We start from the raw sequence: 57,671 nt of genomic DNA, 5'->3' as shown, positions 1-57,671 counted from the left end.
CCGACAAACCACTCCGCTTCACCGCAGAGTTCCACCAGCCTGTCGCGTCCGATCCTGAGGTCGTTGAGCGCCAGAATCGCTTCCGCCGCGGCAACGACCAGGGCAGATGAGGAACTCAGGCCGGCGGCGATGGGAATGGTACCCTTCGCCACAATATTCATGCCGCGCAACGGCCGGGCTGCCTCAAACTGGAGCCGTTCGACGGCGGCGCGCACGTACAGCGACCAGTCGCCCCTCGCTTCGGCGGTGAGTTCTCGGACCGCCGGGCCATTTATGTACGCCAGCCAGTCCGCCGCGGAGGCAGGCGGATTCACACGGAACTCACGGTCCGGGAACGCCGCGTCCACGCTGGACAGGTGGAAAACTGCATCGGACCTCGGGCTGACGGCGAGGTGTAGGCTCCGGTCTATCGCAATCAGGTTGCTGACGCCACCTTGATGGTCGATATGGCGGCCCATAAGGTTGAGGCGGCCGGGCGCACGAGCGACGAGGGTTGGGCGCGACGCGAAGCGCCGTTCGAAACCATCGCGCGCGAGCTTCCCGCCGTTCAAAGGCTCGACGGTCCGCTCGAAGCGGCGGCGCACCTCAGCATACTCATCGGGTGTGTTGAAGGCCATGACCTCGTTCGGATCCGACACCTCAACGGCCACCACCGCATCGCCCCGACCCGCGAGGAATGCGACGGCGTCGGTGAGATACTGCTCACCTTGCGCGTTGTCCGCACCGATGGCGTCGAGCGCGGCGTACAGCGCCGGCGCGCGGAACAGATACACGGATAAGTTCGCCAGGGCGGCGGATTCCGCGCGGAGTGCGGATTGGTCCGCAGGCGGCAGGGAATCGGCAGTCAACGCGACGCCGTTTGTGAGAGCGTTCCAGAGCGGCCCGAGGGCTTTCGCCGCTTTGCTCTCCGTGGGAAACGCCTTGAGGGCGAGGCGCAGCGCCTGATCCGCCTGCAGGGGAGATTCCGCAGTCAGAACGCGGAAATCGCGGAGGAGGCGGGCGCGCGCGATGTCGGCAACCTCAACCACCGCGATTGGCCGCCCGTCATCGAGAAGCACGCGGCCGGCGTTCGGGAAATCGGTCGCGCGGCCGACGACAAAAGCCATCGCGCAGTCCGCCTTCCGGAACGAGGCGATGAGCCGATCGATCGCCGCGGCCTCCATCACCTTGTCGCCGGCCACTACCAGGACGTCTCCGGCGAAGCCCTCGGCTTTCAGGACGTCCGCCCCCACCCTCGCGGCGTGCGCCGTACCCAGTTGTTCGGACTGAACCGCGAAGTCCACCTCCGGTGCTGCATGAAGGACCGCTTCGCGAACCTGTTCGGCGAGGACCCCCACGACGACGATATGGCGGTTTATCCCGGAGTCCCGGTACATACGGATGGCGCGCGCGACTACCGGCTCGCCGTCGATCGGCAGAGTGACCTTGTGACGATCGGGTGCGCGCATCCGCGTGCCGTTTCCGGCGGCAAGGATGATCGATGCTGTCCGTCGGTTCACCAACGGTTGTGGTGAACCCGCCCGGGCAAAAAGCGATCTTCCGGCTCCTTGATCTCCGCCGGGTAACCTATCGGAACGAGTGCGAGCGGAGTTATACCGGCCGGCAAGTTGAGGGTTCTTTGAAACGCGGCCTCCCTCGCAGGATCGGCCCTCACGGCGGTCCAGACCGCGCCAAGGCCTGCGTCATGGGCCGCCAGGAGCAGGTTTTGGGTGGCGGCGGAGCAATCCTCAATCCAGTGGTCCACCGCTTTGAGCGCCCTGGTGTCGGCGCAAACCAGGATGGCCAGAGGGGCCTGGAGGCACATCTCCGCATTGGCATGATAAGTGGGAATGGCGTCGAGGATCGCCCGGTCGTCGATTACTACGAATTCCCAGGGCTGCTGGTTGCACGCCGATGGCGCCTGCATCGCAGCGGCCAGTAATTGCGTGACGAGCCCGGCGGGAACGGGGCGACTTTCATATTGCCGGATGCTCCGGCGAGTCTTAATGGCTTTCAGTGTTTCCAAGTGCATATTCTCCTGGTTTCGAGTTGCTGGTTTCGAGTTTCTAGTTCCGAGTTTCTAGTGTTATACGTCCGGTGAGAATGCATTGCGGAGCGTGTCCCACATTCCATAATGCGTCAACAGGCCGGCGGAAAAGACACAGATGCCCGGCGCGCCGGACTCGCGGATCGCTTCGACGGTGCGAGTGAGTTTCGATTCGGGGCGGTAGCCCTCTGGCGGCTTCGCGAGGAATTCCGCAACCGCAGCAGCGAGGCCAACCGCGCCCGCCGGGGCGCCACCCCGAGCCCACGCCTGAATGCGGTCTTGAAGGGCCGGCGCGAGTTCCCGGAATCGTGGCGAGACGGCGGCGAGAGCTTCCGCGACCTGGCCGGCGTCCGCGGCGTTGTCCAGCATTTTACGGACGGCGCTTAACGGGCGGTCCTCCTCGTAGTACAGGAAGTTCACCGCGAAGCCGGGCCAAAGCGCATCGTAGTCGCAGGCCCAATCCTTCTGCTGTCCGATGCTCTCCGCGAGCAGCGTCAGATACGTTTCGAAGTCTCCCGGGTAGTGGTCGCGATAGTCCATCGGCATCGCGATGTTCACGTGCGGCGGGAACTCGCGCCAATCCTGGCCGATGAAGCGGCCGGAGTGAACCGGGTTCTTGAACACGGCGGCGGAAACTGCCATGCCGGGTCGCGCTGAGCGGATGGCGTCCGTCGCCTCACGCGCGAAGCGGGTAATTGCGTCCGTCCGATACCGATAGAAGAAGTAATCGAGGTCGGCGCGGCCGCCCTGGAAGAACGAGCCTTCGAGGAGGAACCGGCTCTTCATCGCCCGGGAGAGACGGACCCAGTTCGCCGGGAGAACGCGCGGGCTCTGTTCCCAATGCGATTCGATGTACGGTCGGTCGTAGCTCTCGTGATGGAACGGCTCATTGGGGAACGCTTCGGTCAGATATCCGGCGTATCGGGGTATCTCGGCGAGGCAGTCGTCGCAGAAGCAGTACTGATCGGGCGCGAGGTCGCCCGGGTAGCGGATGTAGTCGTGATGGATCGCGTCGAAGGTGTAGCGTTCCGCGAACTCCGCCATGAGAGGAATCAGGTACTGATCGGTATATCCGGGGCGCCGGGCGGGGCACATCCACTCCCAGTGATACGGAGAGCCACGCAGCGTTTCGGATCTAGTTGTGGCACCTTCCGCATTGCGCATCAGCCACTCGGGGTGCTCGGCTACCACCTGGCTGTCCGGCCCCTCCATGAAATCGATGAACCAGGCGTGGACCTGCATTCCGCGCTTCCGGCATTCCGCCAGGAGAACGGCGGGCATATCGAAATCGGCGTAACCGTCCGCGACCGCGTCGGGGTACAGGCGGCTTGGCCAGTGGATAGTCCCGGCGCCCTTCACGCACATGACGACGAGGTTGATATGCGCGTGGTGCAGTTGTTCGAGAAATGCGGCGACATCGGACGGGGTGCGTCCGGCGTCTTCCGGCCCGCACCAAACGCCGCGTACGCCCAGTCGGTTATTGCTGTGCATGGTTGCCTCCCAAGGGCATTATGGCGCATTAGGAGTCAGGAGTCAGGAGACAGCGTGGCGGTGAGGGCCTGCCGAAGATGGTTTGCCCCGCCAATGAACTGGCGGGCTCCCGTTGCCAAGTCGCCCTTAGGCGACCGGAGATCAGTCGGCGACGACGAGGGCATAGCGGCGGGGAGACTTGATCACGACGGTCGCGCCCGGGTCCTCGATTGTGCGGTTCTCCGATGGATCGAGGGACAGCAGGCGGAGACGCTTCGGTGGCCTGGCGAACTTCAGTATCAGGTCCTGCGCGGGCGCCCAGGTGACCTTCGATGGCGCCGGGATCTTCTCGCCGTCCGGGCGGTCCGCGCCGGAGGTGTTCACGATATGGACCAGCAGGCGGCCTTTCTGCTTCCATGCGGTGACCAGGATGGGTTTCCCCGCCTCCACACGGACGGGAAGGCCCGGTGTAAGGGCCCGGGCGAGGTCCGCGAGGGCTCGTACGGTTTTCGGATCGCGCGGATCCCTGTAGGGTTCACCCTCCGCGACGGTGTTCTGGAATGCGTCGCGTTCCGGAAGGCCGGGGAGATAGACGACCTTCCCCTTACCAATCCTGTTCTCGTATGCCTCCAGCGGCGTTTGCGCGAGACGGGTGGCGGTCGTCGGCTCCATGCCGACGCGGGGACGGTCGGCCTTCTCATCGCCGGGTGCTCCGAATTTGACGCCGAAGAGCGGGCCCAGCCGCTTCCAGCGTTCCTCGACGCGGTGCGATCCGTCCTCGCCGTTGAACCCGGTCTGGTGAGTAACAATCAGCGTTCCGCCTTCACGGACGAATCGCTCCAGGCGATCCAGGTGGGCTTCGGAGACAGCAAACGCGTTGGGCAGGATCACCGTCCGGATTTCCCTGGGCAAGCCCGCGTCAAGCGTCTCCTCAACAATGCCCCTGTACGGGATGCCGGCGTCCTGCAGTGATTCCGCCCAGCCGACGGCCGGCGCGGAGTGCAGGGACTCCCACCGCGGGTCGGCGTCACGCGAGCGACGCGAGAAGAACACGCCGATGGCCGCAGCGGGCCTGGCGTTCCGATATGGCTTAAGAGTATCGCGCTCGAAAAGCCAGTACGGCCGTACGGGTTCGGCGGGCGTGATTCCGGTCAGGAATACGCGTGCCTGGGTGAATGATATCCCGTGGGCCATGGAGAGCGCCCACATGAAGGTCTCCTCTTCCGGGTCGGTAACGTCGCGCTCGGCGGCACGGTCCGCGTACGGCAGTGAGACGATGTCGGAATGTCTCACCCGGCCGGCTTCGTAAAGCGCGGCCGCCTCGACGGAAATACGGCGCCAAGACGGAAAATCGGCGGGGTTGTAGATTTCCCACCATGAAGCGTCGCCGGTGTCCATCATTCCCTCCTGGTTTGCGCCCGAGGTCTGCGGCCCCCAGGGGGACAACAGGTTGCCGAGCAGGGAAAAGCACTGGACTCCGGGCATCTCGCGGCGCATCCGCTCATACAACCAGACGCGAAAATCGGTGTACCAGCGTTGGCGCACCGCGTTCCATTGGCGCCATTCAGGCGTGCCGGCCGTGCGCGATGCCTTCCACGCCGCCCGTATATCGCCGCCCTCTTCCTTTCGCCATCGGTCCGTACAGGCCTGACAGGCGCAGCCGTGGTGGAACGAGGCATCATCGCTCATCACGGCGTCCACACCGGTACGGCGCACGATGTCCGCCATGATGGCCCAGTAATGCTCTCGAAAGGCGGGGTTGTTGGGGCAGAAAGCGTAGGTCTGGTACTCAGGCCACACGGAGAAGTCGCCGGTCTCGAAGTCGCGCTGGATCCAGTCCTTGTGTTCCAGGGCATAGTCTTTGCGGGCGGTGAGAACGACTGAATGATGCTCGCAGACGCGGATGCCTTTCGCATGGCAGGCCTTTACCACCCGCTTCGTGACGGCGATCTGGTCTTCAAGGAACGGCAGATCATCGTGCAGGTAGTGGTGGCGGCCGCCGCCAATGATGACTCCGGTGACGCCGGACCGAACAAAGGCATTGACAGACGCCGCGATGTCCGCGTCGGTCAGGCCGGGGTGAACGTGCCAGAAGGTGGTCCGCTCGAAGCCGCGAACCCCGAGGCGTTTGGAGGCGCCAGCGGCGGCGGGAAGGCAGAATACCATCAGACACAGGACGGGAAGCAGGCGAAGCATCATTGAATCCTCTTGTTGGTGTCCACGCGCGGCGGGCGATCGCGTTACCTACCGACACGATATGTACTGGTCCGAGGCCCCAGCCAAATCCACGTTGACGAAGGCCACGCGGCGTTGTCCGGCAGGCGTGCCTGGACCGTTAGCGGGGACCGGAGATGAACTGAACAGCGGCATGGGCCACGGCGCCCCTGTAGATGGGAGCATGAACGCAAGCGCTGCGACTTCGATTGCCGTGCGGCCCGCGTTTTCCGGGCCGCACCACATTCCGCGAATGCCCACGCCGACCGGGCACTGAAGTACCCGTCTGAACGGCCTTCGGCCAATCGTCCTCCGGACGACGGAAACGGCAGCCATTCTTGTCCTCTTTGGTCCTGGCGGATAGAGTCGGCGCTGCGAATAGACTGCCGGGGCGCGCGTCCCATCCCAACGGGTCGCGTTCGACCGGGCGGTGATATAATGGCGCCTGAGACCGCGCGTTCAGCGCGGTCAACGCTGTAGCTCGAGGAGGATCATTTGGATAAGAAGACGTTGGGAAGGACGGGGTTGGAGGTGACGCGGCTTGGGTTCGGAGCCATGGAAGTTCGCGGGCCGCGCATCTGGAGCGGGCGGCCGGTGACGGACCAGGAGGCGGATACCATCCTGAACGCCGTCGTGGACGCCGGCATCAATTTCATCGACACGGCCTACGACTACGGCCTGAGCGAGGAGTACATCGGCAAGTTCATCAGCGCGAAGCGCGACCGCTACTACCTGGCCACCAAGTGCGGCTGCACCGTTGTGGACGCCGGCGATCACGACGACACGCCCCACGTGTGGACGCGCGAGAACCTGCTGCACAACATCGAGACCAGCCTGAAGCGGATGAAGACCGACCACGTGGACTTGTGGCAGATCCACAACGCCAGCGTGGAGCAGGTCGACCAGGGCGACCTGGTGAAGGTCATGCAGGAGGTCCGCGACGCGGGGAAGACCCGCTTCATCGGCATCTCCTCCACGGAACCCCACATCGAGACATTCATCTCCTGGGGTGTGTTCGATTCCTTCCAGATCCCATACTCCGCGCTGGAGCGCACGCACGAGGCGGCGATTTCGTCGGCCGCCCGCTCCGGCGCCGGCACGATCATCCGCGGCGGCGTGGCGCGCGGTGAGCCCGGGGCCGGCCTGGGCGCCCAGGAGCGGTGGGACGTCTGGGAAAAGGCGAAGATGGATGAGCTGCTGGAGCCTGGTGAGAGCCGGACCTCGTTCATCCTGCGCTTCACGCTTTCGCACCCGGATATGGACACGACCATCGTCGGGACCAAGAACCCGGCGCACCTGAAAGAGAACCTGGACGCCGCCGCGAAGGGAGCGCTGAAGCCCGAGGTCTACGAGGAGGCGAAGAAGCGGCTGGCGTGACGCTCCCGCCGGTTTCATCTGGGTGGCAGGCCGTGTCGGACCGTTAGCCCGGGGCTGAACCCACGGCAACAAGAGCATAAAGTCGGCCTCCGCCGCCTACCGGGGTGCCCGGCGGGACCCCTTGTGCTCTTGTTGCCGCGAATTCATTGGCAGGGGGCTCGACCCCGGCCGGGCATTGAAATACCCGCCTAAAGGGCCTTCGGCCAATCGTCCTTCGGACGACGGACAGGTGCATCCCCAAGCCAGGCGCATTGTCCTGGTTCGCGCAGGCGGACCGGGATAATGCGTTTTCTGCCCGCGAATCTCTTGCGCCGGTGCGCTAACTGAAGTGCTTGAAGTGCGGGAGGTAGTCCTTGTTCGCTTCGAACATTTCGGCGACCATCTTTCTGATCTCGGCGAGGCTGAGGACGGCGGAGGTCAGCGGGTCGAACGCGATGGCGTGGTAGATCATGTCCGGGTCGCCGGCAATGGCGCCTTCCACGGCGAGTTCCTCACAGCGGGCGCTGATGTTGTTCATCAGGGCGAGTTGCGGGGGAAGCGGACCGACGTGCATCGGGTCGAGGCCGCGCTTTGAGGCCAACACCGGCACTTCCACGCAGCAGCCTTCCGGCAGGTTGTCGATGAGGCCGAAATTGCGGACGTTGCCGTTGAACTCGAAGAGCTTGCCGTCGCCGATGGTGGCGTTGAAGATGCTGGCGGCGTATTCATGGCCACGCTTCAGGTCGACTTCCTTCTCCAGGTCCGCTTTGATATTGTCGCGCCAGGTATCCTTGACCTTCAGGTATTCGTTGAGGATGTAGGCATACTCGCCGGGATTCCAGCCGGTGCCGTGCGTGCAGTACTTCTCGATGAGGTCGGGGCGCTTGCGGAACCAGGCGTTGTACTCGGAGTTATGGCCGCTGGACTCGGTGATATAGTAGCCCATCGCCAGGTACATCTCGTTGCGGACCTGTTCCTCGTTGTACACGTCTTCGCGTGTGGTGATGGCCTCACGGATAAGCGGATAGGCATCCTTGCGGTTCCATTTGAAGTCCAGGTAGTGGGCCTGGTGGTTGATGCCGGCGCAGCGGTACGTGATCTCCTCGTACGGAGCGCCGATCCATTTCGCCAGCATCATCGCGGTGCCCTGGACGCTGTGGCACAGGCCGGTGATCTGGACGTCGCTCTGGCCCTGCATCGCTCGGCAGAGCATCGCCATCGGGTTGGTGTAGTTCAGGAAGATGGCGTTGGGACAGTAGCGCTCGATGTCCTTCACGATGTCCAGCATCACGGGGACGGTACGCAGCGCGCGGAAGATGCCGGACGGACCGCGGGTGTCGCCCACGTTGATATCGACGCCGTACTTCTTGGGGATCTCGATATCGGTGCGGAACACATCCACTCCGCCCTGGAGGATGGTGCACAGGACGCCGTCAGCGCCCTTGAGGGCCTCGGCGCGGTCTGTGGTGGCGATGACCTTCGCCGGATAGTTGCCCGCGGCCACGATCCGGTCGACGGCGGTCTTGACGAAGGCGAGGCGCTCCGGATCGATGTCCATAAGGGCGATGGTGGCATCTTCAAGTGCCGGAAAGGTGAGGATATCCCTGACGAGGCTCCGTGTGAAGCCGAAACTGCCCGCTCCGATAAACGCGATCTTGCGCATTACGTTCTCTCCTGGAATGGACTGGCGGGAAGGCGGCCCCGCGCGCTAAGTTGACGTTTCAGTATTGGGAGCAGGCGGGACGGTATTTCCAGCGGATGGTTGGCCCGGGCCGTGCAGCTTGAAGTCCTTCGCTGACCTACTCACCGGTTTCAACCGGCGGTACAGACGACTCATTGCCCCTTTGGTTTCTATAAGTGCATCATCAGGATTGCTTCGATCATACCGGTCAGGGGTTTGGCGCGATGTCGCGCGGGGGATGACTATCACGGCGAACAGACCGGAGGTGAAAAGCTTATGCAGGGACACGTTGGGGCTGCCGGCACGCCGGTGCCGCGAAAAGAGGAAACCATCGCCGGGGAGGGGCGCGGGGCCGTGGCCTACCTGAAGGCGCTAGGCAAGCGGTTCATGGTAGACAAATGCCCTGTTATGGCCGCCGCCATGTCGTTCTTCAGTCTGCTGTCCATTGTCCCGATGCTGCTTGTAGCGATCGGAGCCCTCGCCATTTTCACAGGCAGCACATATGAGGCTACCCGGCAAATCGAAAACCTGGGGGTGAGGATGCTGCCCGGTAAGGCGGCGCAGGATGCTTTCCTTCAGCTCACACAACAGCTGGACCTGCACGGATTCGTACACAACCTGAAGCACGCCGGGCCGCGCAACCTGGCCATCGGAGTGATAACGCTGCTCTGGGCGGCCCTTCAGATCTTCGTGAACGCTTCAGGTTCCCTGAACGCCGCGTTCGAGGTGGAAGAGAAGCGCTCCTGGTTCCGGCTGCGTCTTGTCGCCGCCTGGGTGATGTGCGGCGCCGTCCTCTTCTTCCTGTTATCGTTCGCCTCAACCGCCGGGCCCGATGTTGTCCGACGTATCCTCCCGAGGTTGGGCATCCCCAACCCCGCACCCTGGCCGGTGAACGCACTGTTCTTCTTTGTGGCGCTTGGACTGAACGTCGCGATGTTCGCGTTCATCTACCGATATCTTCCGAATGGGCGGGTCTCCTGGCGCGACGCCCTCGCCGGCGGCGGTGTGATGGGGGTGCTCTGGATCGCGGCGACCAAGGGCATGACCCTCTTCCTCGCCACCCCTAACCGCATGTTCGGGGCCCTGGGTGGGACGGTGCTGATCATCACGTGGATGTACTACTCCAACATGCTGCTATTGCTGGGAGCGGAGGTCGCGGCGCTCCTCGCGAAGTCGCACCGCGCGGGCACGGAATCAACCATGTAGCCGCTGAGTGAACGGTATTCGGCGTCGAACCAACCTCAGAGGCGCGCCAGCGCTCTTTCCGCTACTTGGCGGCGTCTAGCAGCGCCGATACCCGGCCGGGCGCTGGAGCGAAGATAGGTTTCCAGCTTCGGGGCTGCGTAGCGCAGCTCCTCCGTCGCGCCGGGCAGTCCGATCTCGGTAAGCGCGAGAACCGTGTACCAGAAAGGGTGAGGGCGCCAGGCACCTTCAACGCGCCTTTCGCGAAGGATGCGCATCCCGGCTGCAAGCGCGGCTTCCGCCTCGGGCCACGGCCTCGTGGCGAGATGCCGCCACAAGGAGACGCTGCAGATTCCGCAGCAGTAATGGCCCTGACCGTTCATCTCGGGTTCTCTGAGCCATACCTGCGATTTCGCAAGCGCGGAAACCCCATCGTCATCGAGCGGACGCAGAAGCATCAGCGCGCGGCAAGCCTCTTCGCCCAGGATGTGGGCAGTACCGACACGAGACCGAATGGCTTCGCCGGTGAAGAGCTTTGCACCCTTCGCGAAGTCTTCCGCTGTGGGCGCCGGCATGCCCCGATATGCGCCGGCAAGGCCCTGTCGACAGGCGATCCACACCGCAGCGTCGTGCCGATCCTTGTCTGAAAGAGCCCGGCCTTCGAAAAGAGCCTCGTTCAACGCGTCCAGTGTCGCGGCCAGGCTCTCCGGATTCACGATTGACATCACGACCTCCCCGGGGGCTTGTATTCAGCCCTCTTTCACCAGGAACATCCACCATTGCGGATCGCGGCCAGGAACGAAGACCTCCCGCACCGGAAGGCGTTCCGCCATGATCCACTCTCTTGCCAGCGGGATGAGGCGCTGGAAGAGGTCCCACGGAAACCAATCGACTGTTGTGTACGCTTCCCAGGTCCAGTGATCGAAGATGAGGCTGCCACCCGGCTTGACCAAGTCGACTGCTTGCCGAACGGCGGAAACGAGGGCGGGACGGGCGCATTCATCGAGGCGGCCCTTGCGATCGTCCTCTGCCAGCCATTCTATCATCTGCCGCTCGTTCGGCCACCAGTCGACCGTCCGAGTGTCCATGCCTCGCGGTTCGGAGACGGCCGTCTGGAGGATATCATTGACCGCGTGGTGGAAGCAGCCGGCATCCACACTTGCCGGGGGAAGCAGCGTACCGAGACGAGAGGCGTCGTCTTCGATGATGCGGACAGGCATACCGACTTTTCCGAGTTTGGCGCCCAGTTCCGCCGCGAGGGGCCGGTTGAGATTCACGGTGGTGTACGATCCCCCACCCCGCGAATATGTGTCGGCCGCGAGAATCACCGGTTCACTGCTGCCGACGCACGGCTCGTAGACGGCCAGGCGGCGCGGCAGCCCAAGGTCCTCGAAGACCATCAACCACGAGGCGGCGAGACATGGATTCAGCAGCATCCGGGCCGTCTGCGCCACTTCACCAGGCTGCGGGCGAATGAGGACATTTGCGCACGCTGTCCTGATGTCCTCCATCGGCATCTCGCGAATGAGCGCCTGCGTTGCATCGGGCAGCCGCTCGAAAATGAGGCCGCGGGTCACTTCTTCGAATATCCTGTCGATCATCGTTTGCATGGGCCGGATCCGGGTACCTGGCGCGGCGCAAAGCCGCATTGTGACAGAGCCATCATGGGCCTGAATGTATAGAACGAGCCCCCCGTTTGAAGCGGGCAACGGGCGAGACGCCCATTCTATTCGATCAAGTGGTCAGGCGCCGTCCTCCGACAGGATAGCCAACTTGGCCCATGCGACGGCGACATGGTACCCGAGTACCGTCCGGTGTGCGGAATTACCCACTGCCGCGTGTGGTATGAATCTGGTAGACTTGGCTAATCAGTAGGCATAGCGAACATAGACCCGCAGGCCGGCCAACCGGCGAGACGGCGGGCTTACAAGGATCCCGGCCGGAGCATGATGCCTTTGGTATGTAGGGCTAAGTCCCGGAGGACAGTTCCCAGCTTCCGCTAGAAGGAGGGTGACCGGTTGTCCAATGATTCGAGTTCCCCGACCGGGCACGGCCCAGCTCCCGGTCCTGCCCCAGGACCGAACACGCGGCGCGCGTTCCTGCAGTCCCTGTTGGGCGCCTGCCTGGCCATCACCGGGGCGACGTTCATCTTCCCTGTCCTCTCCTACCTGAGCCCCCGCAAGGCGACGAAGGGAAATAACGTCCTTCTCGGCATCGACGGCCATCCTGTTCCGGTTGCCGATCTGTCGCGCGCGCCGTTTGTAGTTGGCGTGGGTGTAGACAGTGAGGCCACCATCGTGGTTCGCTACGGGGGCGAGTTGCGCGCGTTCTCAGCCGTATGCACCCACCTGGGCTGCCTCGTCAAATGGGACCCCGCGGCGGCGGAGTTCATCTGTCCCTGCCACGGAGGCAAGTTCAACGCCGATGGCGTGAACACCTTCGGGCCGCCGCCGAGGCCACTCAAGCAGTTCCGGCCGAGCACAACACCGGACGGCTTCATCGGGCTCCAGGAGGTGGCGTGATGAAGAACCCGGCAGCGTCCATCTGGAACTGGGCGGACGAGCGACTTCACCTTAGCGCCATCTTCCGGGCGACGCTCACCGAGTACATGGTGCCGCGGAATCTGACTCTATGGCACACGCTGGGGTCCATCCTGATCGCATGTTTCGTGATCCAGGTCGTCACAGGCATGCTCCTCCTTGTCTACTACGTTCCGGAGGTGAGCAAGGCGTTCGAGTCCGTCACGTTCATCAGCAACGGAGTCTCGTTCGGCTGGCTGGTGCGTCGCATCCACGCGATGACATCGCATCTCTTTGTGCTGGCGGTGTTCCTCCATCTTCTGTCCACGCTCTTTATGCGAACGTACCGGAAGCCTCGCGAGCCGCAATGGCTGACTGGAATGATCCTGTTCGGCCTCGTGCTGACCGCCGCGCTTTCCGGTTACCTGCTGCCATGGAGCCAACTCTCCTATTGGGCGACGACTGTTTCCACGAACTCCGCCGGCAGCATCCCCGGCATCGGCAAGGAACTCGTCCTCTGGCTCCGCGGAACGGACAAAGTGACTCAGTTCACGCTGGGCCGGTTCTTCGCCCTGCACACGTCGATCGTTCCGTTCACGATCTTCGCTATGGTCGGTATCCACCTTCTCTTCCTGCGCCAGACCGGGATCGCCGCGCCGAAGGCGAAGTCGGAAGCGGCGAGGGCGAAGGTGCCGTTCTATCCTCATATGCTGACGAAAGAGCTCTTTTCCATCTTCATCCTGCTCGCGCTCCTCAATGTGCTCGTTTTCTACTTCCCGCAGTTGAACTTTCCGGCGGACACGCTGAGGCCGGCCAACCCGTTGGAGACGCCCGCGCACATCAAGCCGGAATGGTATTTTCTGGCCAACTATCAGGTGCTCAAATCGGTTCCCAACGAGTTTCTGGGCATCTTCCTTCAGATGTGTGTAGGCGTGGTTCTCCTGCTGCTGCCCTTCCTCGATCGCTCCCGTGAAGACGATATGCGGTTTCACCGGCTATTCCTGGGCGTTGCTACCCTCGGTGTCATCGGATACGTGGGAATGCTGATATGGGGCTACCTGTCGTAAAGGAACACAGAGAATGAGGACAATCCTACTGTTGACCGGGCTCGTGATCTGTGCTGCCGCTTACGCGCAGAACAAGGATTCCTGCGTGACCTGCCATGCCGGCCAGTCGGGCGCCTACGGCGCTCCCGTGCACGAATGGCAAACCAGTATCCACTTTCAGAACGCCATCACCTGCAGCGACTGCCATGGGGGCGACCCGCATTCGGACGATCCCGCGGTGGCCATGGACCGGAAGAAGGGTTTCCTCGGAAAACCCACGCCCACGGGAGTTCCCGCCTTCTGCGGAAAATGCCACATCGCCGTACGGGCCAATTACATTCAAAGCGCCCACTACCGGGCGCTGCTTTCCAGCCCCGGCGGCGGCCCCAACTGCGTCACGTGCCACACAGCCCACGCTCAGCAGAAGGTCACACTCAACCTGATCAACGAGCAGACGTGCGGAGCGTGCCACACCTACGATCGCGCGGCAAAACTGAAGAAGACCGTTCAGGGAATGGAAGACGCCCTGACCTCAACAGAGCGGCGCGACGAGAGGATGTTTTTAGAGGGCATGGATGAGGGGCGAGAACGGCAAACGCTGTTCTCGATTCGGAACCGAACGCACCGCCTTACCCACGTCCTCGACGTCGCCCGCATCACCCGCGAACTGGACGGAATCCGGCCCGACCTCACCACCCTGGACGCGCAGATCCGCGTGAAGGAGCGAACGGTAGCCGACCGTAAACGGCTCGGCACGGGGCTGATGATTTTCTTCCTGCTAAGCGCCACGATCGCGTGGTGGGCCCATGAGGAACTGATGAAGCCCGGAGACGGAGAGATGCCCACCGATGAGTGAGGCGGCGCTCTAGCGCGGCGTTTCGGCACCGCTGAAACAGTCATAAACGGCCGGGATTTCCTCAATTTCTACGTCCCCCAGCACGGAAACGGCGGCGGACCGTTCATTCGACCCCTTCTTCCGCGCCTTTCAGTCCGCCGCACGATCGACTCACCGCAGGCGCCATTCGGCGCCATGGCCGTCCGGTCAATTCGCGGCCCGGCTTTGAACGCTCGCCGGGAGCGGCCCTTCGCGGGCTGAGGCAGCGGAATCCGGTTTACGAGGGCGGGTCCGGGGGGTGCGTATGGCAGCCGTGCCACTGGGTGAATCCGGCACGATCGCGGTGGTTGGCGGCGGTCCAGGCGGCGCCTTCTTCGCCATGGAAGCGCTCAGACTCGCCCGGGAACGCGGGCATCGGATCCGGGTGATTATCCTCGAACAGAAGCGGCAGGTACTTGACGGAACCTTCTCGCTCGCATCCCGCGAAGGCTGCGGCTACTGCGCCGGCGGCGTGTCTCCACGGCTTGCGGACGCCCTGGAAGCGGACGGTCTCCGGATTCCTGAGGAGATCATCCAGAGCCATATCGAAAGCCTGACGATTCAGGGCAACTGGAAGCACATCGAACTGGCCGTTCCTCCAGGCAGGCGGGTCTTCGCGGTTTACCGGGGATCGCGCCCGTACACGCGGATAGGCCGCTACAACAACTTCGACTCGTTTCTGCTGGCGAGCGCCATTTCGGCCGGGGCGGAGGTTGTGACCGCGGAAGTCAGCGGCCTCGGATATTCGGACCGCGCGCGCCCGGTCGTCTCCTACACGGACGGTTCGGCGCCCCAGCGCGGGACGCAGAAGATGGAAGCCGATTTCGTGGTGATCGCGTGCGGAGTCAATCAACGGGCGGGGATGTCCGTCGAAGACAGCACCCTCACAAAATCGCTGACGGCGATGATCCCGGAGTTCCGGCCGCCACGGGTAAGGCGGACGCTCATCTGCGAGTTGAGGGGAAGCGAGCGCGAGCTCCGCAACCTCCGGGGCGAGATGTATTTTGTGGAGTACGGGTCGCGGCGGATCCGCATCGAGATGTCATCGCTCGTCCTCAAGGAGGAAGGCTTTGTCACGCTCGCGTTGCTGGGCGACTCGATCGACAGGGCGGATAAGAGCGAAGGGGTGAGCATCATCGAGGGCTTTCTCGCGCTCCCCCACGTTAAGAGACTCCTCCCGCACGGCACACGCCTCGAGATATCCTGTGCGTGCTGGCCCAATATGACCATCGGGGCGGCGCGCCACCCGTTTGGTGAGCGCGTGGCCATCGTGGGTGACATGGCGGCGGCACGGCTGTACAAGGACGGCATCCTGTCGGCACATACGATGGCGAACGCCTTGGCCCACTCTGTCATCGAGCAGGGCGTCGATGCGGAAAGCCTCCGGCGTTCCTACTGGCCCGTTGTTCGATCTGTCAAGCGGGATAACCACTGCGGCCGCACAGTCTTCATGATGAACCGCATCGCCTTCAGCCGGCCGACGCTCAGCCGGATCCTGTACCAGGCCGTACTGACGGAGCGGCGCACGACCGACGCGGATCACCGATTGCTCGAGCAGCTGCTCTGGAAAATCGCCAGCGGCGACGACACGTACGAGCGTATCCTCCTCCAGATGGCGAGGCCGGCGACGATGGCGTCCCTCCTCGTCGGCGGCGTCCTCGTCACTTTCAGGAACTACCTCACGGAGGTGTTGTTCGGGCTGCACTGGGGCGAGATCGGGCGGTTTCCGACCGGGGTATACCGGGAGGTAGTGGATGCCAAGCGAAAGGAGTACCGCGGTGCGCTGGACCTCGGAATACTGAGCGCGCCGCTGGAATTCGAGCGGATGTACTCCATCCAGATCAAAGCGCCACGCGAGAGTATCCTTTGCCAGCTTGGGAAATTCGGCGAGGAAGATATGGAGTATTTCCGGCCCCGTATCGTTCGCGTCCACAAGATCAGCGGTTACGCAAACGAAGTGGGAAAGATGATCCGGTATTCAACGCCGATCCGGGGCCTCGGATTTACTATCCGGCTCGAATCGCTGAAGGACGGGAAGTACCTGGTGTATCGCGTTATGGATGGTTTCGGGAAAGGCGGCGTGCTCATTTTCGACGTTGACGAGGTGAGGGAAGACGTGCACCTTCTGTCCATTTACGTTGCGTACAATTTCCCGAGAGGCAGAGGCCTTCCGCTGAAGTTATACTGGAAAGTGTTCAAGGCGCTTTTCCCCCAGTACATCCACGATGTGTTGTGGAATCACGCGCTGTGCGAGCTCAAGGAGATCGTGGAGCAAGGGTAAGGCCGGGTTTCGGGCCACAGGCCCGCAACCACCGGCGCCGGCCCCGCAATGTGAGATCGATCGGAGGAGTATTCGTCCATGTTCGCCCAAATCGCTCTTTCAGACCTGTCGCGATTGATGCTGGGGATGTCGGTCCTCGGGATTGCGCTGATGGCAGCCGAGATCCCGGCAAACGCCGAACGCCGGCCGCGACCGGTGTATGAACCGGCCGACCCGGTCGTCGTACCACAAGCCGCCGCGGAAAAGGCGTGGAGCGGCGTACCGGCGGGGCTGCGCGGAGGCGTGGGATCGCTGAACCTCCGGTACGCGCGAAATGAGCCACCCAAGGTGGCCGAAACCGGCGCGTGGGAAGGCGCCGGTTGGCGCGGCGAACGCGTCAACGCACAACTCCTGCTGTGGTCGCGCGACGACATCAGCCAATTGCGCCTTGAATCCGCTCGGCTGTCGCGCACGGCCGCCCCGGGATCGATCCCGATAACGCTTCGTTTCGTCCGGTACGTTCTCGCAGACCAGGTGTTGATGCCCGATATCCTCGATGACGCCGACCGGGTGGACATGCCGGCGCGATCCGTCCGCCCGGTGTGGGCCACCGTGGATATCCCGCCGGATGCCGCACCCGGAGCGTATGAGGGAGTTGTGACGGCGCGGGCGGAGGGTGGACAAAGCCACTCGTTCACGCTACGTCTGGAGGTCATGCCCCTCGAACTGCCTGCGCCGCGTGATTGGTCTTTCCACCTCGACCTCTGGCAGAATCCCTACGCCGTCGCCCGCTATCATCACGTCAAGCTGTGGTCGCCGGAGCACTTCGCGCTTCTGAAACCGCACCTTGAGATGCTGGCGAACGCGGGGGCGAAATGCCTCAGCACCACCATTATCCACGCTCCGTGGGGCGGGCAAACGTACGACTCGTACGGCTCGATGGTCGAATGGACGCTTCGCAAGGACGGGACATGGAAATACGACTATTCAGTGTTCGACAAATACGTGGCTTTCGGAAGCAAATGCGGGCTGGACAAGTACATCAATTGCTACTCGATGGTGCCCTGGACGAACAAGGTGCGCTATCTGGACGAGGCGAGCGGCGACTACCGCGAGGCGTCCATCGTGCCCGGAACGCCGGAATATGACAGGATATGGTCGCCGTTCCTGAAGGATTTCACAGCGCATCTGAAGCGAAAGGGCTGGCTTGCCCGGGCAGTCATCGCGATGGATGAACGGCCCCTCGAACTCATGAAGCCGGCCATAGCGATGCTTCAGCGCGAGGGAAACGGCCTGCGCCTCGCCCTCGCGGGCGACAACGAGCCGCGCGTCCAGAAAGATATCAACGACTGGTGCGTCATCATCAATTCCTCCGTTTCCGACGCCACCATCGCGGAGCGCACCGGACGGGGCGAGCTGACAACGTTCTACGTGTGCACGGGTCCGGAGCGGCCGAATACCTTTACGTACTCGCCGCCCGCGGAAGCGGCATGGATGGGCCTGTACGCCTCCGCGCGGAATCTGTCCGGGTTCCTCCGGTGGGCGTATGACTCGTGGGTTGAGGACCCGCTGTACGACACGAAGCACGTAACGTGGCAGGCCGGCGACGCGTTCCTCGTCTACCCGAATGCCCGGAGCTCCATCCGGTTCGAGAGGCTGCGCGAGGGGATTCAGGAGTACGAGAAGATCCGGCTGCTGCGGAAGTGGGCGGGCGCGAGTGCGACAGCGGAGGTGAAGGACCTCGACGCGAGCCTTGCGGCGTTCACGTATGACAACGTGATCAAGAACCCGGCAGCGGACGCGGTGGACCGAGCTGAGGCCGCTGTGGACAGGCTGTCGCGGGCGGTGGCGGCGGACGGGACTCGTTGAGAGCGCCCGGCCTCCGCCATATGCCCTCGGAGGCCTACTGCCGCGCGAAGGTGTACACCAACGGGCTGGCGAGAGACATGATCGCGCCCAGCACGGCGCCAGGCTCAACGGCGCTGCCGTCGGTCACATAGACCACGTCGCCGGGCGAAACGGCGGGATTCTGGGTCAGATCGCCCTTCTTGAGGAAGCGGCTGATGTCCACCTTGCTTACGATCTGCTTGCCGCCGACCATGCGAACGAGCGCCACATTGGTCATCCTGGCGCGCTTATTGCCGCCGCGGGCCATGGCGATCGCGTCCGCGAGGGTAACGACCTTGCCGTCGGGCAAATCGTAGTAGCCGGGTTGCTGGACACCGCCGAGCACCGCGATGCGCGCCTCGTTGGCGGGGATCAGCAGGGTGTCCCCGGGTTCCATCACCACATTGGCGCCGGAATCGCCGTTCGCCATGATCGCGTGCATGTCAACCTTGATGACGCGAGCGCCGCGAAGAATCTGAACGCCGGTCAGGGCTGCGTTGTCCGTCGCGCCGCCGGCCATTGCCAGGGCTTCCAGCACTCCCAGTTTGGCCTTGAGCTGATAATCGCCAGGTGATTTAGCCTGTCCAACGACGTGCACCAGGTTTGTATCCGCCTGAATCTGGACGAGGTCGCCAGGCATCAGTTCGATGTCCGCGTCACGGTTGCTTTCGCCGAGGACCGCCGCAAGGTCAACGGCTATGTTTGTGGAACCACGGACAACGGTGGCTTTGGTGAGCTCGGGTTTGCCGGAGATGCCGCCGGCCTCGGCGACGAGGTGGCTGACGCGCCAGCCGGGCTTCAAATCGTATGAACCGGCCTTTGCGACCAGCCCGCTGGCATACACCCGGCGCATCGCTGGCTGTTTAACCGTGACCGTAACGCTGGGCTCGTTGAGTTCCTTTTCCAGTCCTTTGGATATCGCTGCCGCGACCTGTTCGGCCGTTTGCCCGGACGCGGACACACTACCAACGATGGGATACGCAAATTGGCCATCGCTGAGGACCACCACGTCGCGTGTGAGATCTTCGTGCCCATAAACGGTGATGCTCAGCACGTCCTCCGGGCCGAGGGTGTACAGGCCGCCGGCGAGAGCGGATGAAGCCGCCATTCCGAACAGGGCAGCCATTATCAGTGTCCAGCGCATCATCTACTTCCCTTTTCCGTGTGAACTGGAGGCTTTGTTACGCTTCCGGCGGTGTGTGCTTCCGTCATCTGAATGGTACTGGTAGTAGTAATAGTCATAGTAATACTCCCCGTGACGCTGGTCGATCTTGTTGAGCACCACTCCCAGGATGTGGGCGCGGGCCTGTTGCAGCATCTGGACGGTCCGCCTCGCGGCTTTCTTCTCCACCTCGCCGGCCGCGACCACAAGCACAACGCCATCGCACCGGCCACCCAACACGCTGGCATCCGCGACCCCCAGAACGGGGGGCGCGTCGAACACCACGATGTCATAAGCAGCGCGCAGTTCCTCGACGATCTTCGCGAACCGCTCGGAGTCCAGCAACTCGGCCGGATTCGGCGGGATCGGGCCGGCTGTCACGATGCGCAGGTTCTCAAGGCCAACGTCGAGAGATACCTCGCCGGTTGGAAGACCTCCTACGATCGCGTTCGTCAGCCCTGTGGCGTTTGGCACTCCAAACTGCTTGTGCACGCTGGGGCGGCGGAGGTCGCCGTCTACCAGCACTACGTTGCGTCCGTCCTGGGCAAGGGCGATCGCCAGATTCGCGGCTGTGGTGCTCTTGCCCTCACCCTTTCCAGCGCTGGTCACCATGATCGTCCGCAGGCTCTTATCGACCGCCATGAACTTGATGTTCGACCGAACCATGCGGAACGCTTCGGCGACGCCGCTTAGCGTGCCGGCGTGGACCAGGGACCTGTCCCCAGGTTCGGCGATGCGCGTCACGATACCAAGCATCGGAAGCGCCAATTCCCGTTCCACGTCCTCGCTGGTCCGGAGGGTGTCATCCAACGCTTCCTGAAGCGCGGCTATCCCGACGCCAAGCATCAGGCCAACAAGGACGGACAGGATGAAATTCAGTTTGCGCTTCGGGCTGATCGGCCCCTTGGGCAGCCTCGCCGGTTCGATAATCTGAGCGTTGGCGAGAGTGCTCTCCTCGGCGATGCGCAGGCTCTGGTACCGGTCCTGAAGGGCAAGGTAGGTCTTCTCAGCCACCTGTACGTTGCGCTCCAACTGAGCCATGCGGAACTGTTCTTCCGGCAAGCGCTGGAGGATCGCCTTTTGAGCGGCGATGGACCGGCCAACCGCCGTCGAGCGCGCTGCGGAGGCCAGGGCGGAGCCTTCGGCATCGGTCAACTGCGCCATCAGCGCCTGGTGCACGGGGTTTTCCGCATATATCTTTCCTGACAGGATGCTTGCCACCACTGATTTCTCGCGCGCCTCCGCGGTGGCGAGTTGGGCGTCGACCGCCTGCACCTTGGCGCTGGCTGGTTTGAATTCCCTCAGCAATCCCGCGCGCTGCACGTTCAGGTCCACAATCTGCCCCTGCAGTTTATCAACGATGGGATTTCGGGCGATCGTGGATTGTGAGACGACGGTAACGGTGGTCCTGTCCAGCATCCTGCGAATGCCGTCGGCCCTGGCCAATGCGGTGTTGCGGTCCGTCTCGGCCGCCATTTTGCCGACTTCCAGATCGGATAGCGCTTTGACTTCCGCTTCAGTGGCTGTGGGAAGCGACACGGAGCCGGTCTTTTGCTGATAATCGCGCAATGCGACCGCAGCCTCTTCGAGGGCCGTCTGATACCGGGCCTGCTGATCCTCCAGGAAGACACGCCCGGCGTGGGCGCTGCTGCGGTTCTGGTTCAGATTGCCTTCGACGTACACGGCCGCAAGGTTGTTGGCGAGGTCCATAGCCACCTTGGGATTGGTGGATTTCGTGGTCACGTTAATGACGTTGGAATCCTTGCCGCCATCGACCTTCACCTGGGGAGCGATATCGGTATCGCCGAGCCCGGTCCGTTTGGCCGCTTCCTTCAGCATGGGCGACGACGTAATGATCTCGACCTGTGTCTGCACGGCGCGCTGATCGGCGAAGGCGCCGAGGGCCGGTATGGTGCTGCTGAGGATATCGCCGCTGCCCGTAGCGTTGTTCCCCTTGGACAGAATCTTCGTCTCCGCCTGGTAGACGGGCTTCTGCATGAAGGTCCACAGCATGCCCAGCGTAACGACCGCCGCGAGTGAGGTGAGGATTGTATAGCGACGCTTTCGGACTACCTGCCAGTACGTACGAAGGTCAATCTCTTGTGGTTCGAAGATGGTTTCTTCCATATTGTCTGTAATCACTGATCCAGGCAGACGGGCCTGCCTGCCCCCGTAAAATGGCTGTGTCGTGCCAACGAATGCGACTGAGGATCGCCGGACGCAACTGCTGGCAGCCGTATGAAGCACGGCCGTATGCGCAAACGTTCAGCAATTGCCGTACCATGCCGAGGCCCGGATGCAGGGGGATCTTGCTCAACTCGTTCAGGATAGCAACGCAGGCGGGCGTTCGCACAACGAAACGGCCGACGCCTCGTTCCTTAGACGGCTTATCAGGCGATTTCCGCCCGCCGGAAGACGGACGAGGCGAGCGCCAGGAGCCCGCAGACCGACGCGATGCTGCCGATGAAGCCGGAGGCCACGACTACAGGCAGCGAAGCCCTCAAGATGAGCGGCACCGCGATAAACGGCGTGAGCACAATGGCGGTGGCGCCGAACAGGGCCATGCTGACGAAGCCGGACAGGAGCTGCTGCATCTTGTCCTGCGCGGACGGGTACCACAGCGCGATTACGTACTGGATCAGCGCGAGCGCGCACACCAGCGCCGGAGCGGCAAACAGCAGCGCCGCCGCGACGATGACCCGCTCCTTCCCCCCGTATCCCAATAACGCAAGGCCTGCCCCCCACCCGAACAGCGAACCGGTGAGCACAGTGGGCGTAACGTCCGCGACTACGACCTTCCAGGGCCGGATCGGGAAGGGACGGACCAGGGATCGGAGTTGCACGCACTGTCGGAACGACGAACGTGTGGCGATCAGCAGGAATGACCATGTGACATAGGCGTCGATGCCGGCGACAATCTCTACCGCGCTGCCCGGGAGCCACATCAGGGCAACGACTGCCGAAACGAGGCCAGCTGAGAAAGGCAGCACGAAATTGACGAAGGGACGCTTCGCCGCCGAGGAAAGGTGCGCCCAGAACACCGCGCCGGCGCCCCTCCCGAAGAGCGGCAGAGCGTAAGGCGTGGCCCGGCCTTTGCGGCCGGCCTCTCGGTTTCTGAACCGCGCGGCAAATATCGCCGAGAAGCTTCCGGACCGTGCAGCCTCTCTCAAACGCGCAATGCGCTCCGAGCCGGTGAGCGTCACCTCATAATAGTTCTCGGTGCGCGTGAGGAGCAGAAGAAGCGTTGCTGCGAAAAACACGGCCAACTGCCAGATTGAACCGCCCGCCGGCTTTCCGGTGAGAGGCGAAACAAAGGCGTCCGCAAGGAGTCGGCAGGGGTAGAACGGGATACCCAGAACCCAGGAACGCTCCAAAGCCCCGATGCCGTCGATGCCGCCACGCCAGATCGTCATAGCGATGGCACCGACCAGCGCCGCGAGAAATGCCCAGGCAAACTTGTGCGCCAAACGCGCTTTGCCGAGTCCAAACACGATCTCCAGCGTGATGGCGATGCAGGTGTATCCACAGAGCCAGCAGGAAACGGCAACGTACAGCGGCAGGCCCGAAAGGTTTGCCTGCCCCGCGTCGGTCATTCGCCAGAACGTCAGGTACCCGATGAACAGGAAGAACGCAATGTATAACAGGTTCCGGAACACGATGGCCGGAATCCGGTAGAGCAGAACGATTCGCCGCGAGATGGGTGCTGGGAACAGGTAGTCCACGTCGCTCAACGAGAACGTGAGCGCGCCTCCGGTGAGCCCGGATTCCAACTGCCCGACCGAGAGAACGGCGAGAAACAGAAAGACCATGGACCGGGCCGCGGAGGCGTGAAGCCGGATGAATTCGGAAACCAACGGTATCGGGGTCTGATGGCTTTGGGAACCGATGAAGACGAAATTGAGGGCCTGCAACCCCATCAAACCGAGGAAAACCAGGGCCGGAATGAGTTTGCGTGGTTCGGTGAGCGTGGTGCGGATAGCGTTCCGAAATTGCCACCAGGACATAAGGGCGATGGCGCGCATCACGTCACCTCTTCGGTAAGCTCGAGGAACATGTCCTCCAGGGTGGCGTTCTCACCAAGCCGGGCCGTCTGGTGAAGCTCCTCCATCGTTCCCTCGGTGACCAGAGAGCCTTTATGCATGATGACTACCCGGTCACAGAGGCGCTCGGCGGTGTCCAACTGATGAGTGGAGATGAGGAGCGCTTTGCCGGCGTCCCGCTCCCGCTGCAGAAGGTCCTTGAGGGATCGCGCGCCCTTCGGGTCGATTCCAACCAGCGGTTCGTCAAAGCAGAAGATGTCGGCCCGGTGAACAAACGCGCAGGCGCACGCCAGTTTCTGCCGCATGCCCTTGCTGAGAGAGGCCGCGACGGCGTTGCGTTTATCGAGAAGGTCGAGGGCGTCGAGCAGTTCATCGGCGCGCGCCAACTCCGCCTCGGTGTCGAAGGCGGCCGCCACGAACCGAAGGTGCTCCATGACCGTGAGCATTTCGTACGGGTTGGGGACTTCCGGTACGTAGGCAAGGTGTCGTTTGGCGGCTTCAGGCTCGCGGACGATGTCCCGCCCGCAGAGGGTGACGTTCCCGTAATCCGGCGAGAGGATGCCGGCAATACATCGGATGGTGGTGGTCTTCCCGGCTCCGTTTGGCCCCAGTAGGCCGACGATCTCCCCGCCATCGACGCGAAAACTCAGCGTATTGACAGCGGCCAGATCGCCGAAGTATTTGGTGATGCCGTTGATCTCAAGCATGGGCGCCTTCCTGTGGTCGCGCCGAGGCGGGACCGTATCCGCGTGCGATTGCATTTCACTTGCATACTAACACGCGGACAAAAGGTTGTCACCTGTGCGGTAACAATGCCGGAACGGGTGATGAATGCGCCGACGGCTACAGGTGGCCGCCATCCCAGAAACTGGTCTGCCAGTTATCCACCCCGCCGCTGGGGGCGATCCAGGTCGGCAGGTCCAGCCTTAATCCTTTGGCCAGGGCGGCGACGTAGGGCTCATACAGGCGACGGTTCTTCAACAGGCGGAGTTCAGCAGTTTCCGGATCGCGCAATGGAATACCGGCTTCCGCGAGTATGGCGCTGAGCGTGTCGAAATCCTCTGATGGAAGGCGATCCGGGAACGGCGCGGCCGGCGCGGCGTAGAAGACTAGCGCGAGGTCCACGACGGTATGCCGGGCCATCGCGAGTGTCAGTTCGGCCTGCCATGTGGGAATGTCGCCCACACCCACAGCGACGAGCGCCGATGTGTCGAGGACGGTCGTCAACGAGGAGAGCCAGGACTGTCGATCGTGCTGGGAGCGGTAGTAAGCGAGTGTTGGGTACGATAGGTGGCTTTCAAGCACCTCGGCCGACCAACGCTCAAACTCGCGCAGCAGATCGGTTACCTCCTTCGTCTGGCCCGCCGCCGCATGCCGGCGAAGGAGTTCCGTGGCTGTCGCCGGGGAGCCCGCCCGGGCATCGAGAAGGGAAATGGTGACTTCCCGGCGCGAAAATGCCTGGTACTGAACGGGTAGATAACCGATGACAACCGCGAGGAATCCCAAGCCAAGGCCGGCTTCCAGGACGGTGATCGACCGCGCGACGATGCCGACAGGGGTCACATCGCCGAGGCCAAGCGTGAACAACGTCGTCCCGCTCACGTACACATACGTGCCAAATCCGATATGGCGCCCGGCGGTGACGAAGCGTGAGCCGGCAGACCAATGCAGCATCGCAAACGCCAGCATCAGCATCACTGCCCAGGTTGCCAGAAGCAGTATCAGGGAAAGCGGGCCAAATGCGCTGAGAAAGCGTTCGCGCCGGGCGCCCAGCCTGGACGCGAGGGCGCCCCATACCCGCCAGGATACCCGGTAAAGTACCGTGGTGAGCCCCATCCGGTTGATCACCGTGCGCGGCATGATCACCGTCTCGAAGGTGTCCCACAGGATGAACAGGATCAGCAAACACGCCAGCGCACCAACGACATATTCCATGCGGCAGCCCTCTACCTTCGTAAAGCGGACCTCGACGGTTCCCAACGAGCCCGGACCGTCCCAACATACCGGAAAACGTTATGAACACCGGTGGAGTTCAACGGCGGGCAGAACAGCTTTCCGGCCCGGCCGATTACGATGTCCTTCGGCGATGAGAGGCCGTGCCGGTTCAGACAGCCTGAACGAACTCTTTCCCAATATAGGCTGTACAGAACAGATGGACAGGCTTCCGGTGAAACCGTTCGGTACCTGCTTTCGCGGCCGGGTACAGGTTCGGATTTCGAACCATGGTGCAACAGGGGATACGGAAGGCGTATCATGAACCGGAAGGCATCGGAGGCGCCTTGGCCGCACGGCCCGCAAGAAATCCCGCGCAAAGCCGGACACGCGAATGGACGAGTCGAAAATCGAACCGGGAAAGCCGAACAGCGTGACGCGCCGGGCCCTCCTGCAAGGGCTGGGGGGCGCGGGGCTGGCATTCGCCGTGCCGCCCGCGACGCCCGCCCTCGCCGATGAGCGTTCCGCCGGACCTTCACCGCCCGCGCGAAAGCGTCCCTACATCGTCATCGGCCTCAACCAGGTAGGATTCCTGCCCGCCGATCCGAAGCGGGCAGTGATCGCCGCCACCGCTCCGCCGCCATCTCCGGGTTTCAGCATCGTGGATGACGCAGTCGTGCCCCGAATTCGTCACCGCGGCAAGATCGTGGGGATGCCGCAGCGCGTTCCCGCGGATGCCCCGTTTCAGAATTTTTATGCAGCCGATTTCGACGCGTACACCGTGCCTGGGCGATACCGTCTCAGGCTCGCGGATGGCCGGTTGTCCGAACCCTTCACGATCGGCAAGGACGCCTATCACCAGCTGATCCCCCTGGTGCTGCAGTACTTCGACGCGCAACGCTGCGGCAGGCTGCCGTCACTGGTGCATGGGCCTTGCCACACGGACGACGGCATCGCGGTGGGAGGGCCGCGCGACGGCCAGCAGATTGACGCCACCGGGGGCTGGCACGACGCGGGGGACTACCTGAAGTTCGTCGAAACCACGAGCTACGTCACCGGCCTCCTCGCCACCACGTGCGAGCGATACCTCAAGATGCCGCCGGACCCCACCTCCGCACAGACGTTGCAGGCGCTATTACTGCACTGCCGGGTCGGGCTTGAGTGGCTGTTAAAAATGCACCCCGCCGCCGAGGAGTTCTACTACCAGGTTGGCGATGAATCCGATCACGAGACGTGGCGGCTCCCCGAGACCGACGTACCGGCCGGCAACCGTGCATGGAAGCCGCGGCCCGTGTATTTCGGCGTGGGCGCCAACCTGGCCGGACGGGTTGCGGCATCGCTGGCCGTGGCCGCGCGTCTGTACCGGACGAAGGATAAAGCGTTCGCGGAGAAGTGTCTTAAGGCCGCAGAAACCGCTTTCGCGCTCGGGTTGGCCAACCCGAAGGTGGTGTCCACACTACCGTACGATTTCTATCCGGAGAAGACCTGGGCCGACGATATGGAGTGGGGAGCGGCGCAGCTTTTCACGACCACCGGTCGCCAGGAATACCTGCGGCACGCGCTGGATTTCTCGGAGGAAGCCGGGCCTGCGGGTGAGGCGCCCAGCGTCTACAGCACACACGCCGTCGCGCATACGGCGCTCTACCCGCACGCGCCTACCGGCGACCGCAAGCGCCTGCTCGATTACATCCGCGCCGACGCCGAAGTGGTGAGCAAACAGGCGAACAACCCCTACTCGCTCGGCACGCCGCTCATCTGGGGGACGGCGGAAGCGGCCGCGGGGGCCGGCCTCCTGTGCTGGAATTACGGCAAGCTCAGCGGTGACGATGCCTTCCTTACGCTATCGCGCCGGCAGCGAGACTTCATACTGGGCTGCAATCCGTGGGGGATGTCGTTCGTCATCGGCGCCGGAAGCCATTACCCGCTCAACCCCCACCACCAGATCGCCGACCTGAAGGGCGTGGAGCTCACCGGCGCGCTTGTGGGCGGCCCAACCTCACAGTCGATCTTCAAGGAGCAGAAAATCACTTTACGCGATGAAGGTCCCGGCGCCGACGCCGAGAGCCCCCCTCTCTTCCCCGAGAACGCCGACCAACCGGCGGTATACCACGACAGCGCCGATGACTACGTGACGAATGAACCGGCGAACGACTACACGGCGAAGTTTCTGCTCCTTGCCGCGTTGGACGCATACGCGGCATAGCCGGCTTCGTCGGACGGACCGCGGCGCCATGCCCCGGGGTACGCCCGGGACACAGCGCCGCAGTCCATACTCCGATTGAGGAAGCCGATCGGTCTCAGACCGACGGCCGTATGTTCTGGTTGTGGCAGAAGAGGTTGGACGGATCGTAACGGTTCTTGATCCGCACCAGGCGGTCGTAGTTGCCGCCATAGGCGGCCCGGACGCGATCGTCCTCGTCCTGCGTGAGGAAGTTAACATAGACGGAGCCCGTGGCGTAGGGCGCCGCCGCCCGGAACAGGTCCCGCGCCCAGCCGATGCCGGCCTCGTCTTTGGCCGGATCGTTCCATCGGCCGTGCGTATTGAGAACGTAGCGGCCATCTCTGTGACCATAGGCCGTTGCATCGCTCGGAACCCGGCTCACGGCGCCGCCAAGCTGGGCGAACGCGATTTCAGTCTGCGGGTCCGGCAGGCGCCGGGCGGCGTCGATCAGAACATCGATCAGCCCGTCACTGATCTCGCGGAAATCGTGCGATTTCCAGTAATTGCGCGCTCCCGGCGTGAGCAGCGGGTCGAGAATCGTCTGCCACACCGTAAACGGATGGGGCGCGATCACATCGGCGATGGGACTCCCGAAGTCGCGCAACGGTTTCGCCACCCGCTCGCCCTCCTTCAGGTCGTGCCCGGAGTAGCAGACCGCCAGTACCAGGACCTCCCGGCCGTGCCACTCCTCCGGGAGGAACGGGAGCGGCGGCGCCTGGCGCAATACTATCCAGCAGACGAACTCTTCCGGTGTGGTCTCTATGAACTCACGGTAGAATCGCAAGACTTTCTGCGCGTCGTCCAGCGGGTGGACGATGAGGCCCGAAAGCACTTCCGGGCCGATTTTATGTAAGCGGAAATTGAAGGCGGTCACCACACCGAAGTTGCCTCCGCCCCCGCGGAAGGCCCAGAACAGATCAGGATTTTCGGTCTCGCTCGCACGTAGTCTCCTGCCATCGGCGGTAACAACGTCCGCCGAAATGAGGTTGTCGATGGTGAGGCCGAGGCTGCGGCTCAGCCAGCCGAAGCCGCCGCCGAGAGTGAGCCCCGCGACGCCGGTGGTTGAATTCACACCGAGGGGCGTGGCCAGGCCGAATGCCTGCGCCTCTCGATCGAAGTCGCCGAGTGTCGCGCCCGCTTCAACGCGGGCCGTCTTTTGCGCTGCGTCCACCGTGACCGCGCGCATCGGCGACAGGTCTATCATCATGCCGCCATCACAGACGGCGTTTCCGGCGATGTTATGCCCGCCGCCCCGCACGGCGAGAAGCAGGTTGTTGTCTCGCGCGAAGCACACAGCCTGGACGACATCAGCGTCTGTCCGGCAGCGCGCGATCATCGCCGGCCGGCGGTCTATCATCGCATTCCAGACCGTCCGGGCCTGGTCATATTCGGGCGACCCGGGAGTCACGAGACGGCCTGTGAACGCTTCGGCGAACCCTCGGATGGTATCCTCACGCAGAGAAGCCGATCCGCCCGTACGGGACATGATTTGCTGCTCCGTCATATTCACCTCCTCATGGAACCGGTCTTGTGAGAGGAGGCAAGCCGCGCCGGAAACTACGTCGGGGTGTATGGCAATACGCCGTTGCGCGCGGGCGGCTGCCTCACCGCGGGCGACGGGCAGACCCGCGCGCCGCAAGACGGCTGACCCGGCCGTCCTTAGTGGAAGGAACCACACCACCTACGCGCAGGTTCCAGCATCTTTCGAAGTGCCGCTTCACGCGCGGCCGTCCAAGTTTCGAGACCTCAGGAGAGCAAACTCATGACGGAGCGGCTTACCCAATCTTGATCGTGGAAACGCTCTCCCCACTCCTTCGCCGTGACGTTGCGGTACTCGTGGGCCGTCTCATCGGCGACAAAGCGGAGGCGTTTGCGCAGGGAAGCGCGGATGGACGTATCGGCGCCGTGCTCCAGCAGCAATCGGGCGAACGCATCATCGAGGCGGCGCCCAGTGCGGTACGGCTGCGATACAACGCAACCGAACAGCGGCGTGTGGCCACCGAAGCCGTCGGCGTCGATGTCCGCTGTCGCATTCGCATCGGCGCCCTGTTCAATGAGCCAACGCGCGATTTCGATCTCATCGTAGTCCACACACATGTGGAGCAGGGTCGTTCCCGCGAGCGGCGTCCCGTGGAGCGCAAGCGATTCGTCCAGATCGCAACCCAGCTCCACCGGGAAGATTTCGCGATGGGAAAACCGCTTTGAAAGGACGGCTGGATCACGGCGTATGTGCTGTTCCAGCAGGTCCATCCGTCCGCGATGGACAGCCATCGGCGGCGTGTCGGGAAGCGGAATCCCCTGCTCTTCCACGAGTTTGAGACACTTGTGCTTCCCGGGCGGATTGCGGGAATAGGTCTGCAGGATCAGGCCGAGCGGCGCGAGCCGATCGCCGTCAGCATCGCAGAACTCCGCGCCCAGTTCGAGAAGCAGGGCGAGGCCGTCGCCGTTCAGCGTTTCGCAGGGGCCCATCACGGAACCGCGGACCGGCATGCCACCCATCGCGTGCAACCGCCGCGCGGTGTCGAGAATGCCGCGGAGGCATGCCCGCTCGAACGCGTGCTGAACGTCCGAGGCGCCGAGTTCGTGAAGCATCGTGACGATCGCATCCTTGCCGAGGTTGGCGGCATAGGACATCGGCGGGCCCCAGTTACACTGTTCGCGGCCACGGGCATTTTCGTGGAGCAGTTGCGGGCGCTTCAGAACCATGCGGCGGACGGCATCGGCGTCGTTTCGCCAGATAGCGTCGGTCATGGAGCAGGCGAGAACGAGGCGGGGCCAGCTAGGCAGACCGTTGCTTCGGGCGAGTGTGAGTTGGGCATCGGCCAGTCTGGCGACGCCTGGCTCCGGGCGCTCGGGGTGGCGCTCCCGGAGTTCGGCAACGGCGGAAGGTTCGCCCTCCCGGATGGCGCGCAGAAGGTCCTTCGCCTGGTGCCTGAGTTGCGTGAGGTCCGGACGAACCGGAAAATCGCGTTCCAACATGATCCCTCCTCAAGGGCTTGCCCGGTGTCCGCTAGATTCGGGCTGCAAGGAGGTTCATGCGAACCCTGACTGACAGCAATGGGATCAGGTGGACTCCGTCCTGTCCGCGGACCGGTGGCGTCCTGCACGCCATTGACATGCAGTTTACCGCTCGGTTGGGAATCCCTAAACCTCGTCCGCGCCGACCGACCCGGCTTGGGTATTATCAGTACGGCCAGGTCCAGTTCTTGATCTCGGGCATGTCGTCGCCGTGTTCTTTCGATCCTACAGCGGGAGAAATGATACTTTTCCCTCCCAGTCTGATTCGAGACTTGCTTCGGCAATCAACGCCAAGTCGTCGATCGCAATGTGGATGGGGGTGGAACGGGGGATAAGGATCAGACCCGGCATGCGGAGCTCGGCGTCTATCCGCGCGTACGCGTGTTTTCGCATCGTCTGGACATCGTGGCTGACCAGCACACTCCCATCATCCGCGCACCAGGCAAGCACTTCGGGGTCAGGCTTTCCGGGAAACAGATCCTGCACCCGTGAGATCACAGCATCCGGCACTCTACGCTTCAATCCGCGCAGGATGTCGTTGTCGAGATCCTCGTCGGCCAGGAAGCGGATCACGCCTCCGATGTCCCTACACTTCTGCGGGCCAGCAGTCGTTCGCGGAGACCTTCGCGGGGAAACCTGGCGGTAATCTCACCGAGGGCAAGTTCCTCTTCCTGGCTGCGCCGCGCGAGGTAATCGTCAACGCGTTCGCGATTCCAAAGGTAGTACGCAATGACGGCATAGACGTCGCCCAGATCCAGGGACGGATATTTCTCGGCTATACCTTCCGCGGAGGCGCCGGAGCGGAACGACCACAGGATCGAGTCGAGCGTGACCCGCGTCTGCGCTACCCGGATGGCCCCGTCTTCGTCCATGTGAAGCGGAGAGCCCATCTCCAAAGATTGCTCCAGCATCAGAAATCCCTCCTCAGCCCTACTACTGCGATTATACATCACCACCCCTGCCGGCGAGTATGATGAGGGGAGCAGGGCGCTTATCCCGTCCCGCGCCGGCTATGCGCCCTCAGTACGGCCAGGTCCAGTTCTTGATCTCGGTCAGGTCGTCGCCGTGTTCGGTCACGTACTGGCGGTGCTCGATCAGCTTGTCACGCAGGGTCTGCTTCCAGTGCGCGGCGTGGTAGCCGAGGCTGGGCACGCGGTCGATGACGTCACCCACCAGGTGGAACCGGTCGATGTCATTCAGGACGCACATGTCGAACGGCGTGGTCGTGGTCCCCTCTTCCTTGTAGCCTCGGACGTGGAGGTTGTCGTGGTTGGTGCGTCGGTAGGTCAGCCGGTGGATGAGCCAGGGGTAGCCGTGGAACGCGAATATGATCGGCTTGTCCGTGGTGAACAGCGTATCGAAATCGCGGTCGCTCAGGCCGTGCGGATGCTCCCGCTCGGGCTGGAGTTTCATCAGGTCAACCACGTTGACCACGCGGACCTTGAGATCGGGGACGTTCTGGCGAAGGATGTCCACGGCGGCCAGGGTTTCCAGCGTGGGAACATCGCCGCAGCACGCCATGACAACGTCGGGATCGCCGTCCTGATCGTTGCTGGCCCATTTCCATATGCCGATACCGGCGGTGCAGTGGTGGATGGCGGCGTCCATGTCGAGGAACTGAAGCGCCGGCTGCTTCCCCGCAATGATGACATTCACGTAATGCCGGCTTCGAAGGCAGTGATCGCCGACGGAAAGCAGCGAGTTGGCGTCCGGCGGGAGATAAACGCGGACCACGCTGGACTTCTTGTTCACCACGTGGTCTATGAAGCCCGGGTCCTGATGCGAGAATCCATTATGGTCCTGCCGCCATACGTGCGACGTCAACAGATAGTTGAGCGACGCGATGGGCCTTCGCCACGGGATGTGCCGCGTGGTGTTGAGCCACTTGGCGTGCTGGTTGAACATGGAGTCCACCAGGTGGATGAACGCCTCGTAGCAGCTGAAGAAGCCGTGCCGGCCGGTGAGCAGATAACCTTCCAGCCAACCCTGGCACGTGTGCTCGGACAGGATCTCCATTACGCGCCCGTCGGGCGCGAGGTGATCGTCGTACGAGAGATGCTCCGCGAGCCACGTCCGGTCCGTGGCCTCCAGAATCGCGCCCAGCCGGTTTGATGTCGTTTCGTCCGGTCCTACTACGCGGAAATTGCGGCTCTCAAGGTTCTCCGCCATCACATCCCGCAGGAACGTGCCGAGGATGCGTGTGGCCTCGGACACCACCGTACCAGGCTTTGGCACGTCTACCGCGTATCTGCGGAAATCGGGCATCTTGAGGTCGCGCAGAAGAATGCCGCCGTTGGCGTGCGGGTTCGCCCCCATGCGCCGTTCGCCCTTGGGCGCCAGTTCGCGCAGTTCCGGGATGAGAGCGCCGGATTCGTCGAACAGTTCCTCCGGCTTGTACGACTTCAGCCACTTTTCCAGCAGGGCGATATGCTCGGGTGTGTGCATATCGGGGATGGGAACCTGGTGGGATCTCCAGTATCCCTCGGTCTTCAGGCCGTCCACGTCCTTTGGGCCGGTCCAGCCCTTGGGTGTCCGCATAACGATCATCGGCCACCGCGGGCGCTCCCCCACGCCTGTGCTTCGCGCCTCTGCCTGGATGCCCCTGATCTCGGCAACGACGGTATCCAGAGTGGCGGCCATCAACTGGTGAACTTCAACGGGATCGGACCCTTCCACGAAGTAGGGCTTGTACCCGTACCCGACGAACAGGTCCCGCAACTCGTCGTGCGAAATGCGCGCCAGCACCGTTGGGTTCGCGATCTTGTAGCCGTTCAGGTGGAGAATAGGCAGGACCGCGCCATCGGTGGCCGGGTTGAGAAACTTGTTGGAATGCCAACTGGCGGCAAGCGGCCCGGTCTCAGCTTCACCGTCGCCCACGACGCAGCAGACGAGCAGATCGGGGTTGTCAAATGCCGCACCGTACGCGTGGGACACCGAATAGCCCAGTTCGCCGCCCTCGTGGATAGAGCCCGGCGTTTCGGGCGCCACGTGGCTTGGAATGCCGCCGGGGAACGAGAACTGCTTGAAGAGACGGCGCATGCCGTCCTCATCCTGCGAGATGTTGGGATAGAACTCGCTGTACGTCCCTTCGAGATACGTATTTGCCACAAGTCCGGGGCCGCCGTGGCCGGGACCGGCGATGTAGATGACGTTGAGGTCGTTCTTCCTGATGATGCGGTTGAAATGCGCGTAGATGAAGTTGAGACCGGGGGTCGTGCCCCAGTGCCCCAGCAAACGCGGCTTCACATGCGACTTGGCAAGGGGCTCGCGAAGCAGGGGATTGTCCAGGAGGTAAATCTGGCCAACCGAGAGGTAGTTCGCCGCGCGCCAGTAGGCGTCGAGCCGATGGAGTTCGTCGGCGGTCAGCGGCGCTGCCGGCGGCTCGAGCCGGCCTTCTCCCCTATCCGCTCCGGTTCCCGAAGCGCTAGACGGTGTGCTCATCCATTAACTCCCTTCGCATGAAAGTCTATCCGGAGCAGTTTGCGGACTACTTTGGGTGGCGCAGGCCGCCCGGGCGGCAACGAGGCGATTTCATCCCCGCTCAGAGGCTACGTTGGTTCGGGCGGCCGCGATCAAGTCGCCCACCACCTTCTTGACGGTGTCCGCACTCAGAGCGAACGTGCTCACACGCAACGCGCGAGCAATGTTGATGCCGACAGCTTTGCCATCCGTGTCCAACAGCGGTCCGCCGCATTGATCCGGCGCGACCGCGATATCGTGGGGCAAGACGAAAGGAAAGCCCCAGCGTCGTTCGCTGAATGGCCCGCCGCCCCAACCGTCCTCCGGAGTATGGCTTCCGGTATAAGACTGACGCCCGAGGGTGACGGACAATACCACTGGTAAAATGTCGCGGCGGACCGAAATCTTCACGGCGGAACCCGGCGCGGCGCTGCGGATGGCTTCGGTCACCTGAGCCGGCGAGGTCATCTCCTGGCCGTTGATGGCGCGGATCCGGTCTCCGGACCGTAGCCCCGCCCTGTCCGCCGGGCTATTATGCACCACGCTCTCCGCGATCACACCGGTTTCGTCGGAGCGCAGGCTGACTCCCAGCCAGCCTTGCCGTGCGACGGGAACCATGGTACCGTTGATCTTCCTCTGGTCAGCGCTGACAACACCAATCGTCGTGGAATCATCGGAGGCGCCAGGTGCGATAACGATGCTCCCGGGCGGCGGTACCGGACCTCTTCGCCATTGAATCGAAGGCAGCCGCCTCGCGTCCACTCGGAGCAACGCAAGGTCGTCGGCTAGATCTCCACCGACGATTTTGGCCTCCAGTTCGCGACCATCCTTCCAGCGGCAGACGAGGCTGCCCTGGAGCAGGCTGGCTTTGCTTACGATATATCCGTCCGGGTCCACCACTGTCCCCATCGCAATGGCCTTGCCGCCGGACATAATACGGACGGTTGCCGCTGCGTTCCGGGCCACGAGCGGGCGCGCGGCCGCCGAGACGGAGGCGCCATTCCTCTCATTGTCCCGGTTGGCGGCCTTCGGCGCCTTCCCAAGCTCGGTTTTGGCGAAGCCGGTGTGAAACTTGAGCTCCGTTGCGCCGCGCCGCACAACCACCTCAATATCACACGTGCAGCCAGGGTGATGCTTTGCCGCCAGCGGCCTCAGATCCCCGTACGCATGCACCGGTTGGCCATCGAACTGGATGATGACGTCGCCGCGTTGAAGGCCGGCGACATCGGCGGGACTCCCGGAAACGATATCTCCGATACGGGCGTCTTTGGCGTTTGCGTCGGGACGCAGACCGAGAAGCGCGGACTGGTCGGGCCGGCCGTTGTAGTCCTCGCCTTTCGCCAGACGGTCCCAGTCGTCCCGATAGCGGTCAACCGGAATGTGGCGATTTTCGAGCAGCGAGTTGTTGCAGGTTGCGCTGATGCCGATGACCTTGCCCTCCAGGTCAAATAGCGGCCCTCCCGAATCGCCACCCATGATCGCGCAGTCGCTCACGATGGAATAGGGATCATTTCGCAGAACACGTCCCGCGCGCACGACCGGGGCCCTCCCGTGCTCAAAGGTCACAGGATAACTCAACGCAAGACACCACTGGCCTTCGGCCACCGCGGCGGACCGGCCCATATCAACGTACGGCCAGGGGCCCGGGTCCGTAATCTTCATCAACGCAGCGTCCTCGTCCTTGCAGTTGCCCAGGGTGACGCCGTTCGCCTTGCGCCCGTCGGGAAATGTGAACACCACTTTGCGCCCCGCGCTCTGGCCTACGTGCGCCACGCAGAGCACGAAGCCGTCACCGCTCACCACCACGCCGCTGCCGCCGGATTCCACGGCCACAACCCCGGGGGATACCGCTTCCACCACCCGTTTCAAGCGCTTTTCGAGCGCTTTGACGTTATCGGTGTTCCTTGGCGTGAGAACATCGACGGACGATGGCGAGGCTGGCAGCACCGCGGACAGCGACGCACCCAAAGCGCCGGTCGCTGACGGAGCGGCGGCCGCCATACGCATAGCGATGAAAGACCATGCGGCCGCTGTCGCCAGGGACCGGCGCGCCCATGCTGGAAGCCTGGATCTCATTTATCCTCAATCCCCCCGGCCTGTGATCGAGCCGAAGCCCTCGAGCGCCGGCGCCATAGAGCTTGTGATATTCGGGTGAGCCATGGTTACGTCGCAACCATGGAAAGTGTAGCCTGCCGGACGAACTATTGAAACGCACCGGAGCGGGAATCCCCTCTTGTCTGCGTTCCCGTCACCTACGATCGGGGCGCCACATCACAAAGAGTGTGGTCGTATTGTACCTGTGTGTGCTATCTGTTAGCGCTGGCGGCCGAAGCGTGCGGCCAAGGCCTTCATGTGGGATAACAGCTCAGTGCACATCAATCGCAAGGGCCCGGATATCCGCATTGTGCATTGAACCAACCAGGCGTTGCAAGAACTTCACTCAACAGAGCGCTTTACAGTGGCTCGGGTGAACCGCGCCATTCGAAGCGCCGATTCCCAAACCCGTTGAGTGTACCTCACAGGTGCAACCTATCGTCCACAGATTCCTTGCATCGCGGCGGCTTAGAATGAGCGGCTGCGAGTCCGATTCCGCACAAGGCAGAGGCGCTCGGGGTTCACTTCCTCCTGGCCGGAAGAAGGCTGAACCGGGCCGGCGCCGGGGCCTTGTGCGGAGAGACGCAGGGTCGGTCCCTGCCCGCACCTCGGTGAAAGGAGACGCGTTATGAACTTCAGGCTTCTAAAGGCGTTCCTCCCCGTTCCATTGGCCGTATCCCTCCTTCTGCCTGCCGGCTCCCGGGCCGGTACGGTGGGGGGGGAGTACGCAAACCAGGACGCTTGCGGAAACGCCTACCTTCCCGCCGCCGGCGACAACGTCGGCGGCTTCGTCTCGATGATGCAGGTTTTCGGCCACACGCGCAGATTCCTGTATGGAAATTCCTCCTACTGGCCGGACGATCTGGTCATGTGCAGCGTACCCGGCGGCAAAGACTGCCTCTATGGCGACACCGTGAATCACCTCTATCTATCGTCGCACGGTGGTTCCGACGCAACCCGATTTCGCATCACCACCGGAGCCACCCGAATAGTGGATGGCATCAGTACCTGCCGCGCATGGACCAGCAACGGCAGCACCCAGTGGTGGAGCATGGGCGATGGGAGCGTGCGGATCCTCAATCTCTATACATGCCACGGACTTGAACTGTCTGACCTGCCGCACTGGGACGCGGTGGCGCAGGGCCTGCATGTCATAACCGGCGGAAGCGGTAATATGTACGACAGCGCTTCCGCCGGCACCAACTACGCGTTCTTGGGGAACATCGGTTTCAGCATCAAGTCTGCCTGGTTCGCCTCCGTGAGCGCGGACACCAAAGTCGTGATGGCATACGGGGTGAGCCAGTCGGACGCGATCAACCGGCGGGACAACGAGACCTTCAACTGGAGCATGGCCCGCCTGGGGCCTAAGACCTGGCGCGCCTGGTCCTGGGTTAATTGAGAGGAGGCGACATGAGGTACACCAATCTGTTTTTACTGCCTGTTCTGGGCTTCCTCCTGACGCTGCCCGTGTCGGGTCTCGCCGCCACCGTGGGCGCCGAGTACTGCCAGACCGACGCTTGCGGAAATGCGACGATCAGCAACACCAAGCCGGATGCGAGCGGCTTCATCGGGATGATGCAGGTGTTCGGCCATACCAAGAGGTTCCTGTACGGGAATTCCGATTTCTGGCCGGACGACGAGGTTGACTGCTCCGTACCCGGAGGGAAGGACTGTCTCTACGGAGATACGGCGAACATCACCTTCTTCTCAACACACGGCGGTTCGGACGCGACGCGTTTCAGGATGACCACCGGCGCTACGCACACTGTCGGCGGCATCAGCACGTGCAGGTCCTATACCAGTGATGGTGGTGTTCAATGGTGGAAGCTGGGAAATGGCTTCGGCCACACACGCATCCTGAACCTTTCCACCTGCCACGGCCTGGATCTCACCGACCTTGCGCATTGGGACGCGGTCGCCCAGGGTCTCCATATGATCACCGGCTTTGACGGCAACGAGTCTGATAGTCCCAGCGTGGGCCAGAACTACGCGTTCTGGGGCAACATCGGTTTCTCTGTCAAGCAGGCGTGGTTCAGCGCCCGGCCTGGCGGCAACACGGCGGTAGTCATGGCGTACGGCACCACCGCGGCTATCGCCGTCAACCGGCGCGAGACCGAGTCGTTCGGCTCAAGCATGGAACAGGCCCCGCCGCACTCGTGGCGCGCGTGGGCATGGATCCATTAAGGAGGCAACCCAATGAAAGGGCTCATCACAGCCATTCTGGGGGGCGCGCTGATAGGCAGCGCTCACGCCTCCATTATCTTTCAGGCTGAACCGCCCGCAGCGCCCACCGAACTCCCGGCGGTTCAACTCGCGCCGGTTCACGTTTCCCGCCAGAGCCTTCAGATGCGTGGCGGCGAATTCGGAATACGGTCTGCGGTCCTCGGGAAAACCCCTCGCGGTCTGGTGTTGCGAGCAGGCTCATTGATCCTGGCGCAGGATTTGCTCGGCTCAGAGTTCTTCGCTGATACGGCACGTTTCATGGCCGAGGCGCCGGGAGAAGCCAAGCCATTGCCGGACACCCAGGTCCTGACACTCGCGAATGAGGCCCTCCGAAAACGGATCGGCCGGGTCTCCTTCTCCGAAGTGGACTTTGAGGGCTTCAGGCATCTGAACAACCAGGGCCAGGATCTCCGCTCCGGCCAATTGTCACCACCCACGCAGGACGAGACCATCGTGCTCTTCAGCCGGATGATCAACGGCTACCCGGTCCTCCCGGGGGGCGGGGTTGGAGAGCACATACAACTCCATTTCGATAACTTCGGCGCGCTCACCGGGCAGCAAATGATGTGGCGGAATGCGATGAGCGAGCCCAAACCCATTCCCATCCTGCCGTATACCGACGTGCAGAATGCCTTAATCGGCCGGTTGAAGCGCGAAATGGGGAACAGCCTGAACGATGCGATCATCACCCGGATTCAGTTCGGGTACTTCGGCCGGCCCGAGGGACAGCGGCAGGGGTGGTTCCAACCGGCTTATCTGTTCACGGTCGAATTGTTCAACCCCGAAGAGAAGCAAACGACGGCCGCACGCTTGATACCGATCCCCGCCATCGGCCCGACCGACCTTCGCGAACCACTTGAATTGCCCTCGCTTCCGTCCGAACAGGGAAGCCCCGCACAAGTCACCTTCAAGGCCACCCCGCCGCAACTGGCCGGAGGCCTTCCCACGTACGAAATCGTGCCCAATCTCGTGAACGTCGATACGATCACCGTTCGGGCGCGCGAACTGGGCATCAGCAGCGGCACCGCGAAGGCAACCCCGCGCGGCCTCTCATTCTCCGACGGGCGTTATCTGCTGGCGCTTGACCCTGCGGGTTCCGAACTCTTCTCCGACACCACGCGGATGCTCCTCGAAGCACCGGGCCAGGACCCGCCGCAATCGGACACCGCCGTTCTTGAGATCGCACTCGGTTGGCTCACCAAACACGGTGTTCCCAGCGGGGAATTGGGGGCTCCGGTTGTGCGGCGCCTGATGCACCAGGTGTCCGACACCATCGGAGGAACGCCCCTGCGCCCAACCTCGGACGAGGCCATCGTCGAGTACCCGCGCATCGTCCGCACGGCAACCGGCGCGGCCATACCCGCTGTAGGCGAAGGCGCCTTCTTCCAGGTGCACATTGACAACCTCGGTCAGATCACTGGGCACCACCTGCTGAGGCGCCAGACCGGAAAACTGCTTCAAACGGTCGATCCGCGCCCCATCACCCTCATTCAGGACGAGTTTCTGCGCTATCTGACATCAGAACTCGGAACCAGCCTGGCGATGGTGACCGACATCTGTTACGGGCTCTACTTCCGCCCGGAAGGGATCCAGCAAGCGTTCGCCCAGCCCGTCCTTCTATATGATGTGGACATCGAAGACCCCGTGACCGGTGAAGTGACAGCCCATCGCCAGATTCCAGTACCCGCGGGGCAGGATCTTATGGAACCGTTGGACGATCCGGCCGATTCCATCGTGCCGATCAGCGCGGATGATCTGCAATTCCGCGACACCGAGGGCATCCCGGTGGCTTATGGCGACGTGGATGGGGACGGCAGCGTCACCGCGCTCGATGTGGCTCTGATTCTGCGGTCCGCCGGCGGCGTCGCCGGTCCCCTCGATCCGGGAGCGGTGGCTGCGGGCGATGTTTCACCCGCGGGGTTCCCGGGTGACGATTTGATGCTGCAGGTCGACGACGCACTCCGGGTGCTGCGAAGCATCTACCAGCTCGACAACATCAGCAACGGACCATAGTGTGCTCACGCCTTCGGGTTGCGCAGACGGCCATACCCGTTTACGCAACCCGCGGGTGTGCCTGTCAGTCGTATCAGGACCATCGGTCAGGCGAAACCGCGTCCAGGGGCAGAAGAGGCTTCTCAGCCGACAAAAGCTGGGCCAGGAGTTGGCCGGTGACAGGGCCGAGGCTCATGCCCATCATCGCGTGGCCCGTACCGATGAGCAGGTTGTCGTAGCGCGACGTCCGGCCGATGTACGGCATCCCGTCCGGCGAACACGGACGAAGGCCGACCCATACGGGCGCATCGCCGAAATCTTCCGCGTGGAACTCAGGAAAGTAGCGAGGGATGGAGTTCACGATCCCGCGCACCCGCGCAGAATTCACCGACTGGTCGAGGCCGCCCACCTCCATCGTGCCTGCGAAGCGCAACGCCGAACCCATCGGAGTGACCGCGACACGGGCCTCGGTGAGGATGGAACAGATTTCGGGAAGCTGACGGGGACTTGGCAGCGTCATGCTGTACCCCTTACCCGCCTGCATCGGGAGCCGCAGGCCCAGGCCTCGCGCGAGCCCCTGCGACCACGCGCCACCGGCCAGTACATATTCGTCGGCGGTCAGGTCTCCAGCATCCGTCTTGAGCGCCACCACGCGCCGCCCGTCGGTGCGGCATCCTGCCACTTCGGTGGACCACAGCAAATTCACCCCACCCCGTTCCAGCGCGCCGATGATGGCCGCCATAAACCGGCCCGGCACGAAGTGGCAGTCGAGCGGAAAGTGGACGGACCCCGCAACATCCATACGGATGGCCGGATCCCGCTCAGCGGTCGCATGTGGCGAGAGGACCTCTGCGGGAACGCCCAAAGCGTTTGCCATTTCGGCGGCCTTCGCCTCTTCATCCAGGGCGTGCTGGGTCTTGCAAAGCATCAGCAGGCCCTTGCGCACGAGTCCGAAGTCCATTTCCGGGAGATCGGCGAGTTCCTCGTAGCACCGTCGGCTGGCCAGGTTGAGGTCACGCAGCACGGGAGCGCACCGTTCCACGTGCTGTTTCGTCGCGGAGCGGTAGAACAGCCACGACCATTCCGCGAGTCCAGGGTTTGCCCACGGGCGGATACTGAACGGGCCCTCCGGATTCATTATCATCCGCATGCCCAACGACACCATTCCCGGCGCAGCAAGAGGGATGAAGTGGCTCGGAACGATCATGCCGCCGTTGCCCATCGAGCAGCCATTTTGGCTTCGCGGCGCCCGTTCCACGAGCGTTACGCGATGTCCCTTGAGCATCGCGTAGTACGCCGTGCAGCAGCCGATGACACCGCCGCCGATGATGATGGTGGATACGGGTGAGGCCATTGAGGTGGTCAGCCGGGACTTAACGGATGCCCCAGCAGAACGGATCCACCGGATCCAGGATGAGGTTCGCTTCGGCTGTCACGAAGGCCCGGCCGCGAATCGTCGGAATCACCTCTCCGTTTTCGATGCCGACGCTGGCCTCAAAGACGCTGCCCGTGATGCTCTCCTGGCGCCAGATCTCGCCCTCGCGGATCCTGCCGTCGGCGAGCATGCAGGCGAGTTTGGCGCTGGTCCCGGTGCCGCACGGTGAACGGTCGTACGCCTTGCCGGGGCAGAGCACGAAATTGCGGGAATTGAGTTTCGGAACGCTTCCGGGCGCGAAGAGTTCGATGTGGTCGATGGGCGCCCCGTCGCGGCCGGTGATGCCGCCGCTCTCCAGCGCGATGCGGACCGCCCAACAGAACGCGATCAGGTTCTCCGTGTTTCCGCGGTCGATATCCTGGCCATGGGCCTCGACCAGGAAGAACCAGTTGCCGCCCCATGCCACGTCGCCGGTCACATCGCCGTGACCATCCACATGGACGGTGACCGCCTTTGCGTGGCGGTATGCTGGGACGTTGCGGATGGACACTTCTCCGTTCAGGTGCAGCGTCGCGGCGACCGTTCCGACGGGAGTCTCGATCCGGTGCTCCCCCGGCCCGATGCGCCCCAGGCGGGCCAGCGTGGTCACCAGGCCGATGGCAGCGTGACCGCACATGCCGATTACACCAACGTTGTTGAAGAACACCACCCCGGCCGCGGCTTCCGGGTCTGTAGGCTCGACCAACAGCGCGCCGACCATCACGTCGGATCCTCGCGGTTCGTTGATGACGGCGGAACGAAAGGCGCCGAACCTAAGCCGGAAATCGTCACATCGATCGGCCACCGTGGCGCCCGAAAGCGCGGGACCGCCCTCCAGCACCACGCGCGTCGGCTCACCACCGGTGTGTGAATCGATCACGCGCACGATATGAGGCGAACCGGACGTCATCCGCGTGCGGCTTCGGGTATGCGCGGGCGCGTCTCGATTCCGCGATGGATAACGGCCAGAACCCGCTCGCGCTCTTCGCCGTCCAGCGGCAGGCGCGGCGCGCGAACCCACTCGGCGCCCAATCCGCACTCCTGGATGGCGAGTTTGATATACTGGACGAACTTGATATCCGTGTCCAGGTGCAGGAGAGGCATGAACCAGCGGTAAATCTCCCGCGCCTTCTCCCACTGCCCGCCTGTGGCGAGGTCCCACAGGTACTGATTCTCCTTCGGGAACGCAAGCCCCACCCCGGCGATCCAGCCCTCTGCTCCGAGCAGAACGCTCTCAAGCAACAGGTCGTCCACGCCGCAGAAGATCGTATAGCGGTTTCCAACCTCGTTGATGATGTCTGTCACCCGCCTCACATCGCCGCCGGAGTCCTTGAGCGCCACCAGGTTCGGCACATCCGCCAGGTCGGCGAACGCCCGAGGTGTCAGGTCCACGCCATAGGCGATCGGATTGTTGTAGATGATAATGGGAAGCCCGGTGGAACCCGCCACAGTGCGGAAATGCGCGACGGCCTCACGTGTATCAGCACGGTAGACCATCGCGGGCAGGACCATCAGACCGTCCGCGCCAAGCTTCTCCATGTCCGCTGCATAGCGGGAGGCGCCGGCGGTGCTGGTTTCGGCGACACAACTGAGGACCGGGACGCGACCGGCGGCGGCCTCGATGGCCGACTTGACAACCGCGCGCTTTTCACCCGGTTCAAGCGCGGTGTTCTCCCCGAGCGAGCCGAGCATGATGATTCCCTTGACGCCCGATTCGATAAGGGTCTCAATGTGCCGGGCTGTCGCATCCAGGTCGAGCGACTGGTCTTTCTTCATCTGAGTGGCGACGGCGGGGAACACGCCTTTCCAGTCGGGTTTCATAGGCAACTCGGTCGGTCCTTTCAATTGGGAGAGAGTCAGGCGATCAGCACACCATCGACCATGCGGCGGATACCCAGCGGGTTTGCTTCGCGCAGCGCGGGTGGCAGCAGCGCGTCCGGTGTGTTCTGAAAGGCCACGGGGCGGGCAAAACGTACGAGCGCGGACGTCCCAACGGAGGTTGTGGCGGGCGCCGTTGTCGCCGGGTATGGGCCGCCGTGCATCATCGCGCGACAGACTTCCAGGCCGGTGGGATAGCCGTTATAAACCAAACGTCCGACTCCGCGTTCCAAGGCATCTGCAACGGCGGCGACAACCTTCAAGTCATCCGATGCGCCGGCGTGAACCGTTCCGGTGAGCTGCCCGCTTGCCGCGGCGATGGAGTCGAGCAGGCCTGCCAGATCACGGCATCGGACGACCAGCGCCGCCGGGCCAAAAGCCTCTTCCCGCAACTCCGGACGCGCGATGAATGTAGACGCGTCCACCTCGAACAGGCCCGGCGTGGCGTCTGTGTAGCCGGAACAGGAGGGCTCGAGGTGAACCTTGACACCTGCCACCCCGGGAAAGCCCTGTGTCACTTTGCGGAAACCGGTTTGGATCGCGGAGTTCAGCATCGTCCCGGCCGGTATCGCCGCCATGCGGGCTTTGAGACCCTGGATAAAGCGCTCGGTGTCCGGGCCTTCTATCACAAGGACGAGGCCCGGCTTGGTACAGAACTGCCCTACCCCGCCCGTGATCGATTGCGACAGGCCGTCCGCGATGGCGTCGCCGCGTTCGGCCAGAGCGCCCGGAAGTACGACCAGCGGATTGAGGCTTCCCATCTCCGCGTACACGGGGATGGGACGCGGTCGGGACGAGGCGATGTCGAAAAGGGCGCGGCCGCCACGAAGCGAGCCGGTGAAGCCTACGGCTTCCGTGAGAGGATGGCGCACAAGGGCGGAACCGCTCTCCGCCGTGGCGCCCTGGAGCATGCCGAACAGACCGGGCGGCAGTCCGGCGGCGCGTATCGCGGCCAGGACCACCTCCGCGAAGAGCTCATCCGTTCCAGGGTGCCCCGGGTGTGCCTTCACAATCACAGGATTCCCGGCGGCCAGAGCCGAGGCTGTGTCGCCCCCGCAGCCTCCGTAGGCAAACGGGAAATTGCTGGCGTCGAAGACGACCACTGGGCCAAGCGGACGCAGCATGCGGCGCACGTCCGGCTTCGGCAGCGGCTGGCGAGCCGGATCTCCGTGGTCTATGACGGCATCGACCCACGAACCTTCGCGCGCCTCCTGGCCGTACAGGCGCAACTGGAAACACGTTCGCGCCCGCTCCGATTCGAGCCGTGCGAGAGGAAGCGCGGTCTCTTCATTCGCTCGAATCATGAGGGTGTCGCCCAATGCCTCGATGCGGTCGGCGATGTCGTCCAGCAGGGCAGCCCAATCGGCTCCGGGCAGGCCACGCGTCTGTGCGGCGGCATCCGCGGCGGCGCGCAATGCCGCATCGACCTGGAGTTCCGTCGCCTGGCAGAACGCGGGATTCAGCGGTTCGGCTGTGACAGGGTTGACGGCGCGAACGCGGCCGCCGTCGGCGGTCACCCACTCTCCGGCGATGAGGTGCCGTCCCGTTAACGAATCGCGAGTCTCCATTGTCAATGCCCCACGCCTTCCTGCCTCATCCCCTGGCGACACCGCCGGTGTATTCCGTTTCCACGTTCTCGAAGAACAAGCCCTGGAACTGCCCCGATTTCGTCGGGGGCAGCGTCACTTCCACCGAGTGCTCCCGGTCCGGTTTCAGAGCCGACAGATCGGCGTAGAAGCCGACGAAAGTGTTGTCCACCGCCTGCGGATACACTGACGAGTACGCCTTCTTCACCGGCACTTCGGCACCGTCGATTTTCATCGTTACGTCCGTCTTGCTGGAAGGCTCCGCTATGCTGACAAACATCAGCAGGCGATACGCTCCCAGCCACGCGGCCTCCAGGTCGTCGGCTGTGTACGCGATCGGCCACGCCGCTTTCCGCCGGTTCAGTTGCCGGAAGATTCGTCCCGGGACGCGGAATTTCGCGGTGTAGGTCGTTCCGGCGAAATCCGGGTCGTAGGCGCCCACCTGCCGGCACCGTCCGAACGCCTCGCCGGAGAAACGAACCGGAATGGAAGCCACCCCTCCGGTTGTGGCCGCAGGCAACGTCTTGCCGTTGACCAGCGCCTTACGGAACGTTCGTCCTCGTGGTAGAATCACCTGCAGCGTTGTCCGGGTTCCAATTTCGCCGCGAACGCCTGTCAGAACCAGCCGGCTGCCCTTCAGGACCGCGCGCCCGACAGCGTTCAGCAACATCGGGCCCGACGGAGATCCGGCGGCGACGGGGCGGATTTCCAACGCAATCGCCGTCGCGCCCGCCATCGGAATCGACACCTTGTCGCCGTATGTCCAAAGCCCGGTTTTCGGCTTGCCGATGAGGCGCCCCGACTGGGGTTCCAGTTCGCGGATGAAGAACCTCGTCCCGGCGGTCAGGCCGATGGTTCGGTCCAGCGTGAATTCGCCACGGAGCGCCCGGTAGTTAGGGTTGAACAGGAACACGAAGCCGTGGTCTTCGACCATGGCGGACGTGCCGTCAACGACGCCCACCATCGGTTGACCAATGATCGGCCGGGTGTGGTTGAGGATGGCGCGGTTTCTGTCTGTGAACGCGAGCCAGGCTTTGAACCACGCCTTATCGTCCGCGGAAAACAGCCGGTATTCGTCCGTGTCCCGCGCCGGAAGCATATTGACCACGTTGTTGACCGGAGCCGTCGCGATCGAGGAAAGTACGGAATAGCGCCAGCCCAGGAGGTCCCAGTCGCGGCGGCGAAACGCGGACCGCGGGTTAGCCCCATCCGGCGTGTAGCGCTGTGTCTGATGGGTCATGTAGCCCGGCATGATCGAGGTCGGCGTGAAATTGGCGGTGCGATACCACCAGAAGGTGCGCCGTTCGCGATCGGCGGACACCCGGTCGAACCTCATGTCCGGGAAGGCGGGGAAGCTCTCAGGCTGCTCGTCACTTGCCAGAGGATGTGGGAAGGACCCCGAGACCCAGGTCCAAGGGCCGAAACCGTGGTACTGCTGGCGGCCGTCTATGATGACGTCCGGCAAGCGGCGCCGGAGTTCCGACATGATGCGACGGCAGCCATACCACTGCGCGTACCTGCTGGTCGCCGGGCTGTCGTATGCGATCCACCAATGATCGAACGAGAAGCCGGCGCAGCCCGTCGCCTTGCTGAAGGCCACGAGTTTGTCCACGAGGAAGTCCTGGAATCCCCGTTCGCCGGTATCAGCGGCGAGATAGCCACCCAGTTTGTCGCCGGCCCATTTCGTCCATCGCGGATCCTGCATCCACGGCAGTGAGGGATAGACATACGCCACGCATCCGACGCCTTTGGCCTTCGCGTACGAAACCAGTTCGCTGATGCTTGGAGGCAGCGGGTCCCGGCCCGGAATCCACTCGTCCTTGCGGATTTTCTGGCCCAGACCGAACCAGAGCAGGTTTTCCCATCCCCACGCATCCTTGTTTTCGGCCAGCGAGGAGACGGCGCTGTTCGCCGGCGAAAAGAGGATATCCCGGCAGCCGACGGCCGCCGCCTGGTCGATGATGCGCTTGTATTCCGTGCGTCCTTCCGGCGTCGCGACATCGATCTGATAGTCGTTCTCGCACCAGCCGACGTGGAACTTGAGGGTCTCCTTCGGGCGCCAGGTCACAAATGCGTCCACGCAGTCCGTAAGTGCCTGTATCTCCGTCGCATCTAATTTCAGGTCGCCGGCGCCGAACGATCGCGGTTCCTGAATATACTCCCACTCGCGCGCCATGCCGGGAAATTCGACACCGGACAGCCTATAGGGCCCGATGAGCGCGCGATCCGATTCGAACGGACCGTACACCGCTTTCCAGTCCATGTCGGGCTCGTAGGCCATGGACACGGCGCCATCGGAGAGGCTCCATTTCATGAACGGGTTCTGCAGGGCGAAAAAGACGCCACAATGCGCTCTGGTCGCCGGCGCACCCGGTTCATCGGCCAGCCGAACAAACGATCCGTACGATCCACCTCGCTGGCGACGCTCCGTAGCGACCGGATTCAGCAGCCTGCCTGCAAAGACCTGCACCGAATTGACCCGCGTGATACCTGAAACCGCGGGGATGCGTATCTGCTTGCTGACGAACCTCCAACCCGGCTGGAGTTCGTACACCACTTCGACGGCACGGCCGCCGGCGTTGTACGCGAAGACGAGACCGGTGTGGGTCTGTGCCCCGCCCGCCAGCGGAGCACTGGCGCCATTTATGACGGAGCCGTCCAGCGTAAGCGCGAAGCTGTCGCCGGAGAATCGAACGGTGTTCCCGCTCGCCTTGTCCGTGACTGCGACGAGGCCGCGCGCATCGAACCGCGCGGTTACAAGGCCGTTATCGAGCGTGGCCGCGTTGCCGCGGAACCCGGCCGCTGCCATGCAGGAGAAAGTGGCGAGGGCGACCGCAGATTTCAACACCGTCATATGTGCTTTCCTTCCATCGGGGGGACCAGCCTGTCAATGTGCGCTAATGCCATGGCTAACGGCCGTTGTACGGCCGCCGCTGTGTGCGGGGTCGCCATCATTATACCTCGCCTAGCGGGTGAGCGGTAATCGCCAGGATATCCCCATGGCCACCTGGCAACGTGTCGCCCCACGGGTGTCTCAAAAAAAGGGAGAGGGCGCCCTCGCGGGCGCCCTCTGGTGATCCAACTCGGTCGAATGGGCTATAGCCCGTTGACCGCCTTGTTGATCTTGACCGCATCCATGACCGTGATGCGACCGTCGCCGTCTTTGTCGAGTCGAGCCTTGTCAGCCGATGTGGCGTTCACGAGACCTCCGGCAATCTGCAACGCGCGCGTTACGTCTGCCGAGGATGGCGGTATCGGGGCTGCTGCGCTGAGAGCGCGCATCTCGATGATGGAGTAGTTTTGGTACGTGCCGTAAGTGGTCGCGTGGATCTTGATATAGCGTGCCGAGACGGACGCGGGCAGGCGGATGATATCGAAGGAGCCTTCATTGAATGGCGTGATATCGAAGTTCCGAATGCCGAAAGTCTCGCCACCGGTAGTAATGTCGAGGACGGAGTTAGTGGTTGCCAGATCGGGATCGGCCTCAACGGAGAAGGCATCCGGTGTGGCCGCCTCCCAGTATACTTCGATCTGGTCGATGGACTTCGTCGAGCCGAGGTCGTAGGTCACGGTAACGTCCGCGCTGCCTCCACCGCCGTCCCATCGAGTGAAGAGATTGTTGTCCACAGTCTGGGCAACACCCGCATCGTTCCGGCCGCCTGCGTTGCCGGCGGCTCCCGCTGATACCACACCCGCCTTGCCCACGGTGATTGTCGTCCTGGTTGTTGGGTTGGCGGAAGTGTTGAGCGTGGCAGTGCTGATGAGGTTCCCATAGCCTGGGATATGCCCCGTTGAGTCTGGGAGAACCGGCGCCCAGGCGCCGACTGTGACGGGCCCATCGTTCAGCTGGAACAGGGTGAAATTACCCTGGTCATCAGAGTACACGAACGGTCCTGTGAGCAGATTGTCGCCACCTAAGCCGCCGGCGCTGGTCATCGGACCCACAAACGCACTGGCGACCGGGTTGCCCGCGGCATCAACAACCTTGCCGAGAGCCGAGGAGCTTGGGGTTACGGTAATCGTGAGGTCGTCGAAGTAGACGGTTCCGGCCGCTCCACCGCCGGCGGGGCCGCGGGCGTACAGGTTAAGCCCAAGCTGATCCGCCGGGCTGAGTGCGGTACCAGCCGGAGCGGTCTTGCGCAGCTCAAACCACTGACCAACCGGGACGGTGGCCAGGGATTGGTTTTCATTACCGGGGTCGTTCGGGCCGCCGGCGTTGACCTGAATACGGCCGCCTACGGTTGAGCCCGTTGTTGGGAAGTTGTTGCGCAACCGCAGCGCCGCGCGCTGGCCAGCCGCCGTGAAGTAGACCCAGACCGAGACAGTGACGGAAGCGTAGGAAGTCTGCGCTGGCACAGCGTAGTTGTTCGGCGGGTTCCATGCGCTCGTCTCGCCAGGATCCTTGACAGCCAGTACCCAGTTTCCACCCGGAGTGTGCTGAGGCACGCCCGCGGTGTCTGTGGCGTTGATGTACTCAAAGGCGCCAGCCGGGCTTGAGGGAGTGAACTCCTGCGTGGTCCAGCCGACCGGGGCCGAGTTGTTGAAGTTCGGGACCTCCATGTCGCCGTTGGCGATCACTTTGATGGCGAGGTTCTGAACCGTCGAACTGTCCGAGGGCACAGTGATCTGGGTGCGGCCGCCGAGCCCAAGCGGGCTGACGGCGCCTATGTTCAACACGCCGCCCGCGGGGGCAACGATACTGTAATTACCGTTGGCGTCGCTGGTGCCGGACACGACGAAATGCCCGGTGGCATCGGACAGCGTGATGGTGGTGCCTCCCTGGGTTTTCCCCGTCAAGGCATCGCGCACAACTCCGCTGACGGTGGCGCCAACGTACGGCAGGACAACGTTTGTCACTCCGGACGTCGTTGGAGAAACGCCGGACACAGTGGTAGTGGTGTGCGCGAACGCGCTGGCCGTTACCGAGTACGAGCCCGCGGGAAGCGAGATGTGGTATTCGCCGTTGGCCCCGGTGATCAGGGTGTAGGTCGTTGTGCCATCGGTGATGGTGAACGTCAGGTTAGCCAGCGGACCCGTCTTGGAGGACGAAATCACGCCCCGGAGTCCGGGTCCGAATGCCGGGCCGACCTCGGGTGCGCCAAACGGTACGGAGAGGTTGCGGATCTCGCGGATGGCGATGAAATCAACTGTCGGTGAGTTGGAGTATGATCCAACGCCCACGGTGCCCGGTTGGTTCCAAAGGGGATCGGGAACACCGCTTTGATGACTGGGCGAATTGTTGTTCAGCGCGATGTTCAGATCGCCCCAATAGGGCTGCGGCGCTCCGTCTTTCCAGACTTTCCCGCTCAGGGCCCCGGTGGCGGCATCCAACCCGGTACAGCGGATGATGAAGTTTTCGAATACGCCGCCGATGCCGTGGTAGTCAGGCCCATGTACGCCCATATCGGCAGGGCCTGTGTTGGTGGGTGTAACCCCTTTCGGGTTGACGTAGCTTACGGGGCCGTTCTGGGAGCCGAAGCCGTCCATTACGTACCCGAATCCACCCGTGTAGGCCAGATCCGGATTCGCATACCCGTTGGTGGTGCTTCCCACCGCGCGGATCATCGGGGCTACTTCGCACTCGCCACCCGATGGGGCAACGTGAGCATACTCTTCAGCGTTCAGGAATCCCGGCATGGCAGAGGAAAGCACAACGCCTCTGGCATGGTCCGGGCCGCTGATCTGGCCCATCTTCTTCCCACCGATCAACACCACCGTGGTTGCATCGCCGGTCGCGTTGGAGACCCAGTTGGGCGCCTGTGAGCCGACGACGTTGGCCGCAGAGAGGAAGTCCTCAACGTGGTCATAGATGTTGTACACGCTGTGGGGTACGTTCAACTGCGGCGATGTGTTGCCGAGATAGAGGAAGTACTGGCCCGTGCTTGTACCTCCCGCGGGAATGGAGTTCACGAGGCGGAAGACAACCCGGGTGAGTCCCGGCAAGTCTGACAAGACCTGGCGATCAAGCTCCTGCCAGGCGGAACCGGACCAATATAGCGCCCGCACGTCGTTGCCGTCCGAGCGGAACTGGGCCGCGGGGATGTAAGTGTAAAGCAGGTCCGCATGTCCGGTATTACTGGCCGGGAATGCCGGGACGTGCAAGTAGTTTGGATCTTCGCCGCCAATACCGAACTTGATCGGCGAATAGGAGTTGGCAGTGCCGGGATCGGCGATCGCCGCGCTCGGCGAGTTGCAGGGGTTGCCGTAGACGAAGCGGATGGAGCCGTCCGGCTTGAGGATTACAGCGAACTTGGCGATGAGCGGTCCAGAGGCCGATTCCTGCACCTCCCACCGGAACGTTGCCTGTGTGGGCTGGAGGTCGGCATATACGCCCAGGGTGCTTGTGTCCGTGATCGCGAAATCCGACGACCACGGGATGATCTCGGCCCGTCGATAGGCGTCGGCCGGGTTGTCCGGCCGGCCAAGGTCCACCGCTCCGGGCGCGATATAACCATCAATGCCGACTACCAACTGGTTGACCGTTCCATGCCCCCAGGGGAACTGGAACGGCAATGTAACGACTGTCCAGTTATCGTCCAGGCTGGTCCCGTTTCCGGCAAAAGTGAGCTTTGTGCCGGTTGGGAGAGTCGTGTAATCTGTTGTGCCGGGACTGGATTCCGAATGGACGGAGTACCGGACTTCCGCCGTTGTTGGAACCGGCGTCGGCGCGGCATCATTGTTGGTGATGGTCAAGCCGACGCGCTGAGTGTAATCCGGGTTCCACCATGTCTGCGCTATCACGCTGCCACCCAGGAGGGCGAACAGCGCCACCAGCGCTCCACCGAGCCAAAGGCCCTTAATGGACTTTCTTAGCATCTTTGTTTGTCCTTTCATCGGTTCGCCGATGAATCAGTCATCCTCGTGGACATCACACGCGGGACCCCGTCAACGGGCCAAGCCCGTTGACGGGAACCCTCGCAGGTATGGCCAGGAGGCTACTGTGCGTGTTTGTTGATGAACTCGGCATCAGCAATCGTGATGCGGCCATCGCTTCCAACGGAGCCGTCAGCTTTGACGACGTCCAGTTTCAATACGTCCGCCGGAGCGGCTGTCTGCAGGCCGGCGGCGATTTTCAGTGCCGTCGTCGCGTCTGCCTTCGTCAGGGCAGGAGGCGGTACGGCGGCGCTGAGCGCTCTCATCTCGTAGAGGAACTGACTGGCGTTGTTGCTCGGCCCGGTTCCCATGGCCTGCAACTGGATGTATTGAATGTTCCTCGGCGCGCTGAACTTGATCACCTTGACGTGACCGTTCAACGCCGGTGCGAAGTCCGCTTCCACGATGCCCTTGTTGCTGGCGCCGACGATCGAAGCGACCTTGGCATCGGTCTCGCTGCTCGGATCCGATGTGGTTCCGACGTAAACGTCGAAGTCCGGCTCCGTGCGTTCCCACCAGAACTCAACCTGGTTCACGCTCTTCACCGCGCCGAGGTTCCACGTGATGACGTACGGGAACTGCGGAGTGTCCGTTGAGTACCACCCGGTGCTGAGTTTGTCATCCACCGTAAGCGGCAGAAGGGCGAGGTTTAGATCACTGCCGATGAGCTCATGGGCGGTGATGTTGGTGATTCCCTTGGCGACGTTGGTGCCCTTACCGAGAGTAAGGGTCGCCCGCGACGTCGGCGGAGTGGTCGATGCCGTTGCGGAGGCCGTTCCGGCGATGACGCCGGCATCGGACGACGTGGTGTCCGGCAGGATGGGTTGAGGTATCCAGGCGCCCACGTTGATCGGCCCTGGCGCGAGGGTGTAGAGTGTCGCGTTGCCCTGATCGTCCGTATAAACATACGGGCTCGACAGGAAGTTAGGGGCGCTGATCCCGGTAGCGTCGCCGCCACCGATGTCCATCTTGCCCACGTAGGCTCCTGCAACCGGCGTGCCGTAGGAATCTACAACCTTCGCCAATGCTGAAGCGTGAGGTGTCTGGGTGACCGTCCAGTCATCGAAGTAGATGGTGCCGTCGGTTCCACCGGTGAATCCGGAGTAGTTGGCGTTGAACGCACTGTTCATCGCGTAGAGGTTCATCTGCAGCTTCGTGGGCGCTTCGGACTTCAGCGGCGTTCCCGCGGGAACGCTCACACGGATCTGGTACCACTGGCCGACCGGGACTTTTCCGCTCCCATCCAGGCCGCCCGTGTTCTGGTTGTTGGGGTCCGGTGGCATACCCGCCACTGCGTATACCCGGTTCTGACCGTTGAGCGGCCAGTTGTCGCGAAGACGCATGGCGCACATCTGACCCGTCTTCGTGAAGTAGACCCACGCGGAGACGGTAATGTCGAACAGGTCGGACTGAACCGGCAGGTTGAATCCCGCAACCGGCGGGTTGTTCAGGCCACTCAAGTGGTTTGCGCCATCCGGAGTTGACGGGTCTTTGATCGCCATGCTCCAGTGGCCACCCGGAGTGTGGTTCTGCGCCTGGCTGTAGATGTAGGCTCCCGGAGCATCAAACGACGTTGTCCAGCCAAGGGCGAAGGAGTTCGTGGAGTTGGGGATCTCGCAATCGCCATTGGCCATGACCGCCATCGAGAGATTCTGGATAGCCGATCCGCCGGAGGGCAGTGTTACGGACATGCGCGTGCCATAGCCGGCCGGGCTCATGGCTCCGAGGCCGAACGTTCCACCAGTTGGGTAGATGAGGCTGTAGAAGCCGTACGCGTCGCTGGTGGTTGACGTGACGTAATTGCCATTGCTGTCGATGAGTGTGACAATGGTGTTCGCCTGGCGCTGGTTGTTGATGCCCGCGAAGCAGACGCCGGTGAGCGTACCGCATTCGTACACCAAGGCGAAGTCAGTGGTGTTGGATGCGGAAGCGACAACGTTCGTCTTGACTTGACTCCCATAGCAAGCCGGTCCGGTGGCCGAAACGGTGTACGTGCCGGCGGGGACCGTCAGCTTGTAGACGCCCGTGGGTCCAACGTTGAGTGTGATGTTGACGGTAGACCCGTTGGTGATGGTGACGGTCCCACTGCTTAGCGGCAGGCCACTCCCGGCGGCGGTCAATGTACCCTGGATGAACGGGCCGGGGCTTGTGAAGGACTCCGCGGCTGCGGTGGTGGGAACGAGGCCTCTGAGTTCGCGGAGGGCGATGTAGTCGATGGCTACCTGCTGGTTGTAGCCGCCCATACCGGTTGTACCGGGCTGGTTGTAGACCGGATCAGGGGTGCCCGGTGCAGGGCCGTGGCTCGGGCCGCGCTGCGAGCGGTCCACTTGGAGCATCAGGCCGGCGGGTTCCGTTTGGTCGTCTCTCCAGTTTTTGCCCTGGATCACGCCGGGATCGCCGGTGACGCGGTATAGAATATTGGCGAACGTGTCGGCTTTTTGCGGGTCCGGCACACCGCCCATATCCGCCGGGCCGGCGTCGTTGAAGGTGTTCGGATTGATATAGCTCACGATGTGGGAGCCGCCCGGGTCGCCGAATGCGTCTACGGCGTATCCGTAGCCACCCTGGAAGTTCGCGTCATTGGGGTCGGATATCACGCGGGCCATGGGCGCCATTTCCAGAGAGCCGGCGCCGAACGGCGCCACGTGCGCCAGAATCTCGGGGTTCAGGAAGGCCGGCATCGCGGACGTCTTGACGGTGGCGCGCGGATGAGCCTGCGTCCCCGTCTTCAGAACGCCGACCTTAAGGCCCTGGTAGTTCGTGACGGTGACAGTGTTACCCTTCTGGACATCCCAGTCCGGCGCGGCCGCTCCGACCACGTTGGCGGCGCTGGTGAAATCGACGATGTAGTCAAAGACATTCTTCACCGTACGCATCGGGTTGTCCGGGGAGACGTTGGCGTAATAGATGAAATACTGTCCCGTACTGGTGCCGCCGGCAGGGATGGGTTGTTGGAGCCGGAAAACGGCCCGCACGACCTCCGGTGGCCTTGTCGCACCGGTTGGCGTGTAGAGGATGTCGGCGTGGTTGCTGAACGTCGCCGAGGTTGGATAGTTGTCAACCGGGCTGTGCAGTATCCCTCCGCCGATGAGTCCAACCTGAACTCCATATGCCATCTGGGCGTATGCACCGAGGCCGCCGACGCCGACCGGGGGCGGGGTCACGGTGTCGCTGTAGACGTAACGGATCGATCCATCCGGCTTCAGGATGACCGCGAACTTGGCAATGAGCGCGGAACCGCCGGAAGCCGCCACTTCCCACCGGAAAACCGCCTGGGTGGCGTCAGAATAGTAGTAGAGGGCCGTTCCGGCCGGACCACCTTCGGCGGCAACGCTGTAGTCCGACGCATACGCATAGATGCCGCGGGTTCCGCCGCCAGTGGTGACTCCGTACTGACTATACGGTTTCGCCGTGCCAGGGGCCAGGTAGCCGTCGATGCTCATGAAGATCACGTTGCTGCTTCCGTTCGCGAACGGGAAGCTGAACGGAAGGATGAGCTGGGCGCCGCTGTCATCGCCCGCGACGTTGTCCGGCGTCACCGGACTGCCGGCAGGCAGGCCGGCGTAACTCGTAGTGCCCGCACTCTGGTTCTCGGTATAGTACGGGCTCACGGTACCGAGTTCCCGGAAGACCTTGCTGTCAATCTCCGAGCTAGTGGTGCCGTTATAGTACACGGCCCGCACATCCAGGCGATCGGCGCGCATGGTGGGATCAAGGGGGAGAGTCAACTCGGCCGAGGTTGGCGTAGGAGTCGCCGAGGCATCGTTGTTCTTGATGGAGACGGCGACCCTGTGCCCGTAATCCGGATTCCACCATGTCTGCGCCATCGCGCTGCCGCCCAGGAGAGCGGACAGCGCCAGTAACGCTCCAACGAGCCAAAGGCCCTTCATGGACTTTCTAAACATCTTTGTCTGTCCTTTCATCGGTTCACCGATGAATCAGTTATCCCGTGGACATCACGTGCGAGAACCACGGCAATGGGCCAACACCATTGACGAGAACCCTCGCATGTTTGGATAGAGAGTACCCTGAGGCGATTGGTGGAGACCCCGGATACTCTGATGATGATCGAGAGGCGGTTTGCGCCTGTATTAACGGGCTGGCTCTCAGATAATGCCGCAAAGCTATGAATTGAAGCGTGGCATTGGTCCCTGAGAGCCCGCCGGAATCGGCAGGATTTGAGTTTCCGTCCCCTTTCCGGTGCGAGACAGATCGCGAGATTCAAGTTCGAGACAAAAGCGATAGGCGCCCACTTGCGCTTCCAGGGATTTGAAGCGCTGCCAATGCGGCGGTCCTCCCGCACGATCCATTGCGAATCGCATCTCAATTGATTCCATTATTCACCTATCTACACCAAAACTACGTAACTTGGCCACAAAATGGCGTGGAAATCTTGCGTACTTTCTTCCCGCGTGCGACGCGTATGGGTAATGGGGCGGGTCATCACGCCCTGTTCCCCCAAATGAAGTCGGCCTGAACCAATGGCGCAAAGGCCTCGCCACAGATTGGACTCACGCCCAGCGGAGGCCGCGCCGTTGACAACACTAGTCGTCATCAGGTATACTCATAGCGAAATGGCTAATCTATCAGCCGTGTGAGAAATCCTTTCGTCGTGAACTGATGAGCGTCAAGATCATGCACGATCGGCGACCGATGCGCTATCATCCAGAGGTCTGAATCCGCGGAAAGCGAGGGCGCCGCCGCCGTGAGCCGTCTTTCTACTGATGCGCGCTTTCCGGCCATTCAGGCGGAGTATCAGGAGTAATCCGAGACAGCCGCTCGGCTGGGTCCAGCGGCAGGAGATCCGCAATGCGAAAGGTAACGCGGAGGGGATTCACCCTCATTGAGTTGCTTGTGGTCATCGCAATCATCGCGATTCTGGCGGCGATTCTGTTTCCCGTCTTCGCCAAAGCACGGAACAGCGCGAGAACGACCACGTGCCTGAGCAATCTGAAACAGATGGGCATCGCGTTCACGGCGTATGCTTCCGATTACGACGAAAAGCTTCCCCCGGGTTGGTGGGTTTACCTGGTTCGGGGAGATGACCGCGGCTGGGAAAACAACGTCATCAACTACCTGGGCGGCACCAAGGCGAAGATCGCCGCCAGCGCGGCCACCACGGACAAGAGCGGGGCCTACCAATTGTTTATCTGCCCCGAACTGGGTTACGCGCACTGCTACTGTCGCAGTGACTGGGCCGGCGAGGCAATCCTCGGCAACGTCGGCGATCCCTCGAAGACAATTCACGTTTTCGACCTGCCCAG

At 62.9% G+C, this 57,671-nt stretch carries 37 protein-coding genes (2 of these 37 running past the window's edge); 12 read left to right on the top strand and 25 right to left on the bottom strand.

Features of this window, described 5'->3' with window-relative positions:
* From VGM51_18210 to VGM51_18195, 4 genes are all read right to left on the bottom strand, one after another.
* Window positions 1-1,499, bottom strand: the 5' portion of a protein-coding gene (locus VGM51_18210) for an NTP transferase domain-containing protein (protein ID HEY3414972.1). 880 nt of this gene lie to the left of the window's left edge; the window shows 1,499 of its 2,379 coding nt (coding positions 1-1,499); it begins with the start codon at window positions 1,497-1,499; the stop codon falls past the left edge of the window.
* A complete protein-coding gene (locus VGM51_18205; GenBank protein HEY3414971.1) occupies window positions 1,496-2,011 on the bottom strand; it encodes a nitroreductase family protein in 516 nt (171 codons plus the stop codon). Before VGM51_18205 ends, VGM51_18210 begins: the two co-directional genes overlap by 4 nt.
* A 54-nt stretch (window positions 2,012-2,065) precedes the next feature.
* Window positions 2,066-3,517: a family 10 glycosylhydrolase gene (locus VGM51_18200; protein ID HEY3414970.1), complete on the bottom strand. Its 1,452-nt coding sequence runs from the start codon at window positions 3,515-3,517 to the stop codon at window positions 2,066-2,068.
* Window positions 3,518-3,658: 141 nt separating this feature from the next.
* Window positions 3,659-5,695 (bottom strand): beta-galactosidase trimerization domain-containing protein, encoded by a 2,037-nt coding sequence (locus VGM51_18195; protein ID HEY3414969.1) that lies wholly within the window; start codon window positions 5,693-5,695, stop codon window positions 3,659-3,661.
* A gap of 510 nt (window positions 5,696-6,205) precedes the next feature.
* Here VGM51_18195 and VGM51_18190 point away from each other — a divergent pair.
* Window positions 6,206-7,087, top strand: coding sequence for an aldo/keto reductase (locus VGM51_18190; GenBank protein HEY3414968.1), 882 nt, complete (start codon window positions 6,206-6,208; stop codon window positions 7,085-7,087).
* 319 nt (window positions 7,088-7,406) lie between these two features.
* Here the strand turns inward: VGM51_18190 and melA are convergent, their stop codons facing one another.
* The gene (melA, locus tag VGM51_18185) at window positions 7,407-8,729 is read right to left on the bottom strand and encodes an alpha-galactosidase (protein ID HEY3414967.1); all 1,323 of its coding nucleotides are present in this window, start codon (window positions 8,727-8,729) and stop codon (window positions 7,407-7,409) included.
* 294 nt (window positions 8,730-9,023) lie between these two features.
* On the opposite strand from melA, the gene VGM51_18180 reads away from it, so the two are divergent.
* Window positions 9,024-9,953 carry a YihY/virulence factor BrkB family protein gene (locus VGM51_18180; protein ID HEY3414966.1) on the top strand — a complete coding sequence of 310 codons (930 nt, stop codon included), beginning with the start codon at window positions 9,024-9,026 and terminating at the stop codon, window positions 9,951-9,953.
* A gap of 35 nt (window positions 9,954-9,988) precedes the next feature.
* Here VGM51_18180 and VGM51_18175 read toward each other — a convergent pair whose 3' ends face one another.
* A complete protein-coding gene (locus VGM51_18175; protein ID HEY3414965.1) occupies window positions 9,989-10,654 on the bottom strand; it encodes a hypothetical protein in 666 nt (221 codons plus the stop codon).
* A gap of 24 nt (window positions 10,655-10,678) precedes the next feature.
* Window positions 10,679-11,539: a hypothetical protein gene (locus VGM51_18170; protein ID HEY3414964.1), complete on the bottom strand. Its 861-nt coding sequence runs from the start codon at window positions 11,537-11,539 to the stop codon at window positions 10,679-10,681.
* A gap of 501 nt (window positions 11,540-12,040) precedes the next feature.
* Between VGM51_18170 and VGM51_18165 the strand changes: the two genes are divergently transcribed.
* From VGM51_18165 to VGM51_18145, 5 genes are all read left to right on the top strand, one after another.
* Entirely contained in the window at window positions 12,041-12,451 is a 411-nt protein-coding gene (locus VGM51_18165) for a Rieske 2Fe-2S domain-containing protein (GenBank protein ID HEY3414963.1), read from the top strand.
* Window positions 12,451-13,515 (top strand): cytochrome bc complex cytochrome b subunit, encoded by a 1,065-nt coding sequence (locus tag VGM51_18160; protein HEY3414962.1) that lies wholly within the window; start codon window positions 12,451-12,453, stop codon window positions 13,513-13,515. The genes VGM51_18165 and VGM51_18160 overlap by 1 nt, the downstream gene beginning before the upstream one ends.
* Window positions 13,516-13,528: 13 nt before the next feature.
* Window positions 13,529-14,350 (top strand): cytochrome c3 family protein, encoded by an 822-nt coding sequence (locus VGM51_18155; protein HEY3414961.1) that lies wholly within the window; start codon window positions 13,529-13,531, stop codon window positions 14,348-14,350.
* A 283-nt stretch (window positions 14,351-14,633) separates the two neighbouring features.
* A complete protein-coding gene (locus VGM51_18150; protein ID HEY3414960.1) occupies window positions 14,634-16,649 on the top strand; it encodes a hypothetical protein in 2,016 nt (671 codons plus the stop codon).
* A 78-nt stretch (window positions 16,650-16,727) separates the two neighbouring features.
* The gene (locus VGM51_18145) at window positions 16,728-18,497 is read left to right on the top strand and encodes a glycoside hydrolase domain-containing protein (GenBank protein HEY3414959.1); all 1,770 of its coding nucleotides are present in this window, start codon (window positions 16,728-16,730) and stop codon (window positions 18,495-18,497) included.
* Window positions 18,498-18,531: 34 nt separating this feature from the next.
* Here VGM51_18145 and VGM51_18140 read toward each other — a convergent pair whose 3' ends face one another.
* The 5 genes from VGM51_18140 to VGM51_18120 all read right to left on the bottom strand — a co-directional run bounded on the left by VGM51_18140 (window position 18,532) and on the right by VGM51_18120 (window position 25,652).
* A complete protein-coding gene (locus VGM51_18140; protein HEY3414958.1) occupies window positions 18,532-19,662 on the bottom strand; it encodes an SLBB domain-containing protein in 1,131 nt (376 codons plus the stop codon).
* Window positions 19,663-21,804, bottom strand: coding sequence for a polysaccharide biosynthesis tyrosine autokinase (locus VGM51_18135; protein ID HEY3414957.1), 2,142 nt, complete (start codon window positions 21,802-21,804; stop codon window positions 19,663-19,665).
* A gap of 263 nt (window positions 21,805-22,067) precedes the next feature.
* The gene (locus tag VGM51_18130) at window positions 22,068-23,699 is read right to left on the bottom strand and encodes a putative ABC exporter domain-containing protein (protein ID HEY3414956.1); all 1,632 of its coding nucleotides are present in this window, start codon (window positions 23,697-23,699) and stop codon (window positions 22,068-22,070) included.
* The gene (locus VGM51_18125; GenBank protein HEY3414955.1) at window positions 23,699-24,424 is read right to left on the bottom strand and encodes an ABC transporter ATP-binding protein; all 726 of its coding nucleotides are present in this window, start codon (window positions 24,422-24,424) and stop codon (window positions 23,699-23,701) included. The genes VGM51_18130 and VGM51_18125 overlap by 1 nt, the downstream gene beginning before the upstream one ends.
* Before the next feature lie 136 nt (window positions 24,425-24,560).
* The gene (locus VGM51_18120; GenBank protein ID HEY3414954.1) at window positions 24,561-25,652 is read right to left on the bottom strand and encodes a potassium channel family protein; all 1,092 of its coding nucleotides are present in this window, start codon (window positions 25,650-25,652) and stop codon (window positions 24,561-24,563) included.
* A gap of 391 nt (window positions 25,653-26,043) precedes the next feature.
* On the opposite strand from VGM51_18120, the gene VGM51_18115 reads away from it, so the two are divergent.
* The gene (locus VGM51_18115; protein HEY3414953.1) at window positions 26,044-27,852 is read left to right on the top strand and encodes a glycoside hydrolase family 9 protein; all 1,809 of its coding nucleotides are present in this window, start codon (window positions 26,044-26,046) and stop codon (window positions 27,850-27,852) included.
* A 94-nt stretch (window positions 27,853-27,946) separates the two neighbouring features.
* On the opposite strand, the gene VGM51_18110 is transcribed toward VGM51_18115, so the two are convergent.
* The 6 genes from VGM51_18110 to VGM51_18085 form a co-directional block, all read right to left on the bottom strand.
* Window positions 27,947-29,374: an FAD-binding oxidoreductase gene (locus VGM51_18110; protein HEY3414952.1), complete on the bottom strand. Its 1,428-nt coding sequence runs from the start codon at window positions 29,372-29,374 to the stop codon at window positions 27,947-27,949.
* 242 nt (window positions 29,375-29,616) lie between these two features.
* The gene (locus tag VGM51_18105) at window positions 29,617-30,849 is read right to left on the bottom strand and encodes an ankyrin repeat domain-containing protein (GenBank protein ID HEY3414951.1); all 1,233 of its coding nucleotides are present in this window, start codon (window positions 30,847-30,849) and stop codon (window positions 29,617-29,619) included.
* A gap of 264 nt (window positions 30,850-31,113) precedes the next feature.
* Window positions 31,114-31,461: a DUF5615 family PIN-like protein gene (locus tag VGM51_18100; protein HEY3414950.1), complete on the bottom strand. Its 348-nt coding sequence runs from the start codon at window positions 31,459-31,461 to the stop codon at window positions 31,114-31,116.
* Entirely contained in the window at window positions 31,458-31,799 is a 342-nt protein-coding gene (locus tag VGM51_18095; GenBank protein ID HEY3414949.1) for a DUF433 domain-containing protein, read from the bottom strand. Before VGM51_18095 ends, VGM51_18100 begins: the two co-directional genes overlap by 4 nt.
* A gap of 109 nt (window positions 31,800-31,908) precedes the next feature.
* Window positions 31,909-34,329: a phosphoketolase family protein gene (locus VGM51_18090; protein HEY3414948.1), complete on the bottom strand. Its 2,421-nt coding sequence runs from the start codon at window positions 34,327-34,329 to the stop codon at window positions 31,909-31,911.
* Window positions 34,330-34,419: 90 nt separating this feature from the next.
* Window positions 34,420-36,423, bottom strand: a complete 2,004-nt coding sequence (locus VGM51_18085) for a trypsin-like peptidase domain-containing protein (protein ID HEY3414947.1) — start codon at window positions 36,421-36,423, stop codon at window positions 34,420-34,422.
* Between the two features lie 646 nt (window positions 36,424-37,069).
* Between VGM51_18085 and VGM51_18080 the strand changes: the two genes are divergently transcribed.
* Genes VGM51_18080 through VGM51_18070 form a run of 3 tightly spaced genes read left to right on the top strand, consistent with a single transcriptional unit; the run spans window position 37,070 to window position 40,677 of the window.
* Complete coding sequence (locus VGM51_18080; GenBank protein HEY3414946.1) at window positions 37,070-37,840, top strand: DUF6345 domain-containing protein; 771 nt, start codon at window positions 37,070-37,072, stop codon at window positions 37,838-37,840.
* Between the two features lie 11 nt (window positions 37,841-37,851).
* Window positions 37,852-38,625 carry a DUF6345 domain-containing protein gene (locus VGM51_18075; protein HEY3414945.1) on the top strand — a complete coding sequence of 258 codons (774 nt, stop codon included), beginning with the start codon at window positions 37,852-37,854 and terminating at the stop codon, window positions 38,623-38,625.
* A gap of 12 nt (window positions 38,626-38,637) precedes the next feature.
* Complete coding sequence (locus tag VGM51_18070; protein ID HEY3414944.1) at window positions 38,638-40,677, top strand: hypothetical protein; 2,040 nt, start codon at window positions 38,638-38,640, stop codon at window positions 40,675-40,677.
* Between the two features lie 73 nt (window positions 40,678-40,750).
* On the opposite strand, the gene VGM51_18065 is transcribed toward VGM51_18070, so the two are convergent.
* The 7 genes from VGM51_18065 to VGM51_18035 all read right to left on the bottom strand — a co-directional run bounded on the left by VGM51_18065 (window position 40,751) and on the right by VGM51_18035 (window position 56,312).
* Complete coding sequence (locus tag VGM51_18065; protein HEY3414943.1) at window positions 40,751-42,010, bottom strand: FAD-dependent oxidoreductase; 1,260 nt, start codon at window positions 42,008-42,010, stop codon at window positions 40,751-40,753.
* Window positions 42,011-42,029: 19 nt separating this feature from the next.
* Entirely contained in the window at window positions 42,030-42,980 is a 951-nt protein-coding gene (locus VGM51_18060) for a proline racemase family protein (protein ID HEY3414942.1), read from the bottom strand.
* On the bottom strand, window positions 42,977-43,891 hold the full coding sequence (locus VGM51_18055; protein ID HEY3414941.1) for a dihydrodipicolinate synthase family protein: 915 nt from the start codon (window positions 43,889-43,891) through the stop codon (window positions 42,977-42,979). The genes VGM51_18060 and VGM51_18055 overlap by 4 nt, the downstream gene beginning before the upstream one ends.
* Before the next feature lie 35 nt (window positions 43,892-43,926).
* Window positions 43,927-45,516, bottom strand: coding sequence for an aldehyde dehydrogenase (NADP(+)) (locus tag VGM51_18050; protein HEY3414940.1), 1,590 nt, complete (start codon window positions 45,514-45,516; stop codon window positions 43,927-43,929).
* 25 nt (window positions 45,517-45,541) lie between these two features.
* A complete protein-coding gene (locus VGM51_18045) occupies window positions 45,542-48,388 on the bottom strand; it encodes a hypothetical protein (GenBank protein ID HEY3414939.1) in 2,847 nt (948 codons plus the stop codon).
* Between the two features lie 242 nt (window positions 48,389-48,630).
* The gene (locus VGM51_18040; protein HEY3414938.1) at window positions 48,631-52,350 is read right to left on the bottom strand and encodes a carboxypeptidase regulatory-like domain-containing protein; all 3,720 of its coding nucleotides are present in this window, start codon (window positions 52,348-52,350) and stop codon (window positions 48,631-48,633) included.
* A 119-nt stretch (window positions 52,351-52,469) separates the two neighbouring features.
* On the bottom strand, window positions 52,470-56,312 hold the full coding sequence (locus tag VGM51_18035) for a carboxypeptidase-like regulatory domain-containing protein (protein ID HEY3414937.1): 3,843 nt from the start codon (window positions 56,310-56,312) through the stop codon (window positions 52,470-52,472).
* Between the two features lie 904 nt (window positions 56,313-57,216).
* On the opposite strand from VGM51_18035, the gene VGM51_18030 reads away from it, so the two are divergent.
* On the top strand, window positions 57,217-57,671 hold the 5' portion of the coding sequence (locus VGM51_18030; GenBank protein ID HEY3414936.1) for a DUF1559 domain-containing protein. Its footprint extends 292 nt past the window's final position; 455 of the gene's 747 nt are visible here — the first part of the coding sequence; its start codon is at window positions 57,217-57,219; its stop codon lies beyond the right edge, outside the window.

It is taken from the genome of Armatimonadota bacterium, from assembly GCA_036504095.1.
Lineage (GTDB): Bacteria > Armatimonadota > DTGP01 > JAKQQT01 > JAKQQT01 > DASXUL01.
This window is presented reverse-complemented; position numbering and strand designations above follow the sequence as displayed.

Coding starts and splice junctions, on each gene's coding strand:
- VGM51_18160 (HEY3414962.1), top strand. CDS start 12,451: ATGAAGAACCCGGCAGCGTCCATCTGGAACTGGGCGGACGAGCGACTT.
- VGM51_18180 (HEY3414966.1), top strand. CDS start 9,024: ATGCAGGGACACGTTGGGGCTGCCGGCACGCCGGTGCCGCGAAAAGAG.
- VGM51_18125 (HEY3414955.1), bottom strand. CDS start 24,424: ATGCTTGAGATCAACGGCATCACCAAATACTTCGGCGATCTGGCCGCT.
- VGM51_18035 (HEY3414937.1), bottom strand. CDS start 56,312: ATGTTTAGAAAGTCCATGAAGGGCCTTTGGCTCGTTGGAGCGTTACTG.
- VGM51_18055 (HEY3414941.1), bottom strand. CDS start 43,891: ATGAAACCCGACTGGAAAGGCGTGTTCCCCGCCGTCGCCACTCAGATG.
- VGM51_18080 (HEY3414946.1), top strand. CDS start 37,070: ATGAACTTCAGGCTTCTAAAGGCGTTCCTCCCCGTTCCATTGGCCGTA.
- VGM51_18040 (HEY3414938.1), bottom strand. CDS start 52,350: ATGCTAAGAAAGTCCATTAAGGGCCTTTGGCTCGGTGGAGCGCTGGTG.
- VGM51_18205 (HEY3414971.1), bottom strand. CDS start 2,011: ATGCACTTGGAAACACTGAAAGCCATTAAGACTCGCCGGAGCATCCGG.
- VGM51_18175 (HEY3414965.1), bottom strand. CDS start 10,654: ATGTCAATCGTGAATCCGGAGAGCCTGGCCGCGACACTGGACGCGTTG.
- VGM51_18155 (HEY3414961.1), top strand. CDS start 13,529: ATGAGGACAATCCTACTGTTGACCGGGCTCGTGATCTGTGCTGCCGCT.
- VGM51_18050 (HEY3414940.1), bottom strand. CDS start 45,516: ATGGAGACTCGCGATTCGTTAACGGGACGGCACCTCATCGCCGGAGAG.
- VGM51_18105 (HEY3414951.1), bottom strand. CDS start 30,849: ATGTTGGAACGCGATTTTCCGGTTCGTCCGGACCTCACGCAACTCAGG.
- VGM51_18095 (HEY3414949.1), bottom strand. CDS start 31,799: ATGCTGGAGCAATCTTTGGAGATGGGCTCTCCGCTTCACATGGACGAA.
- VGM51_18045 (HEY3414939.1), bottom strand. CDS start 48,388: ATGACGGTGTTGAAATCTGCGGTCGCCCTCGCCACTTTCTCCTGCATG.
- VGM51_18065 (HEY3414943.1), bottom strand. CDS start 42,010: ATGGCCTCACCCGTATCCACCATCATCATCGGCGGCGGTGTCATCGGC.
- VGM51_18060 (HEY3414942.1), bottom strand. CDS start 42,980: ATGACGTCCGGTTCGCCTCATATCGTGCGCGTGATCGATTCACACACC.
- VGM51_18120 (HEY3414954.1), bottom strand. CDS start 25,652: ATGGAATATGTCGTTGGTGCGCTGGCGTGTTTGCTGATCCTGTTCATC.
- VGM51_18170 (HEY3414964.1), bottom strand. CDS start 11,539: ATGCAAACGATGATCGACAGGATATTCGAAGAAGTGACCCGCGGCCTC.
- VGM51_18070 (HEY3414944.1), top strand. CDS start 38,638: ATGAAAGGGCTCATCACAGCCATTCTGGGGGGCGCGCTGATAGGCAGC.
- VGM51_18130 (HEY3414956.1), bottom strand. CDS start 23,699: ATGCGCGCCATCGCCCTTATGTCCTGGTGGCAATTTCGGAACGCTATC.
- VGM51_18090 (HEY3414948.1), bottom strand. CDS start 34,329: ATGAGCACACCGTCTAGCGCTTCGGGAACCGGAGCGGATAGGGGAGAA.
- VGM51_18195 (HEY3414969.1), bottom strand. CDS start 5,695: ATGATGCTTCGCCTGCTTCCCGTCCTGTGTCTGATGGTATTCTGCCTT.
- VGM51_18140 (HEY3414958.1), bottom strand. CDS start 19,662: ATGATGCGCTGGACACTGATAATGGCTGCCCTGTTCGGAATGGCGGCT.
- melA (HEY3414967.1), bottom strand. CDS start 8,729: ATGCGCAAGATCGCGTTTATCGGAGCGGGCAGTTTCGGCTTCACACGG.
- VGM51_18200 (HEY3414970.1), bottom strand. CDS start 3,517: ATGCACAGCAATAACCGACTGGGCGTACGCGGCGTTTGGTGCGGGCCG.
- VGM51_18150 (HEY3414960.1), top strand. CDS start 14,634: ATGGCAGCCGTGCCACTGGGTGAATCCGGCACGATCGCGGTGGTTGGC.
- VGM51_18135 (HEY3414957.1), bottom strand. CDS start 21,804: ATGGAAGAAACCATCTTCGAACCACAAGAGATTGACCTTCGTACGTAC.
- VGM51_18075 (HEY3414945.1), top strand. CDS start 37,852: ATGAGGTACACCAATCTGTTTTTACTGCCTGTTCTGGGCTTCCTCCTG.
- VGM51_18110 (HEY3414952.1), bottom strand. CDS start 29,374: ATGACGGAGCAGCAAATCATGTCCCGTACGGGCGGATCGGCTTCTCTG.
- VGM51_18115 (HEY3414953.1), top strand. CDS start 26,044: ATGGACGAGTCGAAAATCGAACCGGGAAAGCCGAACAGCGTGACGCGC.
- VGM51_18085 (HEY3414947.1), bottom strand. CDS start 36,423: ATGAGATCCAGGCTTCCAGCATGGGCGCGCCGGTCCCTGGCGACAGCG.
- VGM51_18145 (HEY3414959.1), top strand. CDS start 16,728: ATGTTCGCCCAAATCGCTCTTTCAGACCTGTCGCGATTGATGCTGGGG.